Source organism: Nonomuraea wenchangensis, assembly GCF_900111685.1.
GTDB lineage: Bacteria > Actinomycetota > Actinomycetes > Streptosporangiales > Streptosporangiaceae > Nonomuraea > Nonomuraea wenchangensis.
The window spans coordinates 1-56166 of record NZ_FOHX01000023.1 but is presented as its reverse complement, the minus strand read 5'-3'; the positions used below and the strand labels follow the sequence as shown (position 1 = coordinate 56166).

54 protein-coding genes (1 of these 54 only partly in view) are annotated in these 56166 nt (G+C 74.0%); 28 read left to right on the top strand and 26 right to left on the bottom strand.

Going from position 1 to position 56166, the window contains the following annotated elements:
- The 5 genes in view from BMW85_RS43080 to BMW85_RS43060 are tightly spaced (each overlapping or abutting the next) and all read left to right on the top strand, a layout consistent with a single transcriptional unit that may run on beyond the window.
- Nucleotides 1-620, top strand: the end of a protein-coding gene (locus tag BMW85_RS43080) for a sugar ABC transporter ATP-binding protein (RefSeq protein ID WP_091093218.1). It extends 895 nt beyond the left edge of the window; 620 of the gene's 1515 nt are visible here — the last part of the coding sequence; its start codon lies off the left edge, out of view; its stop codon occupies nucleotides 618-620.
- Nucleotides 617-1606 carry an ABC transporter permease gene (locus BMW85_RS43075; protein WP_091093217.1) on the top strand — a complete coding sequence of 330 codons (990 nt, stop codon included), beginning with the start codon at nucleotides 617-619 and terminating at the stop codon, nucleotides 1604-1606. Before BMW85_RS43080 ends, BMW85_RS43075 begins: the two co-directional genes overlap by 4 nt.
- The gene (locus BMW85_RS43070; protein WP_091093215.1) at nucleotides 1607-2929 is read left to right on the top strand and encodes a hypothetical protein; all 1323 of its coding nucleotides are present in this window, start codon (nucleotides 1607-1609) and stop codon (nucleotides 2927-2929) included.
- A complete protein-coding gene (locus BMW85_RS43065; protein WP_091093213.1) occupies nucleotides 2926-4140 on the top strand; it encodes a DUF917 domain-containing protein in 1215 nt (404 codons plus the stop codon). Before BMW85_RS43070 ends, BMW85_RS43065 begins: the two co-directional genes overlap by 4 nt.
- A complete protein-coding gene (locus BMW85_RS43060) occupies nucleotides 4137-5657 on the top strand; it encodes a PucR family transcriptional regulator (RefSeq protein WP_218156191.1) in 1521 nt (506 codons plus the stop codon). The genes BMW85_RS43065 and BMW85_RS43060 overlap by 4 nt, the downstream gene beginning before the upstream one ends.
- Before the next feature lie 91 nt (nucleotides 5658-5748).
- Here BMW85_RS43060 and BMW85_RS43055 read toward each other — a convergent pair whose 3' ends face one another.
- A complete protein-coding gene (locus BMW85_RS43055; RefSeq protein ID WP_091093212.1) occupies nucleotides 5749-7458 on the bottom strand; it encodes a hydantoinase B/oxoprolinase family protein in 1710 nt (569 codons plus the stop codon).
- The gene (locus BMW85_RS43050; RefSeq protein ID WP_091093210.1) at nucleotides 7455-9503 is read right to left on the bottom strand and encodes a hydantoinase/oxoprolinase family protein; all 2049 of its coding nucleotides are present in this window, start codon (nucleotides 9501-9503) and stop codon (nucleotides 7455-7457) included. The genes BMW85_RS43055 and BMW85_RS43050 overlap by 4 nt, the downstream gene beginning before the upstream one ends.
- Before the next feature lie 172 nt (nucleotides 9504-9675).
- Here BMW85_RS43050 and BMW85_RS43045 point away from each other — a divergent pair, with 172 nt between their 5' ends.
- From BMW85_RS43045 to BMW85_RS43035, 3 genes are all read left to right on the top strand, one after another.
- On the top strand, nucleotides 9676-10527 hold the full coding sequence (locus tag BMW85_RS43045; RefSeq protein ID WP_091093209.1) for an NAD(P)-binding domain-containing protein: 852 nt from the start codon (nucleotides 9676-9678) through the stop codon (nucleotides 10525-10527).
- A gap of 32 nt (nucleotides 10528-10559) precedes the next feature.
- Nucleotides 10560-11063 carry a DUF305 domain-containing protein gene (locus BMW85_RS43040; protein ID WP_091093207.1) on the top strand — a complete coding sequence of 168 codons (504 nt, stop codon included), beginning with the start codon at nucleotides 10560-10562 and terminating at the stop codon, nucleotides 11061-11063.
- Between the two features lie 99 nt (nucleotides 11064-11162).
- Nucleotides 11163-13001, top strand: coding sequence for a serine hydrolase domain-containing protein (locus tag BMW85_RS43035; protein WP_091093205.1), 1839 nt, complete (start codon nucleotides 11163-11165; stop codon nucleotides 12999-13001).
- A 28-nt stretch (nucleotides 13002-13029) separates the two neighbouring features.
- Here BMW85_RS43035 and BMW85_RS43030 read toward each other — a convergent pair whose 3' ends face one another.
- Together BMW85_RS43030 and BMW85_RS50070 are read right to left on the bottom strand one after the other, a co-directional pair.
- A complete protein-coding gene (locus tag BMW85_RS43030) occupies nucleotides 13030-14280 on the bottom strand; it encodes a cytochrome P450 (protein WP_091093204.1) in 1251 nt (416 codons plus the stop codon).
- A gap of 69 nt (nucleotides 14281-14349) precedes the next feature.
- Nucleotides 14350-14757 (bottom strand): ATP-binding protein, encoded by a 408-nt coding sequence (locus BMW85_RS50070; RefSeq protein WP_177241173.1) that lies wholly within the window; start codon nucleotides 14755-14757, stop codon nucleotides 14350-14352.
- A 299-nt stretch (nucleotides 14758-15056) separates the two neighbouring features.
- Here BMW85_RS50070 and BMW85_RS43020 point away from each other — a divergent pair, with 299 nt between their 5' ends.
- Nucleotides 15057-15929, top strand: a complete 873-nt coding sequence (locus BMW85_RS43020; RefSeq protein ID WP_245775411.1) for an SGNH/GDSL hydrolase family protein — start codon at nucleotides 15057-15059, stop codon at nucleotides 15927-15929.
- A gap of 26 nt (nucleotides 15930-15955) precedes the next feature.
- On the opposite strand, the gene BMW85_RS43015 is transcribed toward BMW85_RS43020, so the two are convergent.
- From BMW85_RS43015 to BMW85_RS42995, 5 genes are all read right to left on the bottom strand, one after another.
- Complete coding sequence (locus BMW85_RS43015) at nucleotides 15956-17107, bottom strand: esterase-like activity of phytase family protein (protein ID WP_245775410.1); 1152 nt, start codon at nucleotides 17105-17107, stop codon at nucleotides 15956-15958.
- A 195-nt stretch (nucleotides 17108-17302) separates the two neighbouring features.
- Entirely contained in the window at nucleotides 17303-17824 is a 522-nt protein-coding gene (locus tag BMW85_RS43010; protein WP_091093198.1) for a flavodoxin family protein, read from the bottom strand.
- Between the two features lie 15 nt (nucleotides 17825-17839).
- On the bottom strand, nucleotides 17840-18310 hold the full coding sequence (locus BMW85_RS43005) for a CBS domain-containing protein (protein WP_091093196.1): 471 nt from the start codon (nucleotides 18308-18310) through the stop codon (nucleotides 17840-17842).
- 139 nt (nucleotides 18311-18449) lie between these two features.
- On the bottom strand, nucleotides 18450-19259 hold the full coding sequence (locus BMW85_RS43000; RefSeq protein WP_091093194.1) for a putative protein N(5)-glutamine methyltransferase: 810 nt from the start codon (nucleotides 19257-19259) through the stop codon (nucleotides 18450-18452).
- A gap of 203 nt (nucleotides 19260-19462) precedes the next feature.
- The gene (locus tag BMW85_RS42995) at nucleotides 19463-20539 is read right to left on the bottom strand and encodes a TetR/AcrR family transcriptional regulator (RefSeq protein WP_091093193.1); all 1077 of its coding nucleotides are present in this window, start codon (nucleotides 20537-20539) and stop codon (nucleotides 19463-19465) included.
- An 85-nt stretch (nucleotides 20540-20624) separates the two neighbouring features.
- On the opposite strand from BMW85_RS42995, the gene BMW85_RS42990 reads away from it, so the two are divergent.
- Both BMW85_RS42990 and clpX read left to right on the top strand, forming a co-directional pair.
- Nucleotides 20625-21827, top strand: a complete 1203-nt coding sequence (locus BMW85_RS42990; RefSeq protein WP_091093191.1) for a cytochrome P450 family protein — start codon at nucleotides 20625-20627, stop codon at nucleotides 21825-21827.
- Between the two features lie 5 nt (nucleotides 21828-21832).
- Complete coding sequence (gene clpX / locus BMW85_RS42985; RefSeq protein ID WP_245775409.1) at nucleotides 21833-23068, top strand: ATP-dependent Clp protease ATP-binding subunit ClpX; 1236 nt, start codon at nucleotides 21833-21835, stop codon at nucleotides 23066-23068.
- 25 nt (nucleotides 23069-23093) lie between these two features.
- Here clpX and BMW85_RS42980 read toward each other — a convergent pair whose 3' ends face one another.
- The 9 genes from BMW85_RS42980 to BMW85_RS42940 form a co-directional block, all read right to left on the bottom strand.
- Nucleotides 23094-23606: an FBP domain-containing protein gene (locus BMW85_RS42980; protein WP_091093190.1), complete on the bottom strand. Its 513-nt coding sequence runs from the start codon at nucleotides 23604-23606 to the stop codon at nucleotides 23094-23096.
- Nucleotides 23607-23681: 75 nt separating this feature from the next.
- Nucleotides 23682-24575, bottom strand: a complete 894-nt coding sequence (locus tag BMW85_RS42975; protein WP_218156190.1) for an SMP-30/gluconolactonase/LRE family protein — start codon at nucleotides 24573-24575, stop codon at nucleotides 23682-23684.
- Nucleotides 24576-24618: 43 nt separating this feature from the next.
- A complete protein-coding gene (locus BMW85_RS42970; protein WP_091093188.1) occupies nucleotides 24619-25494 on the bottom strand; it encodes a pentapeptide repeat-containing protein in 876 nt (291 codons plus the stop codon).
- A gap of 41 nt (nucleotides 25495-25535) precedes the next feature.
- Nucleotides 25536-26321: a GNAT family N-acetyltransferase gene (locus BMW85_RS42965; RefSeq protein WP_091093186.1), complete on the bottom strand. Its 786-nt coding sequence runs from the start codon at nucleotides 26319-26321 to the stop codon at nucleotides 25536-25538.
- A gap of 3 nt (nucleotides 26322-26324) precedes the next feature.
- The gene (gene uppS / locus BMW85_RS42960) at nucleotides 26325-27101 is read right to left on the bottom strand and encodes a polyprenyl diphosphate synthase (RefSeq protein ID WP_091093185.1); all 777 of its coding nucleotides are present in this window, start codon (nucleotides 27099-27101) and stop codon (nucleotides 26325-26327) included.
- A 62-nt stretch (nucleotides 27102-27163) separates the two neighbouring features.
- The gene (locus BMW85_RS42955; protein WP_091093183.1) at nucleotides 27164-28204 is read right to left on the bottom strand and encodes a small ribosomal subunit Rsm22 family protein; all 1041 of its coding nucleotides are present in this window, start codon (nucleotides 28202-28204) and stop codon (nucleotides 27164-27166) included.
- A 140-nt stretch (nucleotides 28205-28344) separates the two neighbouring features.
- The gene (locus BMW85_RS42950) at nucleotides 28345-28698 is read right to left on the bottom strand and encodes an MmcQ/YjbR family DNA-binding protein (RefSeq protein ID WP_091093182.1); all 354 of its coding nucleotides are present in this window, start codon (nucleotides 28696-28698) and stop codon (nucleotides 28345-28347) included.
- Nucleotides 28699-28766: 68 nt separating this feature from the next.
- Nucleotides 28767-29369 (bottom strand): Dps family protein, encoded by a 603-nt coding sequence (locus BMW85_RS42945; protein WP_091093180.1) that lies wholly within the window; start codon nucleotides 29367-29369, stop codon nucleotides 28767-28769.
- Between the two features lie 91 nt (nucleotides 29370-29460).
- Nucleotides 29461-30654: an MFS transporter gene (locus tag BMW85_RS42940; protein ID WP_091093179.1), complete on the bottom strand. Its 1194-nt coding sequence runs from the start codon at nucleotides 30652-30654 to the stop codon at nucleotides 29461-29463.
- Between the two features lie 51 nt (nucleotides 30655-30705).
- Here BMW85_RS42940 and BMW85_RS42935 point away from each other — a divergent pair, with 51 nt between their 5' ends.
- From BMW85_RS42935 to BMW85_RS42925, 3 genes are all read left to right on the top strand, one after another.
- Nucleotides 30706-31089 carry a MerR family transcriptional regulator gene (locus BMW85_RS42935; RefSeq protein ID WP_091093177.1) on the top strand — a complete coding sequence of 128 codons (384 nt, stop codon included), beginning with the start codon at nucleotides 30706-30708 and terminating at the stop codon, nucleotides 31087-31089.
- Complete coding sequence (locus tag BMW85_RS42930) at nucleotides 31083-31709, top strand: GNAT family N-acetyltransferase (RefSeq protein WP_245775408.1); 627 nt, start codon at nucleotides 31083-31085, stop codon at nucleotides 31707-31709. The genes BMW85_RS42935 and BMW85_RS42930 overlap by 7 nt, the downstream gene beginning before the upstream one ends.
- Before the next feature lie 74 nt (nucleotides 31710-31783).
- Nucleotides 31784-32581: a TetR/AcrR family transcriptional regulator gene (locus BMW85_RS42925; RefSeq protein WP_091093174.1), complete on the top strand. Its 798-nt coding sequence runs from the start codon at nucleotides 31784-31786 to the stop codon at nucleotides 32579-32581.
- A gap of 26 nt (nucleotides 32582-32607) precedes the next feature.
- Here BMW85_RS42925 and BMW85_RS42920 read toward each other — a convergent pair whose 3' ends face one another.
- Genes BMW85_RS42920 through BMW85_RS42910 form a run of 3 tightly spaced genes read right to left on the bottom strand, consistent with a single transcriptional unit; the run spans nucleotide 32608 to nucleotide 34540 of the window.
- Nucleotides 32608-32946 (bottom strand): DUF4180 domain-containing protein, encoded by a 339-nt coding sequence (locus tag BMW85_RS42920; protein WP_091093173.1) that lies wholly within the window; start codon nucleotides 32944-32946, stop codon nucleotides 32608-32610.
- A gap of 29 nt (nucleotides 32947-32975) precedes the next feature.
- Nucleotides 32976-33377 (bottom strand): helix-turn-helix domain-containing protein, encoded by a 402-nt coding sequence (locus tag BMW85_RS42915; protein WP_091093171.1) that lies wholly within the window; start codon nucleotides 33375-33377, stop codon nucleotides 32976-32978.
- Nucleotides 33378-33412: 35 nt separating this feature from the next.
- Complete coding sequence (locus tag BMW85_RS42910; protein ID WP_091093169.1) at nucleotides 33413-34540, bottom strand: winged helix DNA-binding domain-containing protein; 1128 nt, start codon at nucleotides 34538-34540, stop codon at nucleotides 33413-33415.
- 133 nt (nucleotides 34541-34673) lie between these two features.
- On the opposite strand from BMW85_RS42910, the gene BMW85_RS42905 reads away from it, so the two are divergent.
- The 11 genes from BMW85_RS42905 to fusA all read left to right on the top strand — a co-directional run bounded on the left by BMW85_RS42905 (nucleotide 34674) and on the right by fusA (nucleotide 46587).
- On the top strand, nucleotides 34674-36209 hold the full coding sequence (locus BMW85_RS42905) for a phenylacetate--CoA ligase family protein (RefSeq protein WP_091093168.1): 1536 nt from the start codon (nucleotides 34674-34676) through the stop codon (nucleotides 36207-36209).
- Complete coding sequence (locus tag BMW85_RS42900) at nucleotides 36209-36652, top strand: DUF4188 domain-containing protein (RefSeq protein WP_091093166.1); 444 nt, start codon at nucleotides 36209-36211, stop codon at nucleotides 36650-36652. Before BMW85_RS42905 ends, BMW85_RS42900 begins: the two co-directional genes overlap by 1 nt.
- The gene (locus BMW85_RS42895) at nucleotides 36649-37734 is read left to right on the top strand and encodes a hypothetical protein (protein ID WP_091093165.1); all 1086 of its coding nucleotides are present in this window, start codon (nucleotides 36649-36651) and stop codon (nucleotides 37732-37734) included. Before BMW85_RS42900 ends, BMW85_RS42895 begins: the two co-directional genes overlap by 4 nt.
- Entirely contained in the window at nucleotides 37731-38648 is a 918-nt protein-coding gene (locus BMW85_RS42890) for a nitroreductase family protein (protein ID WP_091093163.1), read from the top strand. Before BMW85_RS42895 ends, BMW85_RS42890 begins: the two co-directional genes overlap by 4 nt.
- Before the next feature lie 74 nt (nucleotides 38649-38722).
- Entirely contained in the window at nucleotides 38723-40141 is a 1419-nt protein-coding gene (locus BMW85_RS42885) for a carboxylesterase/lipase family protein (protein WP_091093162.1), read from the top strand.
- Nucleotides 40142-40162: 21 nt separating this feature from the next.
- A complete protein-coding gene (locus BMW85_RS42880) occupies nucleotides 40163-40588 on the top strand; it encodes a hypothetical protein (RefSeq protein WP_245775407.1) in 426 nt (141 codons plus the stop codon).
- 26 nt (nucleotides 40589-40614) lie between these two features.
- Entirely contained in the window at nucleotides 40615-40989 is a 375-nt protein-coding gene (locus BMW85_RS42875) for a YciI family protein (RefSeq protein WP_245775425.1), read from the top strand.
- Nucleotides 40986-42218, top strand: a complete 1233-nt coding sequence (locus BMW85_RS42870; RefSeq protein WP_091093158.1) for an RNA polymerase sigma factor — start codon at nucleotides 40986-40988, stop codon at nucleotides 42216-42218. Before BMW85_RS42875 ends, BMW85_RS42870 begins: the two co-directional genes overlap by 4 nt.
- 54 nt (nucleotides 42219-42272) lie before the next feature.
- A complete protein-coding gene (locus BMW85_RS42865; RefSeq protein ID WP_091093155.1) occupies nucleotides 42273-42755 on the top strand; it encodes a metallophosphoesterase family protein in 483 nt (160 codons plus the stop codon).
- A gap of 237 nt (nucleotides 42756-42992) precedes the next feature.
- Nucleotides 42993-44279: an FAD-binding oxidoreductase gene (locus BMW85_RS42860; protein WP_091093153.1), complete on the top strand. Its 1287-nt coding sequence runs from the start codon at nucleotides 42993-42995 to the stop codon at nucleotides 44277-44279.
- 286 nt (nucleotides 44280-44565) lie between these two features.
- Nucleotides 44566-46587: an elongation factor G gene (fusA, locus tag BMW85_RS42855; RefSeq protein WP_091093151.1), complete on the top strand. Its 2022-nt coding sequence runs from the start codon at nucleotides 44566-44568 to the stop codon at nucleotides 46585-46587.
- A 69-nt stretch (nucleotides 46588-46656) separates the two neighbouring features.
- Here the strand turns inward: fusA and BMW85_RS42850 are convergent, their stop codons facing one another.
- The gene (locus tag BMW85_RS42850) at nucleotides 46657-49251 is read right to left on the bottom strand and encodes a M14 family zinc carboxypeptidase (protein WP_245775406.1); all 2595 of its coding nucleotides are present in this window, start codon (nucleotides 49249-49251) and stop codon (nucleotides 46657-46659) included.
- An 88-nt stretch (nucleotides 49252-49339) separates the two neighbouring features.
- On the opposite strand from BMW85_RS42850, the gene BMW85_RS49010 reads away from it, so the two are divergent.
- Nucleotides 49340-49519, top strand: a complete 180-nt coding sequence (locus BMW85_RS49010) for a BBE domain-containing protein (protein WP_143082603.1) — start codon at nucleotides 49340-49342, stop codon at nucleotides 49517-49519.
- Here the strand turns inward: BMW85_RS49010 and BMW85_RS42845 are convergent, their stop codons facing one another.
- Nucleotides 49520-50356, bottom strand: coding sequence for an alpha/beta fold hydrolase (locus tag BMW85_RS42845; protein WP_091093150.1), 837 nt, complete (start codon nucleotides 50354-50356; stop codon nucleotides 49520-49522).
- Entirely contained in the window at nucleotides 50353-50790 is a 438-nt protein-coding gene (locus BMW85_RS42840; RefSeq protein ID WP_091093148.1) for a MarR family winged helix-turn-helix transcriptional regulator, read from the bottom strand. Before BMW85_RS42840 ends, BMW85_RS42845 begins: the two co-directional genes overlap by 4 nt.
- Before the next feature lie 451 nt (nucleotides 50791-51241).
- On the opposite strand from BMW85_RS42840, the gene BMW85_RS42835 reads away from it, so the two are divergent.
- The gene (locus BMW85_RS42835) at nucleotides 51242-53635 is read left to right on the top strand and encodes a rhamnogalacturonan lyase (protein ID WP_177241172.1); all 2394 of its coding nucleotides are present in this window, start codon (nucleotides 51242-51244) and stop codon (nucleotides 53633-53635) included.
- 61 nt (nucleotides 53636-53696) lie between these two features.
- Here the strand turns inward: BMW85_RS42835 and BMW85_RS42830 are convergent, their stop codons facing one another.
- Nucleotides 53697-54275, bottom strand: a complete 579-nt coding sequence (locus tag BMW85_RS42830) for a hypothetical protein (RefSeq protein ID WP_091093147.1) — start codon at nucleotides 54273-54275, stop codon at nucleotides 53697-53699.
- Between the two features lie 901 nt (nucleotides 54276-55176).
- Between BMW85_RS42830 and BMW85_RS52720 the strand changes: the two genes are divergently transcribed.
- Nucleotides 55177-55737: an HNH endonuclease gene (locus BMW85_RS52720; protein WP_218156189.1), complete on the top strand. Its 561-nt coding sequence runs from the start codon at nucleotides 55177-55179 to the stop codon at nucleotides 55735-55737.
- 107 nt (nucleotides 55738-55844) lie between these two features.
- Here BMW85_RS52720 and BMW85_RS42820 read toward each other — a convergent pair.
- A partial coding sequence (locus BMW85_RS42820) for a transposase family protein (protein ID WP_143082602.1) occupies nucleotides 55845-56166 on the bottom strand: 322 nt, incomplete at its 5' end.

Below are 56166 nucleotides of genomic sequence, written 5' to 3'. Positions count from 1 at the left end.
TCGGCGCGGACGCGCCCGACGCGGGCGTGGTCGAGGTGGCCGGCCGGCCGGTGCCCGCGGGCTCCCCCGCCCGCGCCATGAAGGCCGGGCTCGCCATGGTGCCGGAGTCCCGCAAGGACCAGGGCCTCGTGCTCGGCCGCTCGGTCCGCGAGAACGTGGCCCTCGCCAGCCTCGGCAGCCGGCAGCGGGCCGGGTTCGTCCGGGGCGGGGCCGAGCGCGAGGCCGCGGGCGCCATGCTCGGCGGGCTCGACGTACGCGGCTCCGACCTCGGCGGCCCGGTGTGGACGCTGTCGGGCGGCAACCAGCAGAAGGTGCTGTTCGGCAAGTGGCTCATGGACCGCCCCAAGGTCCTGATGGTGGACGAGCCCACCCGCGGCGTGGACGTGGGCGCCAAGGGCCAGATCCACCAGCTCCTGGTCGAGCTGGCCGCCGAGGGCATGGCGGTGCTGGTGGTCTCCTCCGAGGTGGAGGAGGTGCTGGGCCTGGCGCACCGGGTGCTGGTCATGCGGCACGGCCGCTTCGTCGGGGAGTTCGAGCGCGGCCGGGCCACCCCCGAGCAGGTCGTCGCGCTGGCCTTCGCCGACACCCCCGACACCGAACTTCCTGAGGAGAACCGATGACCGCCACCACCGCGGACGTCAAGGCGGACGTGAAAGCCGCGCCCGGCCGTTCGGCCCGGCTGCGCGACCTGGGGATCGTGCTCGGCGTGGTCCTCATCATCGTGGTGCTGTCGATCAGCACCTCGACCTTCCTCACCACGGGCAACCTGGTCAACCTGCTCGACCAGGCAGCCGTGGTGGGGCTGCTGGCCACCGCCGCCACCCTGGTGATCATCTCGGGGTCGTTCGACCTGTCGATCACCGCGGTGCTGGCCCTGTCGGCGATCGTCGCCGTCGCGGTCACGAACGTGGCCGGGGTCGGCCCCGGCATGATCGCCGGCGTGCTGGCCGGCGCGGTGCTCGGCACGATCAACGGCATCGTGGTCGTCCGGATCAAGGTGCACTCGTTCATCGCGACGCTGGCGCTCAGCATCATCTACCGGGGCCTGGCGGTGATCCTCACGGCCGGCGCGATCGTCTACCCGGCCGAGGACCGGCTCACCGCCTTCCAGGCGCTGAGCTGGCCCACCGTGCTCGGCGGCGTGACCGCGGCGTCGCTGCTGTTCCTCGCCGTGGTCGCGGTCTGCTGGATCGTGCTGGCCCGCACCACGTTCGGCCGCCGCGTGTACGCGATCGGCGGCAACGAGGAGGCCGCCCGGCTGTCCGGCATCAGGGTCGGGCAGATCAAGGTGGCGGTGTTCGCCATCAGCGGCGTGTGCGCGGCGCTCGGCGGGCTCATCCTGGCCTCCCGCGGCGGGTCCGCGCAGGCGAGCCTCGCCACCGGCATGGAGATGACCGCCATCGCCGCGGCCGTCGTCGGCGGCACCAGCGTCATGGGCGGCGAGGGCGCGATCTGGCGCGGCCTGATCGGCGTCCTGCTCATCACGCTGATCGGCAACGGCTTCAACCTGCTGGGCTGGGATACGATATATCAGCAGGTCGTACAGGGTGCGCTCATCCTCGGCGCGGTGAGCCTCGACCGGCTGCTGCGAGGCCGAAGGAGCTAGGTGGAGGGCGCGCGGATCGGGATCCTGCTGGGTGCGGGGCGCGCGCACGCCGCACTCGTCGGCGACGGCGAGCCCCGCCACGCCACCGGCCCCAACGCGAGCGAGCGGGTCCTCGCCCGGATGCTGCGCGGCCTCGCGGGCGGCACCCGTGTCGGCTCCGTCACCTGGGATGTCTCCGCCGAGCTCGACCCCGCCCTGGCCGGCACGCCGGTCGCGGTCGTGCGCGTCGTGCCCCGGCTGCCCGCGGGCGGGCTCGGCTCCGGCCACCCCTCCCCGCTGCTGCGGTCCCTGCAGGCGCGGCGGGGCGCGGTGATCGGCGGCCACGACCTGTTCGGCGTCGAGCTGGCGCCGCTCGACATCTACGCCGTCCTCGCCGAGGCCGCCGCGGCCCGCGGCATCCCCGCGCTCGCGGTGACCGCGAGCGGTGCGCCCGGCTGCGCCGACCACGAGCTGGCCGCGGCCGAGCTGGTCCACGACACCCGCCCCGAGGCGCGGGTGTCGCTGTCCCACCAGGTGGGCGGGCTGGGGCTGCTCGACAGGGAGGCCGCCACCGTCATCAACGCGGCGCTGCTGGCGCGGGCGGCCGAGCTGGCCGAGCGGTGCGTACGGGTGGGCGAGCTGGTAGGGCCAGGGGTGTCCACCTGGTTCGCGGCCGGCGACGGCGGGCGCATCTCGGCCGAACGGCTACGGCTGCTGCCGGTGCTCGCCCTCGCCGCGTCGGAGGCGGCCGCGCTGACCGGCGCGGCCCGGCTGGCCGGCATCGGGGACGCGCTGGTGGGGCTCGCCCTGCCGGACGCGCTCGCCGTGGGCCACGTCACGGGCGGCCTGCCCGAGGTCACCGTCGACCGGCCGGGGCCCGGCGGGGTGCGCATGGCGGTGCCGACCGCGTCGCTGACCCGCATCCCCGGCTCCCCCTCGGCCTCGGCCGCCGCGTTCGCCCTGCTCGCCGAGCACGAACCCGACCAGGCGGTGGTGGCCGCCGGCTCCGCCGGCGAGGCGGCCGGACGGGCACATGCCGTCGCCGCCCGGCTGCCCGCACCAGGACGGCTGGTGCTGCCCGGCGGCGAGCTCGCGGCCGTCGGCGCGGCCTGCACCGAGCCGACGGCCTGGCTGGACACCGTCGTCTACGCCGAGTCGCGCGAGGAGCTGGACCGCCAGCGCGGCATCGCCGAGCAGCGCGCGCTGACGCTGGTGGCCGAGAGCGGCGCCCGGCTCGGCAGCGAGCGCGTGGTCAGCTCGCGGGCGGTGTCGATGTCGTTCCTGCGCAGCGGCTCCTACCGGCTGATGGTCCGCGCGGGCGGCGAGGCGGGCGAAGACACGTGAGCGAGCGGCTGATCACCGCCGCCGACGTGCCCGCGCTGCTGGCCGGGGCGGAGTTCTTCTCCACCAGCGCGGCGGGCGAGGGCATCGACTTCGCCGGCGTCTGGCTCGGCGACATCCTGGACCACACCGGCCCCGTACGCCTGGTCGCGGCCGGCGACCTCGACCCCGGCACCGCCTGCGCCGCCATCGGCGCCATGGGCTCCACCACCGCCATGGCCGAGCTGCCGCCCTCCGGCGACGAGCCGGCCGTGCTGGCGCGCAGCCTGGAGGGCCGGTGCGGGCCGCTCGGCGCGGTGCTGCCGCTCAACGCCGCCAGCGTCAACGCGCTGTTCCCGGTGGCGGCGGCGGCGCTGCTCGGGCTGCCGCTCATCGACTGCGACGGCATGGGGCGGGTGTTCCCGCTCATCCACCAGACGACGTTCGAGCTGGCCGGGCTGTCGCTGGCGCCCATGGCGGCGGTCAGCGCCGGCTACGACTCGCTGCTGCTGGAGACCGGGTCGGCGCGGGCCGAGCGGCTGGCGCGGGTCGTGGCGCAGAGCGCCGGCGGGTGGCTGCTGTGCGCGCTCTACCCGACGCGGGTGGGCGAGCTGGCGGGGGCGGCGATCCCGGGCTCGATGAGCCGGGTGCTGGAGGTCGGCCGCGTCCTGCTCGCCCACGCGCCCGGCCGCCCCGCCTGGACCGGCGGCCCGGCCCACCCACCCTGGGAGAGCGGCCCCGCGCCGGACGGCGGCCCCTCCTGGGAGGGCGGGCCTTATCGGGAGGGCGGGCCGGGGGCGCGGCGGGTTGTGGCGCCTCATGAGCGGCTGCTGGCCGAGCTGACCGCCGTCACGGGCGCAAGCGTGCTCGGCGGCGGGCGGCTGGTCGAGATCGGGCCCTCGGTACGCCAGGCCGCCGCCCTCTTCCCCGGCAACCCGGTGGGCCTGGCCGTGCACGACCACGACAGCGGCCGGCTGATCCGCATCGAGGCGCACAACGAGCTGATCCTCGCGCTGTCCGACGGCTCGCTGGCGGCGGCCGTACCCGACCTGCTGTGCCTGCTGGACCGGGGCACGCTGCGCATGACCGGCCCCGGCAGGCTGACCGCGGGCGACCTGGTGGACGTGCTGGTCGTGCCCGCCGCGCCGCTCTGGCACACGATCCCCGGCCTGGCGCTCGGCGGCCCCGGCGCGTTCGGCTTCCCGCTACGGCACCCGAAGGAGGCGAGCCGTTGAGCAGCGTACGCGCCCCGCGCGTCGCCGAGCAGCTCACCGTGGACGAGCTGGTCAGGTACGGCCCGCTGGGCCGCGCCCAGATGCTGGTCGGCGAGGACCTCGGCCGGCGGGTGTCCCGTGTGGCGCTGGTGTCGGAGCTGGACCAGATCCGCTCGCACGGCCCCGGCACGGTCGTCGTGCTGTCGGCCACGCTCGGCCACGGCGCGTGGATGGTGGAGTCGGCGCTCCGCCTGGCGTGGGAGCGCAGCGCGTCCTGCCTGGTCAGCCCGGCCGAGGCGGGCCCGACCTCGGCGACGGCGCAGCTCGCCACGCGGATGCGGCTGCCGGTGTTCGCGGTGGGCGAGGACCCGGCCGCGTACGCGCTGGAGCTGGCCGCCGTGGTCGCCAGCCCCGAGGCGGCGCGGGCCCGGCTGGCGGCCCGCTGCGCGGAGCTGTTCACCGAGCGCAGCAGTCCGCGCGGCATCCTCGGCGTGATCAACGCGGAGGTGCCCGGCGTGACGGCGGCGCTGCTGCTGCCGGACGGGCACCTGCTGGCCGGGCAGTCGGCGGCGGCGCGGGCCGAGCACCAGGTACGGGTGGAGGTCCCCGGCCCGGACGGCCGCCGCTGGGCCGACCTCGTCGCCGGCCTGGCCGCTCCCCCGGCCCCGACGTGGGCGGAGAGCGTACGGCTGATCCTGCGCCTGGCGCGCGCCCCGCTGACGACGTCGGTGGCGCGGGAGCGGGTGAGCGCCGTCTACGGCGCCGAGCAGGCGAGGGCCGCGCTGGCGGCGCTGTTCGCCCGGCCCGGTGGCGCCGTGGAGGCCGAGCCGGGCGTGGACCTGCCGGGCTGGCGGCTGGAGGGGCGGCACGTGGCGGTGTTCCTGCGCACCGATCCCGCGCTGGAGGGCGCCGGCCTGTCGCCGGGCGTGGTGTCGGCCTGGCAGGAGGTGCTGCCCGAGCTGCCGCTCGCCCCGTGGCAGGACGGCTGGGCGAGCTGGTGGACCGAGCCGGAGATCGAGTCCGGCCAGGTCGCGGCGGCGCTGCGCAGGCACCTGGCCAGGATGCGCGTCCCGGTGCCGCTCAGCGCCGGCGTGGGCCGGGCCGCGGAGGGCGGCGAGGGGCTGCGCGCCTCGCTGGAGCAGGCGGTGCTGGCCGCGGGCGCGACCGTCCGGCTCGGGCACGGCGAGGTGCGCACGTTCGACGAGCTCGGCTACCGGGCGCTGCTCGGCACGCTCGGCCAGGCGGAGCTGGCCGCCGCCGCGCGGCTGGTGCTGGCCGACCTGCTTGCCGCGCCCGACGGGCCGGTGCTGGTGGTGACCCTGGCCGCGGTGCTCGACTGCGGCGGCTCGACCGGGCGCGCGGCGGCGCGGCTCGGCCTGCACCGCAACACGGTGCTCGGCCGGGTGGAGCGCATCCGCGCCCGGGGCGTCGACTTCGACCACCCCGACCAGCGGCTCGCGCTCCACCTGGCCTGCTACGCGCTGCTGCCCGAGCTCCAGAACGGCCGGCAGGCGGCGACCCAGCAGCCGAGCCAGTAGACCGGCCGGCAGCCAGGCAGGTCGGCCGACCGGCGCGCAGAACGGCCGGCCCCGGAGCGAGATGCTCCGGGGCCGGCCGCCGCCCCGCTGGTCAGGCGGAGAAGGAGTAGACCTCCCCGGCCCGCGAGGCCGAGACCTGGCCGTCGAGCACGTCGGCCCGTACCGCCTCGGCGTCACGCTCGGCCGGGTCGCCGAAGCCGCCGCCACCACCGGTCTTGCAGAGGATGACGTCGCCCTTCTTCAGCTTCATGCCGTTGCACTTCAGCAGGCGGCGCTCGTCCTCCCTGCCCGGGTTGACGATGATCTCCGGCGGGGTGGCGTCGTGGCCGCCGAACAGGCCCCAGGCGGGCGTCAGCGAACGCTCGAACCACAGCGACACCGTGCAGTCGTGCAGCGCGGTGTACTCACGGACGACGCCGTTGCCGCCGCGGAAGCGGCCGGCGCCGCCGGAGTCGGGGCGGATGGCGTACTCGCTGATCCGGAACGGGTAGCGGGTCTCGAACACCTCGACCGGGATGTCCTTGAGCGAGCCGTTCACGTTGTTGATCAGCGCGGTCTCGCCGTCGGAGCCGTCCCAGGCGCCCCAGCCGCCGAGCGTGGCCTCCAGGCTGACGTAGTCGCGCTTGGTGCGCGGGTCGGTGCCGGCCAGCAGGACGATCATCGAGTCACCGTGGCTGGCCCCGGCGACCTTGTCCGGCATGGCGGGGGCGAGCGCCTTGGCCACCATGTCGATGAGCAGGCCGAGGTGCGAGAAGTACCACTGGCAGGCGGCCGGCGCCACCGCGCCGAACACCGATCCCTCCCTGACCTGGACGGTCATCGGGCGGAACGAGCCGCCGTTGCCGGGCACGTCCGGGCTGACCAGCAGCTTGTAGCCGACCCGGCAGGCCGAGACGGTCTGCGAGACGCCGCAGTTGACCGGGCCGACGGTCTGGTCGGCGGAGTCGCGGACGTCGAAGTCGATCTCCGAGCCGGACACCGTGATCTTCAACCTGATCGGGACCGTCGTGTCCAGGTCGATGCCGTCGTTGTCGAGGCAGCCCTCGGCCTCGTACACGCCGTCGGGGATGGCCGCGATGACCTCGCGCTCCAGGCGCTCGGTCTGGGCGAAGATCTCGTCGCGGGCGGCGCGGAGGGTGTCCAGGCCCCACCGGCGCACGATCTCCTCCAGGCGGGCCTGGCCCATCTTGATCGTGGCGATCATGGCGTGCATGTCACCGCTGGTCTGGTACGGGAAGCGCACGTTCGTGGCGATCGTGCTCATCGCGCCGTGGACGTCCACGCCGCCCTCGACCAGCTTCTGCGGCGCGAGCCGCAGGCCCTCCTGGAAGATGTTGACCGAGTCCATGGAGCCGCCGGGGTCCTTGGAGCCGACGTCGATCCAGTGGGCGCGGGTGGCGGTGAAGCCGACCAGCTCCTCGTCCACGAAGACGGGGCCGAAGATGGTCACGTCGTTGAGGTGGGTGCCGCCGAGGTAGCTGTCGTTGAGGATCCACACGTCGCCCGGCTGCCACACCTCCCGTCCGAACTGCTCCTCGGTGGCCTTGGTGCAGGTCTCCAGGTTGCCCAGGAAGATCGGCAGGCCGGCGGACTGGCCGAGGACCTGGTGCTGGTCGTCCAGCAGGGCCACGACGCAGTCGCCGCACTCGTAGATGATGGGGGTGTACGCCGAGCGGATGAGCGTGGCGTTCATGTCGTCGGCCGCGGCGGACAGCGCGTTGCGGATGATCTCGACGACGACCGGGTCGACGGTCTTGGCGTCGGCGGTCTGGACGTCGGCGGTCTGGGCGGGGGTGGTCACTGCTCCTCCTCGGTGTTGCGAACGACCAGCGAGCCGATGGGGTCGACCGACACGGAGAAGCCGGGCGGGACGACCGTGGTGGCGGTGCTCTCCACGATGATCGCCGGGCCCTCGAACGCGTGTCCGGCGGACAGCGCCTCGCGGCGCACCAGGATGGTCGGGCGGGCCTGCCCGTCGAAGACGACCTCGCGCGTCTCGTGCGCGAAGTCCGGCCCCTGCGCCTGCCCGACCTGCTCGGCGGCGCCGCGGCCGAGGTCGCCGAAGGCGGTGGTGCGCAGCGTCACGAACTCGATGGGCGCGCCCAGGTTGGCGTGGCCGTAGCGGGTCTCGTGCTGCTGGGCGAAGCGCTTGGCGATGACCTCGACGAAGCCCTCGGCGGCCGGCTCGTCGGCGTCGGACAGCGGCACGGTGAGCGTGTACTCCTGGGCCGCGTACCGGATGTCCACGGCGTGCTCGACGCGGCGGTTCTCCTCCGGGACGCCCTCGCCGGCCAGCGAGGCGAGGCCCTCCTCTGCCATGCCGCGCAGCTTGGCCGCCATGTCGGCGCCGTCGAGGTCGGCGTCGAGGTGGAAGTAGGTGTCGGAGAAGTCCTTGCGGATGTCGGTCTGCAGCATGCCCCAGGCGGAGAACGCGCCGGGGAAGCGCGGCACGACGACCTCCTTGATGCCCAGCTCGCGGGCGAGGAAGACGGCGTGCATGGGCCCGGCGCCGCCGAAGGCGACGAGCGTGAACTCGCGCGGCTCGATGCCCCGCGAGACGGTGATCGTCCTGATGGCCTGGGCCATCTTGGCGTTGGCGACGTCGCAGACGCCCTCGGCGATGGCGAGGGTGTCCAGGCCGAGTCCCTGGCCGACGGTGTCGAGCGCGCGGCGGGCCGCCTCGGTGTCGAGGTCCAGCGTGCCGCCCGCGAACCAGTCGGGGTCGATGCGGCCGAGCACGAGGTTGGCGTCGGTCACGGTCGGCTCGGTGCCGCCGCGGCCGTAACAGGCCGGGCCGGGGGTCGCGCCGGCCGAGCGCGGGCCGACGCGCAGGCCGCCCGCCTCCAGCCAGGCCACCGAGCCGCCGCCGGCGCCGATGGTGTGGATGTTGACGACGCTCATGAGCATCGGCAGGCCCTCGATGTTGGCCTCGGGCGAGATGTCCGGCTGGCCGTCGATGACCAGCGAGACGTCGAACGAGGTGCCGCCCATGTCCACGCCGATGAGGTTGGGCCGGTCGATGGCGCGGGCCAGCTCGACGCCGCCCATGGCGCCGCCGACGGGGCCGGACAGCAGCGTCTGCAGCGGGCGGCGGCGGGCCGACTCCGCGGTCAGGATGCCGCCGGAGGACTGCATGACGTGCATCGGCACGGTGAGCCCGCGCTCCTTGAGGTTGGTCTCAAGACGCTCCAGGTAGCGGCGCACGACCGGGCCGGTGTACGCCTCGACCACGGCGGAGGAGGTGCGCTCGTACTCGCGCCACTCCTTGGCGGCCTCGTGCGACAGCGACACCGTCACCTCGCCGCCCAGCTCCTCCAGCAGGATCTCCCTCGTACGCAGCTCGTGCGCCGGGTCCAGGTAGCTGAAAAGGTAGGCCACCGCGATCGCGCCGAACCCGCCCTCACGGTAGCGGCGGGCGGCCTCGCGCACGGCCTGCTCGTCCAGCGGCTCCAGCTCCTCGCCCGCGGCGTCGAAACGTCCGCCGACCTCCACGATGTCGCGCTTCGGCACCAGCGGCTCGGGCTTGCGGAAGTGCAGGTCGTACAGGCGGGTACGGGGGCCACGGGCGATGTGGTACGTGTCGCCCGCTCCCTTGGAGGCCAGCAGCAGCACCTTGACCCCGCGCCGTTCGAGGAAGGCGTTGAGTCCCTGGGTGGTGCCGTGCACGGTGAACGAGATGTCACGGGGGGAGTCCACCAAGGACTCCAGCGCGGTCAGCACACCCCTCGTCAGATCGTCGGGCGTGGTGGACGACTTGCCGACATGGTAGCGGCCGGTCGTCTCGTCGTACCCGATGACGTCGGTGAACGTGCCGCCGATATCCATGGAGACCCGGTATCGGCTCATGGGCGAGCTCCTCTCTAGCAAGGCGGTGACGCGACGGTAGTCCTGTCACGATCGTCGTGGGTGTGCGCGGCGACCACTCCCCCGGCGGTTCACCGTGCCCGGGGCCCTGTCGGGGGGTGCGGGGCTGCGGCAGACTGGCGCGGCAGCCGAGCCGAGACGGGGGGAGACGCGCGTGGCCGGGCCGCCGTACCTGGGAGACGAGCAGATCCGGCGCATGTTGCCGATGGAACACGCGGTGATGGCGCTGGAGGCGGCCTTCCGCGCGGGCCCGCCCGGGCCCGACGCGCCCGCCGCCCGCGCCGGGCTGGGGGGCGGTGAGCTGGTGCTGTCGGCGGGCGAACGCGGCCGATGGGCCGCCGCCCGCCTCGCCACCACCCCCGCACCCCGCGTCCCTGTCCCTGAGCCCGGCCTCGGGGAGGATGCGGTGCTCGTCGTGTTCGACGCGGCCGAGCTGCGTCCGCGGCTGCTGCTCGACGCGCGGGCGCTCGCCGTGCTGCGGGCGGCGGCGGCGAGCGCGCTCGCGACCCGGCACCTGGCCAAGGCCGACGCCCGGCGGCTGGTGGTGCTCGGGACCGGCGACGACGCCCGCGCGCACGTACGGGCCATGCTCGCGGTACGCCAGCCCGACGAGGTGCGCGTCGTCGGCCCGGACCCCCGCCGGGCCCGCCGCCTGGCCGGGGAGCTGGACGCCGAGCACGGCGCGAAGGTCGTCCCCGGCGACCCGGACGACGTGGCGGAGGCGGACATCGTGTGCGTCTGCCTGCCCGGCCCGCTGTTCCCCGGCCCGATCCCGGGGCCAGGGTCGCACGTCAACGTGGTCGGCGGCCGGACGCCGGAGGCCGGGAGCTGGCGGCCTTACGTGGTGGGCGAGCACGCGGGGGTGCCCGGCTGCGACACCGACCTGCACCACGTGCTCACCGGCGAGGGCGCCCCGCCGCCCGGCGCGCCGACGTTGTTCACCTCCTCGGGGCTGATCGCCGAGGATCTGGTCCTGGCCGCGGAGCTGGCCGCCAAACTCGGCTGAACCCGGGCGTCGCCGCCCGCGTACCCTCCTACATGCGCTTCAGGATGACCACGGCCGCCCTGCTGACGACCCTGCTGACGACCCCGCTGGCCGCCGGGTGCGCCGCGGCCGGCGCCGATCCGGGCTACTCGCAGGCCGACGTGCGGTTCAACCAGCAGATGATCACCCATCACCGCGAGACGATCCACCTCGCCGGGCTGGCCGTCGAGCGCGGCTCCGGCGCGTACGTACGCGACCTCGGCACCAAGCTCATCCCCAAGGAGCAGGCCGACATCAAGGCGATGTCGGACTGGCTCACGTCCTGGGACCAGCCGGTGCCGAAGGAGGAGACCTCGGCGGCGGGCGCCGAGCTGAAGGCCGGGCCGGGCTTCGACCGGGGCTGGCTGACGCTGGTGTCCAAGCATCTCGAACACGGCATCCACATGGCCGAGGAGGTCCGGACGGGCGGCGTGCACGGGCCGACGCGCGAGCTGGCCGACCGCATCGTCAAGGCGCAGACCGAGGAGATCGCGGAGATCGCCGGACACCTGGACTGAGCGGCGCCCCTTCTGACAACGATTCCCTCGTCTGTGCCGCGCGGTCGTAAGATCGTCCGCGCGCCTCGCCCCGGGGGCTCGACGTGAGGAGTGAACCGCATGGAACGCAGACGTTTTCTCGCCCTGGCCGGCGCCGCGGGCCTGGCCGCCGCCGGGTCCGCCGCGCCGGCGCTGGCGGCGACCTACCCCTTCCACGACGCGGGCGTCACCGCCGAGGCGCACGCGAAGCTGGGCGAGCTGGCGCCGTACGGGGTGACGGCGTTCGCGTTCACGCCGTCCGGCGGCTGGGTGGTCGTCACCCAGGACGGCCGCTACTTCGCCCGCGGCATCCCCGACGCCTGCTTCACCGAGCTGGGGGCGCTGTCCAAGGCGGGCCGGCGGATCCACTGCCTGGCCTTCCCGCCTGAGGGCGGCGACCGCTGGGTGATCACCACGGACAAGGGCGTGTCGGCGCGCGGCCTGCCGGCGGCCTGCCTGGACCGGATCAAGTCCTATTACGCCGCCGGGCAGCAGGTCGTGGACGTGGCGTTCCCGCCGGCGGGCGGCGACCGGTGGGTGGTGACCGCCGCGAACGCCTTCTACGCCAAGGGCGTGGACGACGAGTGCTACCAGATGATGCGCAACCTCACCCAGGGCGGCCGCAAGCTGACCCGGGTGGCCTTCCCCAAGGCGGGCGGCTGGGTGGTGGTGGCGCAGGACGAGTACTTCGCGCGCAACATCCCCGACGCCTGCTTCACGAAGATGGGAACGCTGGCGGGCGGCGGCTGGCAGGTGCACACCGTGGCGTTCGCGCCGGGCGGCGGCTGGGTGTTGAGCACCCGCGGCAAGGTGCCCGCGCTGCCCGCCGACAAGGTGCGCAAGGTCGAGAACGCGGTCGGCGGCGCGACGCTCTGGCAGCGCATGAACGCCTACCACACGCCGGGCGTCACGGTCGCCGTGGTCGTCGGCAACAAGATCGCCTGGTCCACCGGCTACGGTCGGCTGGAGGCGGGCGGCGCGGCGGCGGCCCATCCGGAGAGCGCGTTCCAGGCCGCCTCGATCAGCAAGGCGGTGACGGCGCTCGGCGTGCTGCGCCTGGCGCAGACCGGCGGCCCGGCCCTGAGCGCCGACGTCCGGCCGCACCTCGGCTGGACGCTGCCGCAGCGCGACTGCGTGACCTCCACCGCGGCCCCGACCATCGACCGGCTGCTCGCCCACCGGGCCGGCGTCGTCGGCCGCGGCTCGACCTCGCCGGCCGGCGCCTGCTCCGGGTTCGCCTCAGGCGGCGGCGGCTTCGCCGGCTACGGGCCCGACGCCGCCGTGCCGACGCTGCTGCAGGTCATGAACGGCGAGGGCAACTCGCCGAAGATCGAGCTGACGACCGCGCCCGGCGCCGAGTACCACTACTCCGGCGCGGGCTTCGTGCTGCTGCAGCGCATGCTGGAGCAGCGGACCGGCGGGACGCTGGCGGACTACATGCGGACGGAGGTGTTCGCGCCGCTCGGCATGACGACCAGCTCGTACGCGCTCGCGCCCGCCTTCGAGCTGGCCGCCGGCCACACCGCGACCGGCGCCGTGATCCCCGGCAAGCGCAACCGCTACCCGGAGTCGGCCGCCGCCGGCCTCTACACGAACGTGCTCGACCTGTGCCGGCTGGTGTCCTGGCTCAACCGGGCGTACACCGCCTCCGCCGACATCGCCGGCCCGCTCAGCAGGGCGTCGGTGCGTACGCTGCTGTCGGAGGGCCCGCAGCCGGGCATGGGACGCGGGCTGTTCCTCGCCGGCGCGGGGACCGACGGCTTCTCCTACAGCCACGACGGCTCCAACTACGGCTTCCGCTCGCTGTTCCAGGGCTACCCGAAGCTCGGCGCCGGGTTCGCCGTGCTCGCCAACGGCAGCGACGCCGGCCTGGTGACCGAGATCGCCGCCGCGATCAAGAAGGTCTACGGCTGGCCGTAGGAGGCCCGGCGGGCGCCGAGGGCGGCGGCTATTCGCCGGGGACGGGAGCCGTCACGGGCGCGCGGACGCCGGTGATCACGACGCCGCTCGCCGGGCGGGCGGGGACCCGGCGCAGCGAGATGCCGAGGTCCTGCGGCGGGACGTCGTAATCGAGCCGCGCCAGCCGGACCACCAGCTCCCGCAGCAGCGTGACGGTGATGTCCTCGCCGGGGCAGCGGTGGCCGGTGCGCGGGTCGCCGCCGCCCTGCGGGATCAGCTCGAAGGGGTCGATCGGGCGGCCGAGGAAACGTTCGGGGCGGAAGGAGTAGGGCTCGGGCCACAGGTCCGGGTCGTGGTTCTGGCCGTACACGTCGAGCAGCACGAGCGTGCCTTCGGGGATCGCGTGGCCGCGCCAGGTCAGGTCGCGCGCCGCGCGCCCGCCGACGAACGGCGCGAACGGGTAGAAGCGCCGCACCTCGTGCACGAACGCCTCGGCGAAGTCCTCGTCACCCGTACGCAGCCGCGCCCGGTGCTCGGGCCATCGGTGCAGCGCGTGGGCGGCGTACGCGACGAACCAGCAGACGGCCACCGTGGGCCTGATGACGTTGAGCAGTTCTACCGCGGCCAGGTGGGGGTCGAGGCGCTCGCCGTGGGCGTCCGCGTGCCTGGCGACCGCGGCCAGCGCCGAGCCGGTGGGCGCGTGGATCGCGCCGCGCCGCACGTCCTCCAGCAGGCTCGTCAGCCGGGCCTCCTGCCGGGCGCGGGCCCGGCGGGCGCGCCAGTGGCGCGGCCCGAGCGTGGCGAAGCCGTCCACCATCGCCACGCAGTCGCGGGCCAGCTCGTCGGCCTCGTCCGGGGACATCTGGACACCGGCCCAGGCGGTGACGGCGCGGCCCAGCACGCGGGCGGCCTCGTCGAAGAGCACGACCGGCTCGTCGCCGGCCGCCCAGCCGGCCGCGGCCTCGTCCCAGGCAGCGGCGGTACGCCGGCGGAGGTCGGCGATGCCCGCGGTCGTCATGAGCGACAGGAACATCGCCTTGCGGACCCGGTGGTCGGCGCCGTCCAGGGTGTGGACCGGCCCGTGGCCGAACAGCGTGCTCTGCACGAGGCCGGGGAGGGCGTCGTGGCGGAGCACGTGGTCCTCGTCGTAGAGGAAGCGGGCGGCGTCCGGGCCGCAGAGGCCGGTCGCGCGGCGGCCCAGGACGCGGGTGCGGGCCACGCCGTCCGGGGCCTCGCGGCGGCGCGCGGGGAGCCAGCCGTAACCTTCAAGGAGCATGAGCGGGGTGTTGTCGAGCGGCATCGCCCCCAGGTTCCCTCTCCGGCGGGGCCGAAACGGCCGGCCGCCGCCCGCCCGGGGAGATCCGGCGCGTCAGGCCGCGTTCAGCCGGTGGCCCATGAACAGCTCCAGCCGGGTACGGCCGCCGGGATGGTCGAGCCGCACACGGTCGCACACGCGCTGGATGATGCGCAGCCCGAGGCCGCCGTGGCCGGGCCGGCGCGGGGCGGCGCGCAGGTGGTCGGCGGTGAGGGCGCCGGCCTCGTCGGCGACGTGCACCGTGACGCCGTCGGCGTCGCTGCGCAGGCTCACGGTGCCGGAGGCGCGGGCGTGCTCCAGGACGTTCGCCGCCGCCTCGCTGACCGCGAGCACCAGCAGATCGGCGCGTGAGCGCTCCAGCCCGGCCCGTACGGCGAACGCGCGCACCAGCTCGCGCAGCGGGGCCAGGTCCTCGCCGAGCGGAGTGTGCACGGCCTCGGCGGGGCGGAGCGGTGTGAGCACGGAAGACACGCAGCCCAAGTGCCCACATCGTCGGCCTTCAAGCGGCCTTATCCAAGTTTCTTGGGATTCGGGGTGATTCCTGGCGTGATTCCCCGCGTCGAGCGAGGTGCGGGAGAGGCGCCTCGCACAAGGGCCCATAGGGGGTGGTGAGATGTACCGGATTTGACAGCTTTGTTTTACTATTCCGTCCAATTCACAGAATGACGTTCGGGGATCATCGTTGAGCCGCGGGTCATCATCATCGATCGATCGGAAACTCGGCACCCCCCACTCACCCCCCTCGCCCGAGGAGTTCACCCATGCCCCGACGTGTCCTCGCCATGCTCGCCGCCGTCGCCCTGCTCTTAGCCGTCTCCCCACCCGCCCAAGCCGCCGCGCAGAACGCCGCCGCGCAGAACGACGTGTACGTGGCGCTCGGCGACTCGGCCGCGGCGGGCCCGCTCATCCCCGACCAGGTGCTGCCCGAGCTGGGCTGCTGGCGCTCCACCCGCAACTACGCGCACCTGACCGCCCAGGCCATCGGCGCCCGCACGCTGCGCGACGTCACCTGCTCCGGCGCCAAGACCACGCACATGTACCAGTCGCAGAGCACCGACCTCGGCTCGGTGGCGCCGCAGCTCAACGCCGTCACCGCGGACACCACGCTGGTCACCGTGCAGATCGGCGCCAACGACGTCGGCCTGACCGGCTTCATCGAGGACTGCCTCAACCTGCTGCCGCCGCCCGTCGGGGACGCCTGCAACGACGACTACATCGTGGACGGCCAGGACAGCTGGCGGGTCAAGACCGACGCGCTGCGGCCCCGGCTGACCCAGCTCGCCGGCGACATCCGCGCCCGCGCCCCGCAGGCCCGGATCTTCGTCGTGGGCTACGCGACGTACGCGCCGCCGGGCGGCTGCTACCCGCGTGTCCCGATCATCAAGGCCGACGCCAACTACATCCGCGCCACCTTGCAGTACTTCAACCGCATGCTCGCCGAGCAGGCCGCCGCGGCCGGCGTCGGCTTCATCGACCTGCAGACCCCGAGCGTCGGCCACGACCCGTGCACGCCGCCGGGGACCCGCTGGATCGAGCCGTACGTGCCGGCCTCGGCCGCGACCCCCTTCCACCCGAACGCGCTCGGCATGCGCGGCTTCGCCGCCGTCGTGACCGCCGCCGTCTCGGGCGCCTGAGCGGGTGAGCGCGGGGCCACGGGCGCTCAGCGGCAACCCGTGGCCCCGAACGCCAGGAACCGGGTGACCTCCTCCTGGCTGAAGTTGTCGTCGGAGCCGACGACGAGCGTGCACTCGCCGTTCGCCAGCCGCGGCCCCCAGGCCAGGCTCTCGTAGTTCTGGACCGGGGTCTCCGACTGAGGGACCGCCTCGCTCAGGTCGAGGACGAGCCGCTTGGTCACCGGCCGGTACGGCCGCCCGTCGGTCAGGGAGCGCCGGGCGAGGACGTCGGTGGCGCCGCGCAGGTCGAACTCGTACAGCCGGGCGCGGTAGCCGACGCCCTGGATCCAGGACCGTTCGAGCGCGAGGTAGCGCAGGTCGTCCACGGCCAGGATCTCCGACACGCCGCTGTCGGCGTCGCCGGTCGGCGGGACGGGCGCGGCGGGCAGCGCGTCGACCGGGTATGCGTACTGGCCGCGCAGCCTGCCGTCGCGGCTCCAGACGGTCACCCGGGCGGGCGCGCCGCGCTCGGCGGTGGGCGGCGCGCCGTCCTCGTAGCGGGGGCCCTCGGTGACGGCGGTGACCACGCGCGGCGTGACGGCCAGGCCCTCGAAGCCGAAGTTGCGCCGCGGGCCGCGTTCGCCGCGGGTCAGCCGCAGGGTGCGCGGCAGCGGGAACGCGTCGAGGTGGCGGCCCTGCCGGTCCATGGCGCGGACGGCGGGCTGGGAGAGCGGAATGCCGGGGTTGCGGTCGTCGGGCCGGTCGCCCTCGTCGCCCCACAGCAGCCGGCCGTTCCAGCGGTCGTACCTGATGGACTCGGGGTCGGCGGACTCGGGCTTGCCGTAGCCGGGGTAGGGCGTGCCGTCGGCGCGGGTGAGCGTCGTGACACCGGTCAGCCGCACGCCGCGGAACTCGCCCGTGACGCGGTCGATGTGGAGGCGGCCGGTGTAGAAACGGGCGGGGTTGTAGCGCCAGCGGTCGTCGGAGATGAAATACCAGGTGCCGGTGCGGGGGTCGTGGTCGATGCCGGACAGGCCGCCCACCGTCGTGCCGTCCAGGCGGGTCAGATGCGGCAGGCTCCGCTCGCCGAGGAAGCGGGTGACACGCACCGGCTCGCGCCGTCCGGCCGCCGACGCCGACGGCGCCGCGAACGCCGCCGCGACCACCACAATGACGGCGACCGCCATTGTTCGCCGCATCTGTGCCATTTATTCCCCCCATCATTGGAAAGGCGATGACGGGGAAATGAAATCGCGAATCCGGCGGGAAGTCCATGCAGGTGGAAGCGGCGAACGCCGCTAATTTGCGACATTTCACGAGAAACAAAAAACCGTGCGGCGGCGAATCCTCGCCACCGCACGGAAGCCTCGCGCGAAATCCCGCCGGACGCCGGGCTACGGCACCGGGACGGTGTGGGCGCGGGCCAGGCTCTCACCCCATTCCCTGGCCCGGTCCAGCTCGCCGGGGACGAGCGGGCCCAGGGTGCCCTCGACGTAGAAGCTGCGCGCCGGGCAGGCCAGCCGTACCCCGGCCCGGCGCAGCCGCCGCGCGACGCCTTGCGCCGCCGAGCCCGGCATGCGCGGCTTGGCGACCCGCGTGTCGAAGGCCGCCGCGTCGAGTGCGGCCGACGAGGTGCGCAGCGCCGCCAGCCACTCGCGCACCCCGCGTCCCTTGGAGACCAGCGGGACGCCCTCGGCCTGCTGCGCGGCGGACTGCCGGGTCGAGACCCGGCTCAGCCCGAACGCGTGCGTCGGCCCGCCCACGACCAGCAGGCTCACGTCCGCCCCCACCACGCCGGGCGCGCCGGCGACCTCGGCCACCTCGGCCCGCATGGCGCTCGCCAGCCCTTCGGCGATCGACTCGGCGACCGCCTTCGTGTTGCCGTACATCGACTCGTACACCACCAGCGCGTACATGGCGCTCTTCCCCTCTCAGTTCTCCCGTGGAAGCACCGGTTCGAGGTGGAACATGCCGGTCATCACCTCGCCCGCCGTGTCCTCCGGGCGCGGCCGGCGGCCCGCCACGGCGGCGACCACGTCGGAGGTGGTGATGAGTCCGGCCAGCCCGTACTTGCCGACCACCGGCAGGGCGTCGCAGCCCGAGTCGGCCAGGATGGCCGCCACCCGTGGCAGCGGCGTGTCGAGCAGCACCCGCGGCCGGCGCTCGCCCGTCAGCAGCGCGCCCACCTGGCGTCCCGCCTGCTCCCACGGCCCGCCGGACCAGGAGGCCGCCAGGTCCTCGCGGCTCAGCACCCCGAGCAGGTGCCCGTCGGACACGACGGGGAGATGGTGCACGTTCGCGCGGCGCATCAGCTCCCACGCCATCAACGGCGACTCCTCGGGCTTGACTACGACCAGGATCCGGCTCATGACCTGCTCGGCGATCAGGGTCTCGACGCTCATGGCACTCCTCCGGCGGCTCGACCTTCCCCTTCCATGGTCGCACTACCCGGTGAGCCGCACCTGGGGACGAAGTCCCTGGATCGGGGTGCCGTTGGTCCCTTACCCCCCGCCTCCGAGGACGGACGGGCCGAGGAGGAGCTCAGGAGGACGACGGCGGGGCGGTGGCGATGACGGCGGTGGCGTCCAGCTCGTCGGAGCCGGTGACGCGGACGGTCAGCCCCGCCTCCTCGGCGGCGCGGGCGGTGGCCTCGGCCTGGCGTTCGCTGGTCTCGATCAGCAGGTGGCCGCCGGGGGCCAGCCAGCCGGGCGCGCCGGCAAGCACGCGGCGGACCACGTCGAGGCCGTCGTGTCCGCCGTCGAGCGCGGTCAGCGGCTCGTACAGGCGGGCCTCGGGAGGCAGCAGCCCGACGGAGGCGGACGGCACGTACGGCGGGCTGGCGATCAGCAGGTTCACCCGGCCGCGCAGCGTCGCGGGCAGCGGCTCGTACAGGTCGCCCTGGTGGACGGAGGCACCGGGGAGGTTGCGCCGGGCGCAGCGCACGGCGGCCGGGTCGAGGTCGGCCGCGTGCAGCTCGACCGGCCGGGCCAGTCCTGCGACCAGGGCGGCGCCCATCGCGCCCGTGCCGCAGCACAGGTCGAGGACGACCGGCGTGCCCGGAAGCTCCCCGGCCAGGGCGACGGCCTGCCCGATGAGGAACCCGGTACGGGGCCGAGGCACGAACACCCCCGGCTCGACGGTCAACCGAACCCCGCAGAACTCCGCCCAGCCCAGCACGTGCTCCAGCGGCTGCCCGGAGACGCGGCGCTCGGCCATGGCCTCGACCTCGTCGGGGGTGCGGGCGGTGGCGAGGATGAGCTCCGCCTCGTCCTCGGCGAACACGCACCCGGCCGCCCTGAGCCGTGCGACCAGGGCGGGAGTGGCTTCCTCGGACGACAAAAAGCTCGACATGAGCGACTTTCCTATCAGATGCCCGTCATGTCACCGCGAGCCGCCCCACAGAGCCGGACCCGCCTGCCACCAGCATGACGCCCTTCGCCAGTCCAGGCCCACGACCCCGCGCCACGACACGGCAACTCCAGACACGGCGACGCGGCCCGGCTTGACGCGGCAGGGCGACGCGGCAGGGCGACGCGGCAGCGGACCGCGCCCCATCAGGTGGTGTGCCGGGCGGCGGCGGCGTGGGCGGCGCCGTAGCCTTCGGCGCGCAGCGTGACGCGGCCCGCCTCGACGCGCAGCGCCACCTCCGTGGCGTCGTCCACGCCGGTGATGCCCGCCGCCGCCGCGAGGTCGCCGCTCTCGTCCCACACGACCCGCAGCCGCGGCCAGGCCGATCGCGGGACGGCCGCGCGCAGGCAGCCGCACAGCTCGCCGAGCGTGAGCCTGGCCAGCGGGAACAGCTCCTCTGGCGCGCCGCTCACCACGACGGCGGTGACCTCGGCCCCGGGCGGCGCGGCCCGTACGGCGTCCTCGACGGCCGACAGCCGGTGCATGCCGAGCACCGCCACCACGCCGTCACCGTCCAGCCGTACGGGCTCGCCGCTGACCGCGTCCGGCACCGCCGATGGCGGCGACCACGGCTCGTCGCCGGCCGACAGACGCGGCAGCAGCGGCGCGACGAACCACCGGTCGCCGAGGTCGAGATCGGCCAGCCGCTCGCAGGCGCGCACCACGTTGAACGGCTCCACGAACCCCGGCGCCGCCGCCGCGAGCTGCCCCGCCCCGTGCAGCAGCGTGAGCGCCGCCTCGGCGAGCCGCACCAGCCGCCCGTCGGGGGTGGGCGGCGGACGCAGGCGTTCCAGCGCCAGCCCGAGCAGGATCGCGTCGAGCTTCACGAGCTGCGCGTACGGCACCCGCGTCAGCTCGTCGGCGAGGATCTCCGGCATCAGGTGCATGCCGAGCCGGCTCGGCCCGCGTTCGTCGTCGGTGGCGAGCGGCAGCCGGGCGACCCAGGCGCGGGCCACCTCCCTCAGCGCCTCGCCGACGGTCAGCGCGGGCTCGGCGGGGGCGGGCGGCTCGGCGGACTCGGCCAGCTCGGCCAGCACCGCGAAGTACAGCGCCCGTTTGCCGGGGAAGTTGGAGTAGACCGCTCCGCGCGTGAGCTCCGCGCGGTCGGCGATGCCGTCGATCTTGGCTTCCCGGTATCCACGCTCGGCGAACTCCGCCCGCGCCGCGGCCAGCACTCTCGCCCGGTTGCGCTCCTGTGCCTGCGCTCTGGTCAGCCGGGCCATCGTCCTCCTCGCGTTGCCGGGTCCCGCCAGTCAGGATACCGTGAACATTCAAATGATGGGATCATCTGAAAACGAAGGGTGGGCCATGGCCGACGTGCCCGAGCTCGACATGACCGGCCTCGCGCTGCTGCGCGACCCCTCCGCCGCGTACGTCCGGGCGGCCGGCGACTCCCCCGTGGCGCGGCTCACCGGGCCGGGGTTCGCCTTCTGGGTCGTGCTGCGGCACGCCGAGGGCCGGGCGGTCCTCGCCGACCCCCGGCTGCGTACCGGCGAGGCCAGCTACCAGCGGCCGGACGTCCCCGCCGACTGCCTGCCGTACATGACGACGATGTCCGAGCTGAACGGGGCCGAGCACGCCCGGCTGCGCCGGCTGGTCGCGCCCGCGTTCACGCCGCGGCAGGCGGAGCGGTTCCGGCCGCGCGTCGAGCGCATCGTGGACGCCCTGCTGGACGAGCTGCCAGGCAACCTGTCCGACGACGGCCCGGGAGACGACACGGTGGATCTGCTGGCGCACTTCGCCCGGCCGCTGCCGATGGAGGTGATCTGCGAGCTGACCGGCATCCCGGCCGCCGACCGGCCGCGCTGGCGGGCGTGGGGCGCGGACGTCGCGGCGGGGCACGGGGCCGCGTTCGCCGAGGCGATCCCCGGCATCCTGGAGGGCGCGAAGGCCGCCGTGGCCAGGGCGCGGGCCGAGCCGGGCGACGACCTGATCTCCGAGCTGGCCCGCGTCCAGGAGGAGGACGGCGACCGGCTGTCGGAGACCGAGCTGGTGACGATGGTGTGGCAGCTCGTCCTCGCCGGGCAGACGCCCACGAACCTCATCGCCAACTCCGTGGCCGCCCTGCACGAGCATCCCGATCAGCTCGCCGCGCTGCGCGCCGACCCGGCGCTGATGCCGGGCGCGGTCGAGGAGCTGATGCGCTGGTGCGGTCCGCAGCTGCTGACCATCCCCCGGTTCACGACGGAGGACGTCGAGATCGGCGGCGTGACGGTGCCGAAGGGCGAGCCGGTGACGGTCGCGATCCCGGCCGCCAACCGCGACCCGCGCGTCTTCGCCGACCCCGGCCGGTTCGACGTGCGGCGGGACGCGGCGGGGCAGCTCGGGTTCGCGCACGGGCCGCACTTCTGCGCCGGGGCGTCGCTGGCGCGCGTGCAGACCGCGGTCGCGCTCGGCTCGCTGCTGCGCCGCTTCCCCGGCCTCGCGCTCGCGGGGCCGCCGCAGCGCGTCCCCGACCCGGGCACGGCCCGGCTGCTGTCGCTGCCGGTGACCCTGGGCACGGCGGGCTGAGAGCTGTGATCCGATCGACGGGACCGGCCTGCTCGTTCTGCGGGAAGGGCCAGCACGAGGTCCGGCGGCTGATCGCGGGGCCGCCGTCGGTCCACATCTGCGAGGAGTGCGTCGGGCAGTGCACCGAGCTCATAGCCGAGGAAGAAGCCGCGGCGGCCCCCGCCGGGCCGGCCCGCGACCTGCCCACCCCGCGTGAGATCCACACGTTCCTGGACCAGTACGTCATCGGCCAGGACCAGGCCAAGCGGACGCTGGCCGTGGCCGTCCACAACCACTACAAGCGCCTGCGCGCCCCCGTCTCGAAGGACGACCCGGTCGAACTGGGCAAGTCCAACATCCTGCTGGTCGGCCCCACGGGCAGCGGCAAGACGTACCTCGTGCGGACCCTGGCGCGGATGCTGGACGTGCCGTTCGCCGTCGCCGACGCCACCGCGCTCACCGAGAGCGGCTACGTCGGCGACGACGTCGAGAACGTCCTGCTCAAGCTCATCCAGGCGGCCGGCGACGACGTGCGGCGGGCCGAGACCGGCATCGTCTACATCGACGAGATCGACAAGATCGCCCGCAAGGCGGACAACCCGTCGATCACCCGCGACGTCTCCGGCGAGGGCGTGCAGCAGGCGCTGCTGACCATCCTGGAGGGCACGGTCGCGAACGTGCCGCCGCAGGGCGGGCGCAAACACCCCCACCAGGACCTCATCGCCCTGGACACGACGAACGTGCTGTTCATCGCCGGGGGCGCGTTCGCCGGGCTGGAGCGGGTGATCGAGCGGCGGACGCTGCGGAGGGCGGCCGGGTTCGGCGGCTCACCGCACGATCCGGCCGAGGAGGACGTGTTGGCCCGGGTCATGCCGCGGGATCTGGTGGCGTACGGGCTGATCCCCGAGCTGACCGGCCGGCTGCCGGTGCTGACGACGCTGCGCCCGCTGGACCGGGCCGGGCTGGTCCGGATGCTCACCGAGCCGCGCAACGCGCTGATCAGGCAGTACCAGCGGCTGTTCGAGCTGGACGGCGTCGAGCTCGCGTTCGAGGAGGACGCCGTGGCGGCGGTCGCCGAGCAGGCGCTGCTGCGCCGCACCGGCGCCAGGGCGGCCCGCGCGGTCCTGGAGGAGGTGCTGCTCAACGTGATGTACGAGGTGCCGGGCAGGGACGACGTGGCCCGGGTCGTGATCACCCGCGACACCGTGCTGCACCACGTCAGCCCCGCCCTGGTGCCGCGCGGGCGCCGGCGGCCCGCCTGAGGTCCGTGGGCCGCCGGCGCGGGGCTCAGGCGTTCGCGAGGGTGTCGTCGAGCACCCGGCCGAGGAAGGCGTCCAGGTTGGCCACGGCCCGCGCGACCCGCTCCTCCGCCGTCAGCGACTCGAACCGGGTGCCCGCCTCGGTCTGCTTCCTGCCGCGTGCGTACAGGGAGCAGGCGAGGTCGGCGCACATGTAGACGCCGACCGTGTTGCCCTGGCGGCCGGCGGCCCCGACGCGGGGCGCGGTGAACAGCGCGACTCCGGTGCCCGCGTGCGGGGTGACGCACACCGAGCACAGGGTGCTCTTGGCGGGGCTCCTCCGTACGTCCTGGGCCAGGCGGAGCGCCACGCCGGTGAGCCCGCCGCCGCGCTCGGCCACCAGGTAGGCCCGCTCGGGCGCCCCCGGGTCGCGCCAGCCCAGGAAGTCGAGGTCGGCCCAGGGGGTGGCGGCCAGGTCGCGGGGCAGCCCGAGCCTGCGGGCCTCCCCTTTGGAGCAGTTGACGAAGGACGCGCGCAGGTCGCGCTCGGTGACGGGGTTCATGACTCTTCCCTCGAAACTAGGAACTCTAGGATGAAACCTAGGGCATCTAGTTTTACGGGGGCAAAGGATTTTCCTTCATAGGGCGGCGGGCAGCACCGGGCGGCCCCGGACGCCGGGGTCGGCCGCGAACAGCGCCCCCGCCTCCGGCTGCTCGGCCCGGTCCACGTCCAGCGCCGAAGTGGTGACGAACAGCCGGTCGAGGTCGTCGCCGCCGAAGGCCACCGCCGTGACCTTGCGCGCCGGCAGCGCGACGACGGCGTCGAGCCGGCCGGCGGGGTCGTAGCGGTGCACGGCCCCGCCCTGCCAGAGCGCCACCCAGACGCCGCCCTCGGCGTCGACCGTCAGCCCGTCGGGCTGTCCCCGCTCCGGGCCGACGTACACGAACGGCCGCCGCCCGCCGAGCCCCTCGTCCGGGTCGTAGTCGAACACGTCCACCCGGCCGGTGGCGGTGTCGGCGTAGTAGGCGAGCGAGCCGTCGGGGCTGAAGTCGAACCCGTTGGAGATCGTCACCTCCGGCAGCACCACGCGCAGCGCGCCGCCGGGCTCGGCCACGTAGAACGCGCCGCGCCCCGGGGCTGCGTCGTAGGCCATGCTGCCGATGTAGAAGCGGCCGTCGGGGTCGCAGCCGCCGTCGTTCATCCGTACGGACGGGTCGCTCCACGCTTCGCCGCCCAGCGGGCGCAGCGGGGCGTCGAGGTCGTCGGAGTCGGCCAGCAGCAGCTCGCGCTCGGCGGCGACCACGTAGCCGCCGGCCGCGCGGGGCCGCAGCGTGGCGGCGACCTTGCCCACGTGCCGCCGCCGCACCGTCGCGCCGTCGAGCGCCAGCACGTCGCCGGCCAGCATGTCCACCCAGCGCAGCCCGCCCCAGCGCGCGGACCACACCGGCCCTTCTCCGTGCTCGGACACCGGGTCGGTCACGGGGTACGCGGTGATGCTCATGCCGATCTCCTCCAGAGTGCTGGACGTCACATCGGCACGATGCTCCCACGCGCCCCCTCCCGGGCGCCCGGGCTCAGCGGCGGCGCGGGCGGCGGGCGTTCCTGACGGGCGCCGGCCGGGCGGCCGTCTCAGACCAGTGGGCGGGGCGGGTCAGGGCGGGCGGGATGCGGGTGGCGGCGTCGCCGGCGGCGGCGTTGAGCTGGGCCTGGGTGAGGAAGATCGCGCCGGTCAGGTCGGCGCCCGCCAGGTTCGCCCCGCGCAGGTCGGCGCCGATGAGGTCGGCCTCCCGCAGGTCCGCGCCGCGCAGGTCCGCCCCGATCAGGTAAGCGCCCCGTAGGTTCGCCCGCCGCAGGTCGGCGCCCCTGAGCCGGGCCCCGATGAGATCGGCCCCACGCCGGTCCTTGCCCCGGCCTTTCTCCTGGGATCTGACCAGTTCGCTGACCCGCAGCAGCAGCTCGTTGACCGCGGCCCGGTGCGGCGCCACGTCGTACTTCTCCAGGGTGCCGGCGTCCTGCCGGGTGAGCCGGTCGGTCTCGTCGAGCGCGCGGCGCAGCTCGGCGTGGACCGGCCGGGCGGGCTCCAGGGACAGCGCCTCCGCGAGGTACCACAGCAGCTCGTGGAGCTGCCGCATGACCGGGAAGACGGCGTACATCTGCCCGGCCGTCTCCGGCGCGGCCCGCCAGCTCCGCCCCTCGAACGTGACCTGCGAGACCTTCTGTCCCGCCCCGAAGCAGTCGAAGACCGTGCAGCCGGGATAGCCGCTCGGACGCAGCCGCTCGTGGATCGAGCAGCGGAAGTCCTCGCGCAGGTTGCGGCAGGGATCCCCCGCCGCCTTGTCCGCGGCGAAGTCGGCCGAGGCCGCGAACGGCAGCGCGACGCAGCACAGGCCGAAGCAGCTGCCGCAGTCGGACAGCAGCTCCAGCTCACGGAAGTGGTCGGCAGGGGGCAACGTGCGAATCTCCTCGGGCGCGGGCGGACGCTCAAGGATAGTCACCCGTACGTGTACGGCGTGGTGGTGGCCAGGGCGGCGAAGCCGAGCCGGGTCAGGATCGGCCGGCTGTCGGCGGAGGCGTCCACCTGCAGATAGCGGTATCCGCGGGCGAGCGCCTCGCGGGCCCGGTAGGCGACCAGGGCCCGGTAGACGCCGCGTCCCCGCCACTCCGGCGCGGTGCCGCCGCCCCACAGGCTCGCGAACTCGGTGCCGGGGTGCAGATCCATCCGGGCGGCGCTGACCGGCACGCCGTCCGCCAGGGCGAGGACGGCCACGACGCTGCCCTCGGCGAGCTGCACGGCCAGCCGTTCCCTGATCCGTACGCGGCTGGCCCCGAACACCCGCTCGTGCACGTCGGCCATCAGCTCGACGCCGTCCATGCCGGTCACCGGCACCAGCCGGACGCCCTCCGGCTCGGCGACGGGAGCGGCGGAGGCGGCGGGGGCGGCGATCCTGGCGGTCTCGGCGACCATGAGAGTCTCCGGCGGCTCGGCCGTGAAGCCGGCCGCGAGCAGCCGCCGGTCGAGGTCGGCCGGGCGGTCGTGGCCGTAGAGCTTCCACTCGAACTCGGTGCCCAGCTCCGCGTAGTGGCGTACCTGCTCGGCGATGGCGGCGTCCGCCGTACGCTCGTCCAGGTCGGACCACAGGACGCCGTTCCAGCAGGGCGCGGGGCCGGACTGCCGCACCACCGCGCCCGCCCGTTCCACCACGGCCCCGGGCATCTCGGGCGCCGGCTCGTGGCGGAAGCGCCGCTCGTAGAGGCTCAGCACCTCGTCGTGGTTCAAGCTTCAGCCCCCGAAGCGCCGCTGGCGGGCGGCGAAGCTGCGCAGCGCGCGCAGGAAGTCGATCTCGCGGAAGGCCGGCCAGTACGCCTCGCAGAAGTACAGCTCGGAGTAGGCCGACTGCCACAGCAGGAAGTTCGACATGCGCTGCTCGCCGCTGGTGCGGATGACCAGGTCGGGGTCCGGCTGCCCGGCGGTGTAGAGGTGGCCGGCGAGGTCGTCGGCGGTCAGCGTCTCGGCCAGCTCGTGCATGCTCTGCCCGGCCTCGGCCCGCTCGTACAGCAGCTCGCGCAGGGCGTCGATGACCTCCTGGCGGCCGCCGTAGCCGATGGCCAGCGTCAGGTGGAAGCCGGTCTCGCACTCGCGGGTCGCCTCGACGGCGTTCTTCAGCGCGCGGGCGGTGGTGTCGGGGAGCATGTCGAGCAGCCCGGCGACGTGCACCCGCCAGCGGGCGCCCGGGCGGGCCAGCCGGTCGGCGACCATCTCCTCGATGACCCGCAGCAGGAAGGCGACCTCCTTGTCGCCGCGCCGCTGGAGGTTCTCCGTCGAGCACAGGAACACCGTCAGGTGCCTGATGCCGAGGCTCTCGCACCACACCTGCACGTCCTGGATGTGGTCGGCGCCGTACTGGTGGCCGATGCTCGGGTTGGGCAGTCCTTTCTGTCTGGCCCAGCGGCGGTTGCCGTCGATGATGAGACCGACGTGCCGGGGCAGCGGGCCGGTCGAGACCTGGCGGCGGAGGCGCCGGGCGTACAGGGGATGAAGAAGATCGCTTACGTGCACCCCCTAAGAATGGCGTGCGGCGTCGGCCGGTTCGGGAGGATTCGAGAAAGTCGGCGCAGCGGTCACCGCTGTCCGGCGTCGTCCGCGGGCCGGTCGGCATCCCCGGCGTCTTCCCGGGTGTCCCCCAACATGTCTCCCCACGCGTCTCCCCAGCCGACGTCCCTGGCCCGGCGGTAGAGCTCGCCCTGCCGCTTGGAGACGAGCACGTCGTGGATGTCGCCCGCGTCGCTGCACAGGCGTAGCGACACCACGCCCTTGCGCTTCTGCGGGTGGCGCAGCACCCGGTCGGCGGCGGGGCCCGGCGCGGGGCGGACGGTGGCGGCGACGTAGGCGAACTTCTCGTCCTCGAAGCTGAGGGTGCCCGACTTGACCTGGCGGTGCAGGGACGTACGCGGCAGGCGCACCGAGAAGTGGCACCAGTCGCGGCCGGGCTCGATCGGGCAGGCGCCGCCGTGAGGGCAGGGGGCGACCACGCTCAGCCCCTCGGCCAGCAGCGTTTCGCGGGCCGCGGCGATCGTGGCGTAGCCGGCGGGCGTGCCAGGCTCGACGACCAGCACCATGGCGGCGTCGCGGGCGAGCCAGCGCACGACCTCGGGACGGTCCCGCTCGGGGAACTCGCCCAGCGCGTACGACATGGTCGCGAGGTCGGCGCGCGGGCGGTCGAGGCCGGCCGCGACGGCGGCCTGCCGCCAGGCGGTGCCGCGCACCCCGGCGGCCTGCGCCGTACGCGCGAGGCGCCTGCCGAGGTCGATGATCTGCGGGTCGCGTTCGATGACCGTGACCTGGCGCAGGGACGGCCACGTGGCCCCGGCCGCCCAGATCGCCGCCCCGGTGCCGCCGCCGGCGTCGAGCTGGCTGACCGGCGCGAACCCCGGGACCCGGGCCGCCGCGTGCCGCATCGCCAGCGCGGCGGCCTCGTAGGTGGCCGGCATGCGGTAGGCGGCGTAGGCGGCCACGTCGGCCTGGCCGCGGATGTGCGCGGTCTCGCCGGCCGCGCCGCCTCGGTAACGCTCGGTGAGCCGCGCGACCGAGCGGGCCAGCTCCTGGGGTGAGTGCCGGGCCAGGGCCTGGTCCAGGGCGGCGCGGAGGTCGTCGGGCAGCATGGGCGAAGTCGCTTTCGGAACGGGCGGGACGGTGCGGGGGCGCCCGCAAGCCGGGGCTCGGCCATTATCGGCCATCCGCGTAACCACGGCATCCCGCTGCGAAAGCGCCCTCGCGTGAAGCGCGTGCCCCGGCCCGGTGCTCAGCCGTCGAGGAGTGCGGCCAGGCGTCTGGGCGCGACCAGGCGGTAGCTGTCCCTGATCAGCTCGTCGAGCTCGTCCCAGTCATGCACGGCCGTCAGCCACGCGCCCACCCAGCCCTTGGCGCCGACGTAGGGCGGTACGAAGAAGCGCTCCGGCTGGGAGCCGACCAGCGCCTCCTGCACGCCGGGCCCGGCCTTGAACGTCATCGACCGCCCGTCCTCGCTGGTCATGACGAACAGCTTGCCCCGCACCCGGAAGCTGGGCGCGGTGTGCCCGCCGAACGGCTGCTCCTCCGTCTCGGGCAGGCCCAGGCAGATGTCCCGCAGCCGCGCCGCCACCTCGTCGTCGATCATGTGCGCCTCCCGCTCGCCGAGACGCCGACCGTACCGCGCGGCTCCGACATTTTCCGGCGGGGCCTCGCTCAGCTCCCGGGCGTCTCGACGAGCGGCGTGTCCACCAGGTGCTCGATGAGGAACCACGTCTGCAGCTCGTTCGTCCGGATCACCTCGGAGACGAGCAGGTCGTTGGTGCCGTCGTCGCCCATCTCCTGCGCCCGGCTGGCCGCGTCGTGGCAGGCGACCAGGATGGTCTCGTGGGCCTCGATCAGGCGGGAGAGCATGGCGGGCACCTCCTCGCAGCCGTTCGGCGGGCGCGGGATCACGGTGATCTCGGCGACGTGGCGCGGGTCGCCGACGGCGACGCCGCCGAGGGTCTGCACCCGCTCGGCGATCTGGTCCACGAGTTCGAGCTGCTCGCCGGCGTGCTTGTCCAGCAGCAGGTGGAGCTGGTAGAAGGTCGGGCCGCGCATGAGCCAGTGGTGCTTCTTGTAGAGGGCGTGGAGGATCTGGGTGTCGGCCAGGATCTGGTTGAGCCGCTCGCACGAGTACATCCGGGCGTCCCGGGACAGCCCGAGCGGGAACATCCGTACGGTGCCGAACTCCTGGATCTGCGCGCCGTTCATGTGCAGCCACGGCTGGCTGTCGGTCTTGGACCGCGTCGCCTTGGCAGGGCGTCTGGTCGTCATGCGCGTCTCCTCACGACGGCGGATGGCAACGATCCCCATCAACCTCCCCGTTGCCGGGCCAAGCGCCGCCGCGAGCCGGCACAAGAGACGGTCAACCCCGCTCCGGGGCGACCCGCCGGGGGAACGCGTGCCGCCGGGCCACCAGGGCCGCCACCAGGGCGCAGGCCAGCAGCGGGAGCGCGGTCCACGGCAGCGCCGCCGCGCCGGCGGACTCCAGCACGAGGCCGCCGGTGAGCGAGCCGGCGGCGATGCCGGCGTTGTAGACGGTGGTCTGCATGGAGGTGGCGACGTCGGCGTGGCCCGGCCCGGCGGCGTGCACCAGCGCCGTCTGCAGCAGCGTCGGCACCCCGCCGAACGCGGCCCCCCACAAGGCCACCGCCGCCACCGGCGTCCAGCCGGGCCCGCCCAGCAGGGGCATGACGGCGACCATCACGGCCAGCACCACGAGCAGCGCCCCACGGGGCCGCCGGTCGATCACGGCGCCGGTGGCCCAGATCCCGGCGACGGTCCCGGCCCCGAACACCAGCAGCACGACGCTCGTCGCCGCCGTTCCCGACAGCTCGGCCAGCGGCGCCAGGTACGTGTAGACGGCCTGGTGCCCGACCAGGACGAGCGCGGTCGTCCCGAGGACGACGCGCACGCCGGGGGCCGCCGCCACCCGCCGCAGCGGCGTACGCTCCCCGGCCGGCTCGCCGGGGAAGTCGGGCACCTTCCACAGCACCCACGCGACCAGCCCGGCCGCGACGCAGGCCAGCCCGCCGAAGGCGGGCCGCCAGCCGAGGGCGGCGGCGAGCGCCGCGCCCGCGGGCAGGCCCGCGCACAGGGCGACGGTGATGCCGGCCGAGACGATGGCGATGGCCCGCCCGCGCCGCTCCGCGGGGACCATGCGGGCGGCGTACCCGACGAGCATGGCCCACAGCAGCCCGCCCATCACCCCGGCGAGCAGCCGCGCGGCGAAGGTGAGCGGATACCAGGAGGAGACCGCGGTCACGGCGTTGAGCAGCGCGAACCCGCTCAGCGCCGTGACCAGCACGGGCCGCCGGCGCAGCCCGCGCACCAGGGCGGTGAGCGGGATCGCGGCGAGCGTGGCGGCCACGGCGTACCCGGTGACCAGGAAGCCGACCCGGGCCTCGGGCACGTCCAGGGCCTCGGCCATGCGCGGCAGCAGCCCGGCGGGCAGCAGCTCGGTCATGACGGCGGTGAACGCCGCGGTGAACAGGGCCAGCAGGCCCGCCCAGGGCAGGCGGGAGTCCCGCCCCGGAGGAGCGGTCATCGTGTCGGTCATGCGACCATGCTGAAACCTTCTCATCAATGAGAAGGCAAGCGAGGAGGTCGCATGAGGATCGGGGAGCTGTCGCGCCGCACGGGCGTACCGGCTCGGATGCTGCGCTACTACGAGGAGCAGGACCTGCTGCGCCCGGACCGGGCGGTCAACGGCTACCGCGTCTATCCGGAGGCGGCGGTTTACCGGGTCCAGCAGATCCGGGGGCTGCTCGACTCGGGGCTGACCACGGACATCATCCGCCGCATCATCCCGTTCCTCGACCGGCCCGACGACATCCATCTGCATCCCGACTGCCTCACGCCCGAGCTGGCCGACCTGCTGAGGTCCGAGGCGGCCCGCATCCAGCAGCGGGTGGAGTGCCTGTCCCGCAACCGGGACCGCATCCTCGCCTACCTGGCGGCGGTCGAGGCGGCGAAGCAGGGGGCCGGGTGTTGAACACGCTGGAGGCCGTGCTCGCCGCCGCCGAGCGCGGCGCGCCGCCCGCCCCGGACGGCGGGCTGACGGTGGTGGCCCAGCCGTCCCCGCGCGACCTGGGCGTGATCGCGTTCACGGGGCACACGGTCGTCTTCGCCGACCTGCCGCCCGCCTGGGTACGCGAGCGGCTGCCCGCCGGCGACCTCTCGGCCCCGGTGAACCCGCCGTTCCTGCTGGAGCTGGGCCTGCGGACCGGGCGGAGCGCAGGGAACCTCGACCTGCTCGCCGTGGCGGGCCCGCTTCCCGGGCCGCCGCCGCTCGCGCTGCGCGAGGCGACCGCGTCCGGGCATCCGCGGGTCGAGCGGGCCCTGGCCTACCGTGCCGAGGTACGCGTCTGGACGTGCGAGGGCGGCCTGCTGACCGTGGGGCGGGGCGTGGCCGGCCGCTGGGAGGCCGCCGTCGAGGTGGAGCCGGGGCACCGGGGCCGCGGCCTCGGAAGGCTCCTCGCCACGGCCGCCCGCCACCTGGCGGCCCGGCCGCTGTGGGCGCAGATCGCGCCGGGCAACGCGGCGAGCGTGCGGGCCTTCCTCGCGGCCGGGTACGTCCCGATCGGCTCGGAGGTCCTGCTGATCCCTCGCTGAGCCCGCCCATGGGCCCGGGACGGCGCTGCTACGCTTCACGGCGTAGCAGTCGAGTCCGTACGGGGAGTCGCGCGTTGGTCGTCTACGCCGGTCAGGGCGACGCCCGCCGTTCGATGGCGCTGTTGTGGCGCGACGGGCAGGAGCGGCGCGAGACCCGGCCGGGGCCGAAGCCGGGGCTGAGCGTGGACGTGATCGTCGATGCCGCCATCGAGGTGGCCGACGCCGAGGGCATGGCGGCCCTGTCGATGCGCAAGGTCGGCGAGCGGCTGGGCCGCAGCGGGATGGCGCTCTACACGTACGTGCCGAGCAAGGGCGAGCTCGTCGATCTCATGTACGACCGGGCGATGGCCGAGCTGCCCGCCGAGTACGACCTGAGCGGCGGCTGGCGCCCGGCCGTCGCGGCGTGGGCCGAGCAGACCCGCGCCTTCTACCTGCGTCACCCGTGGATCCTCCAGGTGTCGCAGGCCCGGCCGGTGCTGGGGCCCAACGAGTTCGCGGCGCTGGAGACCCTGGTCGGGATCCTGCGGGCGACCGGGCTGCGGCCGGCCCGGGTGCGGGGCGTGGTGGCGCTGCTGTACGACTTCGTGCGCGGCGCGGCCCGCACGGTGGCCGAGTCGCGCGAGGCCCCGTCGGAGACCGGCGTGTCGGACGAGGAGTGGTGGCGGGCCCGCGCGTCGCTGCTGGAGGATGTGGCTCCCGGGTTCGCCGGGCGCTACCCGATGGCGCGGTGGGTGGAGTCGGAGGACGACTGGCCGGGCGGCGACGGCGGCGACGGCGGCGAGCCTTTCCTGGAGCACCGGACCCGCCAGGCGTTCCTGGCGGGCCTGGACGTGGTGCTCGACGGCATCGAGGCCGCCGCCCGCGGGACATGACCGAAGCGGAGCCTGGCCCGGGCGGGTCAGGCGCGGCGGGCGGCCAGCTCGTCGAGGTCGCGGACGAACCACAGCTCCCGCCCCCGGTTCGCCTCCGTCACCCAGGCGCGCACCGCGGCGCTCCCGGCCGTGAAGCGCGAGATGTCGCCGACGACCGCCAGCCCGAGCCGGTAGTTCGCGAACTTCTGCGTGATCTGCCCCGCCACGCCGGTGGCGAGGGCGAAGAAGTCGTCGTGCAGCCGCTCCACGGGCACCGCCACCCAGGCGGCATCGCGCCCCCAGGTCTCGGCGATGAGGTCGAGCGCGTCGCGCTCCTCCCGCAGGGGCGGGCCGTCGGGCGGGCAGACGTGGACGTCGTCGAGCATGGTGCCTCTCAGAAGGGGATCGGGGAGCGTCACGCGCGGACCAGCGCGTCGACGATGCGCAGGACCTGCGCGGCGGGCTCCAGCTCGCCGAGCACGATCACCTTGAGGTGGGCGCGCTCCTCGTCGTAGGCGAACTGGACCCGTACGCCGTTGGGCCGCCCGGCGAGGGCGCCGGTGACCATGGTGGTGACGCGGTCCATCTCGGCGCGGCCGATCCCGTCGAGCTGGACGATGGCCGACACCTCGGCGGCGCGCCGCGGCGCGGGCTCGTCCGGCGGCAGCCCGCCGAACGCGGCCAGGTCGTCCTTGGCGATCCGGTAGCGCTTGCCCACCCGCACGGCGGGCAGCCGCCCGTCGCGTACGTAGTTGCGCACGGTCTTGACGTGCAGCCCGAGCAGCGCGGCCGCCTGCTCTACGGTGTATTGCTCCATATCGCTCCCTATCCTAGGCCACGACAGGGAGTGTTTCAGGCATGTGCACCCACGGTGACCATGCCGATGGTCAGGCGGGGCCGGGCCTCCAGCACCTCGCCCAGCCGCTCGACCTGCTCCTCCAGCTCCCGTTCCCGCTCCGGGCCGAGCTCGTGGAGCGGCTCCACGGTCACGTCGAGGCGGTCGCCGGAGCGGCGCTGGTGCCAGACGCCGGCCACGACGCCGTCCACGAGCAGCACCGGGAAGTTGCCCGCCTGCCCCCGGTTGAGCGCCCGCGCCGCCGCCGCACCGGGGTACAGCAGCTCGCGGGGCCGCCCCGCCACCACGTACGCGTCGAAGTACGGCAGCAGCCGCACCCCGCGCGGCGGCTCCTCCGGCACCGCCGTGTCCCCGGCGACCACCCAGGCCGGCCGCCCCTCGAACAGCACCTCCTCCACCCCCGCCCTCTCGAAGGCGCCCGCCGCCCACCGCACCGGCCCGCCCGCCCACTGGGCGAACTGCTCCGGCGTGGCCGGCCCGTACGCCGTGAGGTAGCCGCGCACCAGCTCGCCGAGCCCGTCCTCGGCCGGGGCGGCGGCAGGCGGAGCGGTGTAGGTGACCTTGCGCCCCCGTCCGGCCCCGAACACGAACGCGCCCCGGTGCGCGGCCAGGTGCATCGCCTGCCGCCAGCGCGGCCAGTTCCCGCCGAACGCGGGCATGACGAGGTCCCCCGCCCAGGGCCCGGCGAGGTCCACGACCCGGTCGCTCAGCTCGTCGATGGTCAGCTCGTCGGCGGCGACCGCCTCGGTGATCGCCGCCACCACCCGTTCGGTCTGCTCGGGGGTGAGCCGTACGGACGGCGCGTGCGGGTTCCTGCCCGCCGGCAGCGACGACAGCGCGCTCACCCACGCCCCCAGGTCGCGGGCGGGCAGCACGTGGACGGTGCCGCGCGGCCCGTACGTCTTGACCAGCTCGCCCCCGGGCCGCAGCGCGGCGCGCACGTGCGCGCGGGTGGCCCCGGCGAGGCGCAGGCCGACGGAGACCTCCGCCGCCGACATCACCTGGGCGTGCGCGCCGCACATGGCGGCCACGACCTCGGCCGGGCCGGTCCTGGCCGGCTCCGCGCCCAGGCCGGCCCGCTCCAGCCGGCGTGCGCTCACCTGCGGCCACGACAGTGCGATCATCAACGTACTCCTCGGTCGGCCCGTCCGCTTTCACCGGCCACCGTAGGGGCGAACGCGGAAAGGGTGGTTCCGCGTCAGCGGTTCAAGTACGACGCAAGTGATCGGCAATTCGTGATCATTAGGGTCACCGCTCATGAACCGGCTCAGTCCCCGTCTCGGCCCCCTCACCGCGCGCCAGCGCTGGCGCCGCCTGCGGCTCCAGTCCTACTCCTGGTGCCTGACCGGCGCCTACCGGCTCGGCGCGCTGCATCCCGCGATCTGGCGGCTGGTCGCCCGCAACTACCGTCCGGCGCTGGACCGCCTGGCCGCCAGGCACGCCCGCGTGGCCTGCCAGTTCGCGGCCGTGGACGTGCCCGCCTACCGGCACTTCCTGCGGGAGAACGGCGCCGAGCACGCCCGCAGGCTCGCGGACTTCCCCGAGACCACCAAGCAGAACTACGCCGCCGCCTACGACGAGGAGAGCCGCTGCCAGGAGGGCAGGCTGCACCGGGCGGGCGTGATCGTGGACGAGTCGTCCGGGTCGAGCGGCAAGCCGTACAACTGGGTGCGCGGGCCGCGCGAGCTCAAGGGCGTGTACCGCAACGCGGCCGGCTACATCGAGCTGGTCTTCCCCGGCAGGCGGCTGTTCGTGGTCAACGCGTACTCGATGGGCGCCTGGGCCACCGGCACCACCACCGGCGCGGCCATGGCGCGCATCGCGATGGTCAAGAACACCGGCCCCGACCTGGAGAAGATCGCCGACACGCTGGAGCACTTCGGGCCCGGCTACGACTACGTGGTGTCCGCCTACCCGCCGTTCCTCAAGCACCTGCGCGACCATCTCGACGAGCGCGGCTTCCCGTGGCGGGAGTACCGGATCCGGGGCATGGTCGGCGGCGAGGGCATGACCGAGGCGCTGCGCGACTACCTGGAGGAGCGTTTCGAGGAGGTCCGCTCCGGCTACGGCGCGAGTGACCTGACGATCGGGATGGGCGCCGAGAGCGGGTTCAGCGTGTGGCTGCGCAAGCGCCTGGCCGTCGACCGGGAGCTGCGCGAGCGGCTGCTGGGGCCGGGCGAGCAGCGGCTGCCGATGATCTTCCACTACAACCCGCTGGAGACGTTCCTGGAGGTCAACGCCGCCGGCGAGCTGCTGTGCACGATCAACACCAAGACGTGCCTGCAGCCCAAGCTGCGCTACAACGTGGGCGACGAGGCCGCGCTGCGCACGCTCGCCGAGGTGCGCGCCGCGCTCGGGGACGAGGCGTACGAGCGCGCCTGGACCGACGAGCGGCTGAACCTGCCGCTGCTGTTCCTGTTCGGCCGCAAGGACTCGACGATCTCCTACATGGGGGCGAACCTGTATCCGCAGGACGTCGAGTACGGCCTCTACCAGGGCAACCCGTACGCCGCCGCGATCAACCGCTTCTGCCTGTCGCTGGAGGAGCTGCCCGGCCTGGAGTACCGCCCGGTCGTGAACCTGGAGGTACGCGGCGAGGTCGATGGGGAGGAGCTGGCCGCGCTGTGCCGCAAGGGCGTGCTGGCCCACCTGAGCGCCGTCTCGCGCGACTTCGCCGAGTCGCTGCGCGAGGACCCGACGGCCGCCGACCTGCGGGTACGGGTGTTCGGGCCGGGCGAGGGCCCGTTCGCCGGGCTCACCAAGATGAAGAACGTCTACCTGGTGAAGGACTGATGAGGACCACCGATTTCAGCAAGGCGCCGCCGCAGGGGCAGGCGACGGCGATGTTCGTCGGGGCGACCCGCTACCGGGGGCCGCTGTCGATCGTCGTCCTCTCCTTCACCTGGTGGCGCATGGTGCGCGACATGAAGCGGATGCGCGGCTACCGGTGGCACAAGGTCTACTGGGAGTTCCCTTTCACGCTGGGCACGCTGGCGTTCTTCGAGGACCGCGACGCCCTGATGCGCTTCGCCCGCACCCGCCACCACCGCAGGCTCATGCAATGGGTCACCGACGGCACGAGGAACGCCACCGGCGGCTACATCAGGGTCTACAACGCCGAGCCCGAGGGCTACAGCAACGGGGTGTGGCGGGCCGAGGGCGACGGGATGGCGCACATCGAGACGTTCACGCCGCTGTCGACGGAGAGCGCGGGCCCGCCGGTGAAGCGCTCGTGAGCGGGCTGGAACGCGTCGAGAGCCGGGCCGGCCTGCGCGACTTCCTGTCGCTCACCGACCGGCTGCACGCCTCCGGCGACGAGCCGCCGCGCTTCGTCCCGCCGCTGCACGCCCAGGTCCGCACGTGGCTGCGCCAGGGCGTCGCCCTGTACGTGCTGCGCCGCGCCGGCCGGGTCGTCGCCCGCACGACCCTGCACACCGACGCCGCGTTCGACGCCAAGCTGGGCGGGCGGCTGCAGCTCTTCGGCCTCACCGAGTTCGCGGAGGACGCCGCCGAGGAGCTGTTCGACGCCGTGTGCGCGGCGGGCCGCGCGAACGGGCGGCGGACGGCGTTCGGCCCGGTCTCGCTGCTGCCGAACCAGGCGGGCGGCGTCATCACCTCGGGCTTCGCCGAGCGCGGCTTCATCGACAGCGCCTGGAACCCGCCCTACTACCCGGCCGCGTACGAGGCGTACGGCTTCGCCCGCCGTTTCGAGTCCGACACCTGGATCTGCCCGGTGCCGCCGGAGCCGGTGTTCGCCTTCGACGACGCCCGCGTCGTGGCCGAAGAGCTGCGGGTGCACCGCGGCGACCGCCGCCGGGTGGCCGAGCAGCTGCCGATCCTGCGCGGCATGCTCAACGCCGCCTTCGCCGGGCTCGGCTACTACACCGAGATCTCCGCCGCCCAGCTCGCGGCGCAGACCGACGGGCTGGCGCACCTGCTGGACGAGGACCTGCTGCTGTACCTCACCAAGGCGGGGCGGCCGATCGCGTTCGTGCTGTGCCTGCCCGACATCTCCGAGTTCGTCATGCGCGTACGTGGCGACCTGCACCTGCTCAACCAGCTCCGGCTGCTCGCCACCCGCTCCCGCTACCGGCGCGAGGCGGTGCTCGTGATCAAGGGCACGGTGCCGGACGAGCAGGGCCGCGGCTACATGCGCCTGCTCTCGCGCGAGCTGCACGCGGGCCTGCGCCGCGGCGGCTACCACACGCTGCGCAGCACGTACGTCGAGCGCACCAACCCCGGCTCCGCCGCCCAGTACACCGCCATGGGAGGCCGCCCCCTCCACGGCTACGCCTTCTACGCCAAGGACCTCACGTGAACGAGCTGCGGGCGCTGGAGCCCGACTTCTGGCGTGCGCCGAGCGCGCACAACACGCAGCCCTGGACGCTGACGTACGAGGACGACCGGGTGACCGTCGGCTGGGACCCGGACCGGGCGCTGCCGGTCAGCGATCCCACGGGCCGCGACCTGCGGCTCGGCCTGGGGGCGTTCGTGGAGTGCTGCCTGATCGTGTGCGCGTCGGCGGGCCTGCCCGTGGCGTTCGACGCCGACCCCGGCCCGCTGCGCGTCGGCCATCTGCGGCGGGCCGCGCAGACGTACGCGACGCCCTTCGCCACGGCCGACGTACGCGCCCGCGGCGCCAACCGGGGCGACTACCATCCCGGGCGGCTGCCGGACGAGCTGGTGGCCGGGCTGACCGGGATGCGCCGCGTCCCGTGCCGCGACCTCGCCGACCTGCTGCACGCGGCCGACCTGCACCAGTACGGCTCGCCGGAGGTGACCCGCGAGCTGCGCCAGTGGCTGCGGCTGACCCGGCGGCACCGCCGCTACCTGCTCGACGGCCTGAGCGACCGGGCGCTGCGCCTGACCCGGCTGGAGGCGGTGGCGCTGCGCGCGTCGCTGGCGCTGTACCCTGCGCTCCGGCCGCTCGGCCTGCCCCGCGTCCTGGCCGGCGCCTCGCGCGGGCTGCTCGACCACGACGGCGACGTGCTGGTGCTGACCGGCCCGGCGGGCGACGAGGTGGAGCAGGGGCGGCTCCTCCTCCGCCACTGGCTCACCCTCTCCGCCGCCGGCTACACCACGCATCCGCTGAGCCAGATCATCGACAGCCCCGGCACGCGGCGCGAGCTCGCCGCCCGCCTGGGCGTCGCCGATCCCTCCTCGCTGCTGCACATCGCCCGCGTCGGCCGCCCCCGGTCCCCCGCCCCGCCCTCGGCCCGGCTCCGCGGCTGACCTCGGCCGCGCCGGGGCGCCGGCGTGCAGCCGCGTCCAAGTGATCTCCAAGCATCCCCGGCCACACTGGAGACATGCAGGTCATCGCGAAGACCGCCCAAGGCCCCGTACGGGGCGCCGTGCGGGAGGGTGTCGCCTCCTTCCTGGGCGTGCCGTACGCGGCCGCGCCGGAAGGGCCGCTGCGCTTCCGGCCGCCCGCCCCGCCGCCCGCGTGGGACGGGGTGCGGGACGCCGTCGCGTACGGCGCCGCGCCGCCCCAGCTCCCACCTGCGCCGGGGGTGCCGCCGATCTGGCGGCCCGGGGACGGGCTGGCCTGCCTGAACCTCAACGTGTGGAGCCCCGACCCCGGCGGGGCGGGGCTGCCGGTCATGGTGTGGCTCTACGGCGGCGCGTGGCAGATCGGCGCGACGGCCATGCCGCAGTACGACGGCACCGTGCTGGCCCGTTCCGGCGTCGTGGTGGTGACCGTGGACTACCGGGTGGGCTTCGAGGGCTTCGGCCACCTGCCCGGCGTCCCGGACAACCGCGGGCTGCGCGACCAGCTCGCCGCGCTGGAGTGGGTGCGAGGGAACATCGCCGCGTTCGGCGGCGACCCCGGCAACGTGACGGTGTTCGGCCAGTCGGCGGGCGCGGCCTCGGTCGCGCTGCTGACGGCGGCGCCGGCCGGGGCGGGGCTGTTCCGCCGGGCGATCGCGCAGAGCATCCCGGCCGGTCTCCGCACCAGGGACGAGGCCGGGCGCGTCACCGAGGCGCTGGCCGCGGCGGCCGGGGTCACGGCGACGTACGAAGGTCTCGCCGGGCTGCCGCCCGAGGCCGTCCTCGCGGCGCGGGACGTCACGGGGGCCGGCGGGAGCCCGTTCGGGCCGGTCGTGGACGGCGAGCTGGTCACCGGGCCGCCGTGGGCGGGCATGGCCGGTCCGGCCGCCCGCGGCGTCGAGCTGATCTGCGGCTTCACCCACGAGGAGTATCGCGGGCTAGCCCCCGGCGGACCGCCCGCCGGCGCCGATCCGGCCGCGGCGGCGGCCTCGTTCGGGCTGGACGCCGACGCCGTGCCCACGTACGGCCTGGCGCACCCCGGGGCCGGCGACGCCGAGCTGTTCACCGTGCTGATGTCGGACGCGCTGGTCCGCATGCCGACCACGTGGACCGCCGAGGCCCACGCGCGGGCCGGCGGCCGCACCTGGCTGTACGACTTCACCTGGAAGGGCCCGGCGCTGGGCGCGGCGCACGGCGTGGACGTGCCGTTCACCTTCGGCGACGGCCACAGCCGCTTCGCCGCCCGCCTCCTGGGCTCCCCGCCGCCCGCCGGTTTCGCCGAGCTGTCGGAGCGCGTCCGCCGCGCCTGGACGTCGTTCGCCGCCACCGGCGACCCCGGCTGGCCCCGCTTCGACCTCGACCAGCGGCGCACCCGCCTCTGGGACCTCCCGCCCGCCGACGTCGCGTACCCGCTCGCCGACTTCCGCCGCATCTGGGGCCGCCCACCACAGCGCTGATCCGGCGTAGAGTTCGCCGTCGTGAGATCCGGATGCCTCATCACCGTCGCGTGCGCGGTCCTGGTGCCCTTCGCCGGGCTGTATCTGCTGTTCGCCGTCCCCTCCTGGGCGAACGACAGGAAGCTCGCGGACCTGGAGGACCGCCTCCTCGCCTATCCCCCGCCGCCCGAGACCTCGCACACCGATTACGGCGCCGAGGGTTCCATCACCCTGCTGGGGAACGGCAACCACTGCGACTACCGGGCCCGCATCTCGCTGTACACGAGCCTCTCCGAGGAGGCTGTGCTCCGCTACTACGCCGCCGCCCGCATCCCCGGGGTCGAGGCCGAGCGGGTTCCCTTGCGGGTCTACTTCGAGAGGCATCAGGGCGACGACGGCTTCTCCGGGTCCTTCATCGTGGAGGCGTTCGACAGCACCGACCCCGGTCTGGACCTCCGCTGCCACTGAGCCCATAGCATGAGCGCGTGAAGTACATGCTGATGATCTACGCCAACGCCGAGTCGCAGCAGCACGTGGCCGACCACGAGTCCGACGTGATGGCCGAGGTGGACGCCCTGATGAAGGAGCTCGCCGACAGCGGCGAGCTGGTGGGCGGGCAGGCGCTCGACGAGCCCGGCACCTCCCGCGTCGTCAGGGTGCGCGGCGGCGTGCCGGCCATCACCGACGGGCCGTTCCTGGAGGCCAAGGAGTTCCTGGCGGGCTACCTCGTGGTGGAGTGCGCGAGCGTCGAGCGGGCCACGGAGATCGCGGCCCGGTGGCCGGACGCGCGGCTGTGCGCGATGGAGGTGCGGCCGATCATCGACGAGGTCGACCCGCCCGCGGGCGAGGGCGGCCCGGCCCTGGGATGACCGAGGTCGAGGCGCTGCTGCGGGAGCTCGCGCCGCAGGTGCTGGGCATCCTCGTACGGCGCCACGAGCAGTTCGCCGCCTGCGAGGACGCCGTCCAGGAGGCGCTGCTCGACGCCGCAGTCCAGTGGCCGCGCGAGGGCGTGCCGGACAACCCGCGGGCCTGGCTGGTGACGGTGGCCTCGCGGCGGCTCATCGACCTCGTACGCAGCGAGCACGCCCGGCGGCGGCGCGAGGAGAGCGCCGGCGTGGGCGAGCCGGCGGACGCGCACACGGTGGCCGGGCCGGGCGAGGAGCCGGCCGGAGACCGGGACGACACGCTCACGCTGCTGTTCCTGTGCTGCCATCCGGCGTTGTCGCCGCCCTCGCAGCTCGCCCTCACGCTGCGGGCCGTCGGCGGGCTGACCACGGCGCAGGTGGCGGGCGCGTTCCTGGTGCCCGAGGCGACGATGGCGCAGCGCATCAGCCGGGCCAAACAGCGGATCAAGGCCGCCGGGGCGCGGTTCGAGCCGCCGCCCGAGGGCGAGCGGGCCGAACGGCTGCGGGTCGTCCTGCACGTGCTCTACCTGATCTTCAACGAGGGCTACACCGCGACGGCCGGGCCGGAGCTGCACCGCGACGAGCTGACCGGCGAGGCGATCAGGCTGGCGAGGGCCGTGCACCGGCTGCTGCCCGACGACGGCGAGGTGGCCGGGCTGCTGGCGCTCATGCTGCTCACCGAGGCGCGCCGGCCCGCCCGCACCGGGCCGGACGGGCGGCTGGTCCCGCTCGCCGAGCAGGACCGCGGCCTGTGGGACCGGCGGCTCGTCGCCGAAGGCGTGGAGCTGGTGAGCAAGGCGCTGTCCACGGCCCCGCTCGGGCCCTACCAGGTGCAGGCGGCCATCGCGGCCGTGCACGACGAGGCCCCGTCGGCCGCGGAGACCGACTGGCCGCAGATCCTCGCCCTGTACCGGGTGCTGTCAGGACTGGACGACAACCCGGTGGTCGAGCTCAACCACGCGGTCGCCGAGGCCATGGTCCACGGCCCGAAAGCCGGGCTCGACCGGCTCGACCGGCTCGCGGCCGGCGGCCGGCTCAAGGGCCACCACCGGCCGGCCGCGGTCCGGGCGCACCTGCTGGAGCTGGCGGGCGACCCCGCCGGGGCGGCCGGCGCCTACCGCGAGGCGGCCCGGCTGACGGCCAGCGCCCCGGAGCGGGACTACCTCGAGGAACGGGCGGCCCGCCTGCGCTGACTGCTCTCTCCCGGCGGGGGTGACGGGCCCGGGCGCGGCGGGCAGGGGCAGGGCATGAACGTCGTCGCGCTGTCCGACACCCACGCGCCCCGGCGCTGGCGCTCCTGCCCGCCCCGGGTCGCCGAGCACCTGCGGGACGCGGACGTCATCCTGCACGCCGGGGACGTCTGCGTCGCCTCGGTGCTGGCCGAGCTGGCCGCGTACGCGCCCGTGCACGCGGTCAAGGGCAACAACGACGGCCCGGACGTGACGGCGCCGGAGACCCTGGAGCTCACGCTGGACGGCCTGCGGATCGGGATGATCCACGACAGCGGCCCGGCCAAGGGCCGCCTGGCCCGCCTGCGGCGCCGCTTCCCCGAGGCGGACCTGGTGGTGTTCGGCCACTCCCACATCCCGCTGGACGAGTCCGGCGACGGCCTGCGCATCTTCAACCCGGGCTCCCCCACCGACCGCCGCCGCCAGCCGCACGGCACGGTGGGCCTGCTCACCATCGAGGACGGCGTCCTGACCAGGGCCGAGATCGTGCCCGTCACCTGACCACCGGGCGCGAACCATCCAGGTCATCCGCCGGTACCACTCCCGCGGTGGCAGCCCGGCCCCCGCCTACCGCCCGCGGCGTAGCCGCGAGAGCGACGACTGCTGGATTCGCCGGCCGCGCAGCGACGAGATTCTGGCTCTCGACCGGTCTTAAGAGGTGCGGTAAGGCGACGGGAACGAGACCGTAAGCGCCCTCCCGCACGCTGTTCACAGGACATGACGAGAAGGGCGATCGAGATGAGCAACCCGTACAGGATCGACGACGACATCACGCTCTCCGGCTTCACCGGACGGGCGCACCGGCCCGGCGACGGCAGCTACGACGAGCTGCGCCGCTCGCTCAACCCCGCCGTGGACGCCCGGCCGGCGCTGGTCGCCGAGGCGTACGGCATGGCGGACGTGCGGTCGGCGTTACTGGCGGCGCGGGCGCACGGGGTGCCGTTCGCGGTGCAGGCGACCGGGCACGGCACGCACGCCGGGGCCGAAGGCGGCGTGCTGGTGCGGACGACGCCGATGGCGTCGGTGCTGGTGGACCCCGTCCGCTGGATCGCGCGGGTCGGGCCGGGCGCCCGCTGGGGCCACGTCCTCGCCGCCGCCGCGCCGTTCGGGCTCGCGCCGCTGTCCGGCTCCGCGCCCGACGTCGGCGTCACCGGCTACACGCTCGGCGGCGGCCTCGGCTGGCTGGCGCGCAGGCACGGCTTCGCCGCCGACAGCGTGCTGCGGGCCGAGGTGCTGCTCGCCGACGGGCGGCACGTCACGGCGAGCGCGGACAGCCACCCCGAGCTGTTCTGGGCGCTGCGCGGGGGCGGCGGCGGGTTCGGCGTGGTCACCTCGCTGGAGTTCCGGCTGCACCCGGTGTCGCAGGTGTACAGCGGGTTCGCGTACTTCCCGATCGAGGTGGCGGGCGAGCTGCTGGAGACGTACCGGACGTGGATCGACACCGCCCCCGACGACCTCAGCACCGCCGTCGTGCTGCGGCGGATGCCCGGCGAAGGGCCGCTCGCCGGGCGGCACGTGGCGCAGCTCAAGGTCGTGCACGCCGGCGACGAGGCGGAGGGCCGGCGGCTGCTGGCGCCGCTCCTGCGGGCGGCCGGCCCTGCGCTGCTGGACGAGACCCGTACGACGACGTACGCGGACACGGCCATGGGCGGCACCCCGAACCGCCACATGTCCATGCTGGAGGAGGTCCCCGCCGAGGTCGTGGACGTGCTGGTCGCCGCGGCCGGGCAGGCGCAGACCGTGGAGGTGCGGCACTGGGGCGGCGCGATGAGCCGTCCGGGGCCGGACGCCGGGCCGGTCAGCCACCGCCGCACCCGGCTGTCGGTGATCGTGGACACTCCGGTGCCGGGGCTCGCCGAGGCGCTGCGGCCGTACGACAACGGGGGCACGTTCCTCAATTTCCTCGCCGACACCGGGCGCACGGCCGCGGCCTGGTCAGGGGCGGACCACGCGCGGCTGCGGGAGGTCAAGCGGGCCTACGACCCGGACGGCTTCTTCCGCGTCGGCCACGTCGTCGAGCGGTGACGCGCGGAAAAACCCGTCGCCCCGCCGGAAACCGCTTCACTACACTCGCCTCGAACCCGCCGCGATCGAGAAGGGAAGGACCCCGCCATGCGCCCTGTCAGCGCCGCCGTCGTCCTCCCGTCCTCGCGGTACGAGGTGATCCTGGTGTCCTCGTCGCCCCGGCGCCGGCTGCGCGGCCGTCGCCGGACGTCCTGACGAACGCCTCCTCTTTCTGAGCCTGCCGGGTTGTTCGCCGGGCGAATCGCGCTGTCCTCGTTTCCCGACCTTTCATGAAAGGCCGCAGGCCATGCGCACCCGTGTCGTAGCCGACCCCCTCGCCACCGTACGCAACCTCGGCGTCCTCGCCCACGTGGACGCCGGCAAGACCACCGTCACCGAGCGGATCCTGTACCTGACCGGCGCCACGTACAAGCGCGGCGAGGTGCACGACGGCACCACCGTCACCGACTTCGACCCCCAGGAACGCGACCGCGGCATCACGATCTTCGCCGCCGCGGTGAGCTGCGACTGGGACGGCCACCGGATCAACCTCATCGACACGCCCGGCCACGTCGACTTCTCCGACGAGGTCGAGCGGTCGCTGCGGGTGCTCGACGGCGCGGTGGCCGTCTTCGACGGCGTGGCCGGGGTCGAGCCGCAGAGCGAGTCCGTGTGGCGGCGGGCCGACCGGCACGGGGTCCCGCGGGTGGCCTTCGTCAACAAGATGGACCGGGCGGGCGCGGACCTCGACGCCGTGGTCGCCTCGATCCGGGCGCGGCTGCACCCCGCGCCGCTGCCCGTCCAGCTCCCGATCGGTGCGGAGGACGGCTTCCGCGGCGTGGTGGACCTGGTCCGGATGCGTGCGCTGGTATGGGACGGCGGCGGCGCGCCGATGCGGGAAGAGCCCGTGCCCGAGGAGCTGCTGCCGGAGGCGCGGCGGCGACGCGGGCTCCTGGAGGAGACCGTGGCCGGGCTGCACCCGGGCGCCCTGGAGGAGTTCTGCGTCACCCCCGCGAGCGCGGGAGCAGCGCTCTCCGACGAGACGCTGGCGCTCGCGCTGCGGGAGCTGACGCTGTCCGGGGCGGGCGTGGTCGTGCTGTGCGGGGCCGCCTACCGCGACCGCGGGGTGGAGCCGCTGCTCGACGCAGTCGTGGCGTACCTGCCGTCGCCGCTCGACGTGCCCGCCGCCGCGCGGGCCGCCGATCCCGCGGCGCCGCTGGTGGCGCTGGCGTTCAAGGTGAGCGCGACGGCGACGGGACGGCTCACGTACGTGCGGCTCTACGCGGGGACCCTCAGGAAGGGGGACGCGGTGCTGGACGCCGGCGTGGGACGCGTCGAGCGGGCCGGGCGGATCCTGCGGGTGCAGGCCGACCGGCACGCCGAGGTGGACCGGGCGGTGGCGGGCGACATCGTGGCGCTGGTCGGGCTCAAGGCGGCCCGCGCGGGCGCGACCCTGTGCGCACCGGGCTCCCCGGTCGTGCTGGAGCCGCCGAGCCCCGCCGAGCCCGTCGTGTCCGTGGCCGTCGAGGCGCGGAGGAGCGCCGACGCCGGTCGGCTGGCCGCGGCGCTGGCCCGCCTCACGGAGGAGGACCCGTCGCTGTCGGTACGGGCCGACGCCGAGACCGGGCAGACCCTGCTGTCCGGGATGGGCGAGTTGCACCTGGAGGTGGCAGCGGAGAAGCTGCGCCGCGACCACGGCCTGGCCGTGGCCGTCGGGCGTCCGCAGGTCGCCTACCGGGAGACGGTCGTGCGCGGGGTGCGTGGCGTGCTGTACAGGCACGTCAAGCAGGACGGCGGCGCCGGGCAGTTCGCGCACGTCGTGCTGGACGTCGAGCCGCTGGACGGCGACGGGTTCGCGTTCGGCTCCTCGGTGACCGGCGGGCGGGTGCCGCGCGAGTACGTCCGCGCGGTCGAGGCCGGCTGCCGCGACGCGCTCGCGGCGGGGCCGCTCGGCGGCCATCCGGTGACCGGGCTGCGGGTGACGCTGACCGACGGGGCCACGCATCCGAAGGACTCGTCGGAGCTCGCGTTCCGCGCCGCCGGGCGACTGGGGCTGCGCGCGGCGCTGGCGGCGTGCGCGATGGCGCTGCTGGAGCCGGTGGCCGAGGTCACGGTGACCGCGCCGGACGAGACCGCGGGCGCGGTGCTCGGCGACCTCGCGGCGCGGCGCGGGCGGGTGACCGGCTCCGTGGCGCGGGCGGGCACGGTCGTCGTCACGGCGACGGTGCCGCTGGCCGAGGTGTTCGGGTACGCGACGCGCCTGCGCGGCAGGACGCACGGCCACGGCACGTTCACCGCCCGGCCCGCCGGCTACGCCCCGGCGCCGTGACCGGCACGGGCCGGGCGGATCGCTCCGCCCGGCCCGTCCGGCTCATGGGGCCGCCGGCCGTCGGCTTGTTCAGGGAGCGGCGGCCGTCGCGGCCGTCGCCGTCGCCGTCCAGTAGGCGGCCCTGGCGACCTGCGGGAACAGGCCCTTCGGATGGTTGCGGAACATGGGCTCGGTGCCGAACATGACGACGGCCGCGCCGCGCTCGTCCCGGCCGCTCACCACCGCCGCCTGCCCCCTGGCCTGCTCGGGCCCGCCCGCGCCGGTCCGGGGGTCGGCCCGCCAGTGACCGGCGACGAGGGGTCCGTCCGCCGCGTACGACTGCTCCACCCTGACCTCCGGCCCCAGGCCGGTGAACCAGCGCGGCGAGTACACGAACGAGTGTTCCGGCGACCCGGCGCCGACCGGCCCGGCGGAGGACGCCACGCGCACGACGCCGTTGGCGTCGGAACGGCCCGCGACCGCCGTCACGGTGAGCAGCCCGGCCGCCGCGTTGAACGCCGCGCCCGTGCCGCCCCTGGTGATGACGCCGCCGGTGGTGAGGAAGGCGTCGAGCGCCGCGCGGGCGTCCGGGTTGAGCGCGGTGTAGCTGAGCCCGCTGGAGACGACCAGCACGTCCGTGGCGCTCCAGTCGAAGCCGGCGTTGAGCACGGCGGTCGACACCGGGGTGACCGGGAAACCCAGCTCGCGCAGCGTGAACAGCTCGTCCGCCGCGACGGCGGCGGCCAGCCGGACCGGCGCCAGCGGCCTGCCGGTCGCGCCGCCGGCCGGGGTGAAGGCGACGCCGTACCGGTCGGAGACGGTCCCGGCCGCGCGGCGGGCGCTCGCCGGGACGATCGCCCGGCCGTCGTCGGTCCAGGTCAGGGCGACGCCCTGGGCGAGCAGGTCGTTGACCGCCCGGACCTCCTTGGCGTCCCCGACCTTGAGCGCGAGCGGCCCTGTGCCGCGCGGCACCGAGCCGGTCGGGACGGCGGCCTTGACCGGCTCGGCCGCCACGCGCGGCGCCGAGCCGGTCACGGGCTCGACGCTGGCGCCCCACAGCAGAGCGTGGCTCCAGCCGGAGATGTCGTACATCGCATCCACCCGTGGTGAGATGTCCGCGCCGGGCTCCAGCATCACGTTGGCCAGGCCGCGCTTGGGCTGGCGCATGTCCACGACGTACGACCCGGCCGGGTAGGTCCGGCCGTCCGCGCGGAAGGCGTGCCTGGCGCGCCCGACCCGGACGTCGTTGGCCACGAGGTGGTCGACCAGGCGGGCGGCGGCGGTGGCCGAGCGCTCGCCGGTGATGACGTACGCGTGGGGGAAGGTCGTGGTGTAGACGTCCTCGGGGCCGAAGCCGGGCACGATGCCGAGCGGCACGGACCTGGACGGCTCCCCCGCCGCGCCGCGCCGGAACACCTCGATCTGGTCGGCGATCAGCGCGTCGTGCCGGGCCTCGACGAAGGCGTAGGAGGCGCGGATGGCGGCGGCGGCCACGTCGGTGTTGATCGCCGAGCGACGGCGCAGCTCCTCGACCGGCAGGTTGGCGTAGTCGGCGTTGTTGACCCGCAGCGGGATCTCGACGGTGTGCGAGGCGACGGCCCCGTGGAAGGGCGCGTACTGCGGGGTGAAGATCGGCGGCCAGTCGTCCCAGCCCTCGGCGCTGTCGCGGAACGGGATCTGCGCCGGATGCACGCCGTCCTTCTCGGCTGTGTAGCCGAGGCCGTTGACGGCGGCCTCCATGCCGAGGCCGTTGGCGTAGGCGTTCCTGATGAACAGGTCGTATTCGTAGTTCGCGCCGTGCGGCGGGGTGGTGGGCTCGATGAGGGTGCCGTTCACGTACCCGTGCAGGTCGATCATGGTGACCGGCTGGGCGTCGATCATGAGCCGGCGCATCGCCCTGACCTCCGGCTGGGAGGCGGTGACGAAGTCGCGGTTGAGGTCGAAGCCGTCGCCGTTGGGGCGCACGCCGTTGACCCGGCCGTCGGGGTTGGCGGTGACGTTGAAATAGACGCGGGTGCGCGCGAGCAGCGCGGCGACCTTCGGATCGGCGCTGGTGGCCAGCTCCTCGATGGTACGCAGTGCGGCGTCGGTGCCCTCCCACTCGTTGCCGTGGATGTTGGCGTTGACGTAGAGCGGGGCCTTGTAGCGGGCGGCGAGCTTGCGGTCGCGGGCGGCGGCGGCCGGGTCGTTCGCGATGCGCTCGCGCAGGCGGGCCTGCTCGCGCGCCTCGGCGCGGCTCTCGGGGGCGGTGACGGTGACGAGGTAGAGGTCGCGGCCCTGGGCGCTGCGCCCGATGATCTCGGCGCTCACCCGGTCGCTGCGCCGCTGCAGCTCGTTGAGCTTGGGGGCGATGCCGTGGTACGGCACCAGGCCGAGCTTGATGGAGGCGTCGGCAGGGTTCTCGGGCGGTTCGGGAAGCCTGGTGCGGCGGGGGTAGCCGAGGTCGCGGGACGGGCCGCCGGACGGGTCGCCGGTCGTGGGAGGGGCGGTGCGGAGGGCCTGGGCCTGCTCACCGCCGCCTGCCGCCTCCTCGTGGCGTTCGGGGCCGTTGCCGAAGTCGCGTACGGCGGGCTGGGGCGGCGCGGGCGGTTCCGCGGCCGCCGTCCCTGCCGGGGCGAGGAGCACGGCCGAGACGGCGATGCTCGCCAACGGGATGGATAAGCGCACGGCGGCCTCCATGTGCATGAATGAGAGGGTGCGTTCCGTTCGTACGATTTGTGGAGGAACGCGACAAGGCACCGTGATCAGAGCGACGCTCAATCCATGTCAATCCGTGGTCATTCCGGCAGCCGGGCCGTTCACCACGCCCTGCCCGCTCGACGACCGCCGTACGACAACGGGGGCACGTTCCTCAACTTCCTCGCCGACACCAGGCGTACGGCGGCTGCTGGAGGTCAAGCGGGCCTACGACCCGGACGGCTTCTTCCGCGTCGGCCACGTCGTCAAGCCGTGATCACTGGAGGAACCGCAGGGCACGCTCGGCCACGAGCCCGGCCTTCTTCCCTTCGGGCCCGAAATGGCCGAGGCCGGGCACACTTTCGAGCGTGGCGTGCGGAAGGGTGTCGCGTACGACGTCGAACTCCGCTCTGCTCGCGGGCGGCGTACGACCCCCGACCAGCAGCAGCACCGGAGCGGTGACGGCCGTGAACGCGCCGAGGCGGCCGTGCTGGGCCGCCAGCTGCCCGTGCTCGGCCAGGTTGGCCTCCAGCAGCGGCCGCATCCGCTGCCAGCTCGGCCCGCGGAACCCGACCCGCATCGCGGCGCGCAGATACCAGTGCGGCATCTTGGCCACGAAGGCGGGCGCGCCGCCCGAGCCCCGGATGAAATGGACGAACGCGCCGTAGGGGTCGCCCGCGGCCAGCCGTTCCCGGTAGGGGCCCATCCAGTGCGTGGGGAGGGGAGCGACAGGGATTCCGGGCTCGTAGACCGCGATGCGCTCGAACACCGGGGACGACCGCGCGGTCTCGAGGATGACGAGGCCGCCGTAGCTGTGGCCGAACGCCAGCCGCGCGCCGGTCTCCTCCTGGACGGCCAGCAGGTCTTCCACCTCCTTGCCCAGGTCGTACTCGGGACCCTGGGGGCCGCTGGCGCCGCGTCCCCGCCGGTCGACGACGTGCACGGTGAAGGAGCGGGCCAGAACGGAGGCCAGCGGCAGGTAGTCCTGCGAGGTGCGCAGGCTGCCGCCGAGCACGATGAGGTCCGGCCCGGCGCCTAACGTCTGATAGCTGATGGGCGTGCCGTCGGCCGAGGTGACGGTGCGCGTCCGCGTGATCTGGGTGGTGTGGTTCATCGGGTGGGCTCCTGTTCCGTACGGTCCAACGTCGCGAGCAGTCGCGCGGTGTGCTCGGCGAACTCGTCGTAGGGCACGCCGCTGTGCGCGACCAGGGCGGCCAGCTTCTCCTCGAACTCCTGCCGGAGCGAGGTCACGATCTGCTTTCCCTTGTCGGTGAGGCTGAGCTGCCGGCGGTTCCCGCCCGCCGGGTCGGGCTGGACGTCGACAAGCCCCTCGGCGGCGAGGACGGCGGTCATGCGGCTCACGGACGGCTCGGTCACACCCAGGCCGTCGGCGAGGGCGCGCTGCGTCGTGAAGCCCAGCTCGCCCACCAGGGTCAGCGCGAGGAAACGGCTGTAGGAGATGTTGTGCTCGGCCCGCAGGATCCGGTCGGCGATCCGGTCGAGGCGGGCGACGAGCACGTGCAGGTCGAGGCTTAGGTTGCGTTCCACACCTCATAACTTAGCATGCTAACTTAGCAATGCAAGTCCCAATTTCAGCCGCCGATCCAGCCCGCCAGAAGGAGACGTGAGAGCTCGCCGCGGCGCCGCCGAAGACCGTCTCGGCCGGGCGAGCGGAGAAAGCCGTCCGGCATCAGCCAGTCGAGGGAGAAGTTCAGAAGAGAGCCACCAGGCGATGGAAGCCGCGTCCCCGACCTCGACGCGCCACCTGCCCAGCCGGTGCCAATTTCAGCTCCTCCGGCAGGTCAGGCCGGTAGCCGTGCCCCTTGCCGCGGGCCCTGACTAAACACTCGCGTGAGGCCACAAACAGGTGCAGTAATTTCGCGAAAATACTGCGCGCAATAAGCAGGAAATGAATCCTTGACAAATATCCCGGGCGCATTAATTATATCGATTTAATCCCGCGTCCCCGCGCGGGCCTCACCCCGAGGAGCCCGTCACGATGAGACTCCCCACCGGCCCGCGCGAGCGCCGCCGCGCCGCGACCCTCGCGCTGGCCGCCCTCCTCACCACCCTGGCGACCACGCCACCGCCCGCCGCAGCCACCCCGGCAGCAACCCTGGCCGCGAGCCCGTACGCCGTCCCGTCCGGATCCGGCCCGGCCGCCGCGGCCGGCACGACCGGCGGCGCGGGCGCGGGGCCGCGCCTCGAACGCCTGGACCGCGGCCTGGTCGCCGCCCCCACCCCCGCCGGCGTGTTCCTGAGCTGGCGGCTGCTCGGCGACGAGGTCACCGGCCACGGCGCCACGGGCATGACCGGCGCCGACTTCCGCGTCTACCGCGACGGCCGCCCGATCGCGACGGTGACCGACAGCACCAACTACCTCGACCCGGCCGGCACGCCCGCCTCCCGCTACCAGGTGGCCCCGGTCACGAGGGGCCGCGAGGGCGGTCGCGGGCCCGTCGTCACGCCCTGGCTTAAATCGTTTTATGATCTCAAGCTCACCAAACCGGCCGACGGCGTCACTCCGGCCGGCGAGGCGTACACCTATTCAGCCAACGACGTGAGCGTCGGCGACGTGGACGGCGACGGCCAGTACGAGTACGTCGTCAAGTGGGACCCGTCCAACTCCAAGGACGTCTCCCAGCGCGGCTACACCGGCAACACCTACCTCGACACCTACGAGCTCGACGGCACCCTGCGCTGGCGGCTCGACCTCGGCGTCAACATCCGCTCCGGAGCCCACTACACGCAGTTCCTCGTCTACGACTTCGACGGCGACGGCCGCTCGGAGCTGATGCTCAAGACCGCCCCCGGCACGAAGATCATCCGGTACGGCGCCCGCGGCCAGGTCGTCTCCGAGCGCCACGTCACCATGCCAAAGGCCGACGTCAGGGCCGGTCGCTCCCACTCCGACGACTACCGGCTGAGCGCCGACGGCTACTTCGACCACCTCGTGGCCATGTTCGAGAAGTGGCACGAGCACCCCGAGGTGGTCGCCGGACGCTGGCCGCGGACGCTGGAGGAGGCGTTCGGGATCGCACCCGCGCACACGTACCCGCTCTCCCACGAGGCCGCCGTCGAGCTGGCGAACCACTTCGTGGACGTGTACGCGCCGGGCCGCAGCGCCAACAACCGGCTGCGGGAGTTCGCCGGGTTCGTCGTCAGCGGGCCCGAGTACCTGTCGGTGCTCGACGGCGCGTCCGGCAAGGAGCTGCAGACGGTCCCGTACAAGCCGGGCCGCGGCGACGACGGCCTGATGTGGGGCGACTACGCGATGGCCCGCGTGGAGCCGGCCAACCGGGTGGACCGGTTCCTGTCCGCCGTCGCCTACCTCGACGGCCGGCGCCCGTCGGCGGTCTTCGCGCGCGGCTACTACACGCGCACCACGCTCGTCGCCTACGACTGGGACGGCCGGCGGCTCAAGGAGGTCTGGTACGCCGACAGCGGCCACGTGCCGATGGCGAACCCGTTCAACGCCTCCCCGCACGGCCAGCCCGGCACCAACCCGAAATATGCCGACATCACCACGCAGGGCTTCCACTCGATGAGCGCGGCCGACGTGGACGGCGACGGCCGGCAGGAGATCGTGTACGGCGCCGCCACCATCGACGACGACGGCGACGTGCTGTACTCGTCCTTCGCCGAGGCCCCGCCACAGAGCGGCGTGCCCGGCCAGACCGTACGGCTCGGCCACGGCGACGCGATGCACGTCGGCGACCTCGACCCCGACCGTCCCGGCCTGGAGATCTGGACCGTGCACGAGGGCGGGAGGAGCGCACCGTACGGATGGGCGATGCGCGACGCGGCCACCGGACGGGTGCTGTTCGGCGGCTACAGCGGCGTGGACACGGGCCGCGGCATGGTCGGCGACGTCGATCCGGAGCTGCGCGGCCTTGAGGCGTGGTCGTCGATGCCGCCCGACCAGGCCGTCCAGGCGGGCCTGTGGTCGGCCCGCGGCGACTACCTGGGCCGCGACGCGCCCGGAACGAACATGAGCATCCGGTGGGCGGCCGACATGACGACGCAGCTCGTCAACGGCACCGCCACGACCGTGCTGCAGACGCCGACGATCGACGACCGGCGGCGCGGCACGCTGCTCACCGCCGAGGGCACGCTGACGAACAACTGGACGAAGGGCAACCCGGGCCTGGTGGCCGACGTGTTCGGCGACTGGCGGGAGGAGCTGCTGGTGCGTACGGCCGACAGCTCGGCCCTGCGCGTCTACCTCAGCACCGAGGTCACCGACCGGAAGCTTTACACGCTGATGCACGACCCGCAGTACCGGGTGGAGGTGGCACGGCAGCAGACGGCCTACAACCAGCCCGCCTACCCGAGCTTCTACCTCGCCTCCGACCTCGACTGGTCGAAGGTGCCGGTGCCGCGCATGCGCTGAACGCGAAGACGAGGAGGGCGCCCCCTCGCGGGGACGCCCTCCTCGTGGCCCGGCCGGCAGGTCACTTGTTCTTGACGGAGACCGGGTGGACGCTGGTGTCCTTCTCGGCCCAGGCGCGGGTGGAGAAGGCCACCGGATGGCTCTTGCGGCCGACGCCGTCACCCCACTTGGTGATGACGTAGTCGATCTTGATGTGGCCCTCGCCGCCGACACCGTCCACGCCCAGGGTGTCGGGGTTGAACGTGCCGCCGGTGAGCTCGGCGAAGGTCTTGGCGTCGAGGTCCAGCATGACACCACGGTTGGAGGGCTCGCCGGGACCACGGTCACCGACGAAGAAGGGCAGCTTCTTGCCCTTGTACGTCACGTAGCCCTCGGTCATGAGCGGCCAGCTCGGGCTGGCGGCCAGACCCTTCTGCATGGGCTTCCCGGCGGCCGGCAGTCCGGTGTCGCCGGCCCGACCGGAGGAGTCGTCCCAGAAGTAGGACGCCTTGGTCGAGCCCGTGAGCAGGGTCGCCTGAGGCTGGGCGGCGCTCACCGGGGCAGCGGTCTGCTCGTCGGCGTGCGCGGTGGCCGCGCCGATGGTCAGGCCGCCGAGGGTGGCGGCGGTCAGCAGGCTGAGAGCTCGCGTGCGAACGGACATGGTCAAGGAAAGTCCTTCGTTAGGGAACACGGAGGTTGCGCTCGCTTGACTGATGTAGCCGGGCCTGAGCCAATGCGGTCGCTACGTGGAGCGCTGTGGGGATCCGGAGAGTCCGATGATCCGATGCCGCCGGAAACTGGGCTACCGTCCGGCAACGCTCACCAAGCTACCGGCCAAACCTGGACACATGCAAACAAATCACCATATATCCGGCAAAGATCTACCTCGCCGGGTAAAGCGTCGGATACGTAACGCCACCCAGGCAGGCAGGATTCCCATCAGCTCACCAACCCAGATCTCGCGGGCCTCTGGTGCAGTTGATCGAGGACGTGCACACTTGCGCCCGTGAAGGCGTACGCCGGGGTCACTGACGGAAGTCGGCACCGCTCCCTGTCCGCGCGGCCGAGGCTGACCGAGGTCAACTTCCGCTTGACCATGGTGATGGGTTCTTCTTCAAAACCCACCACCCTCACAACCGCGTGGTCGGCGGCGGCTTCTTCAGCGGCTTCGCACCCCTTCGCGTCTCGGAGACCTGGGAGTTCTTCGGGGAGGGCAACGACTCACCAAGCCCGGAGGAATTACGCCACCAGGTAGGGCGATACCGCAGCCGGCCGATGGTCCCTGGAGAGGATCCAGTCATCGGCTGCGTCATCATCCGCGAGGTCTTCTTCTTCTCTGACGATCGAATCGCCGGGCCACCCCCGGACTTCGCGTCCAACATCGTGCAGGGCAAAAGCTACGACCTCGCACATCACCCGGCAGCCGACTACTTCCATGACCTGTTGCACAGAATCGGCATCGGCGTCACCGTCGATCTTTCGGAGCCGTGGCACCGTGACGGACCGGTCTACGAAGATCCTCGGCTGGCCCCCGCAGGCTCGGCCAACAGGCATTCCAGGCCGTGGTGCTGCACGCGTACGAACGCCGGTGCGCGATCAGTGGTGACAGGATCCGTCCGGTCCTGCAGGCCGCCCACATTCGGCCGGTCGCGGCGGGCGGCGAACATCGCCTGGACAACGGCCTGCTTCTCCGTTCGGACCTGCACACGTTGTTCGACCGCGGCTACCTGGCGATCGACCCCAAGCACCGACTGCTGGTCAGCCCCAGACTGCGCGAGGAGTTCGGCAACGGCGAGGAGTTCTACCGCCGAGCCGGCCAGGAGATCAACGTCCCGACCCGACCTCGCGACCGGCCCCACCCCGAGCTTCTCGAGTGGCACCTCGACGAGGTCTTCTTACGTACCTACCCGAAAGGAACACCGGGCCGGAGCGTGCGGCCACTGAAGGACACCGGCCCGTCCCGCCCCCGACCGCCCCCTGGCGACGAGCACGCCCCTACCTGTGCCGAGATCTTCGCACGCCGATCACCCGTGCTGACGCACTGCGCGCCCCCCCTGAGGGCGGCGGCACATCAGAAAGGGGCTACATCTCCGAGGCGCCCCCTACTGTTACGGGTTTTTTAGATCGAATTTATAGTGATCTTTATCACATTGATCTTGAAGCATGCCGCTAGTAAAGCTTGTTTGCTATCTCATACTCACTCCGATTCAGAGGTGTTAGTGACGTGATCTCAGCCAATTGCCGGTAGGTAGTCGTGCTCAAAATGAGTGAGGACAAGCGCCGCGCGGGCGATGTCGCCGATGGCGCTGGGACTGAGCGTGATGTGCTGGAGGATCCGCCAGCGGCCTTTGAGCAGGGCGAACCCGCGTTCGCCGAGACAACGCAGGGCGCGTAGCAGCCGATTGTAGGTGCGGTTGTCCGGGCTGAGAATTTGGTTGCCGTCGGGCTGCTTGATCGGCTTGTGAATACCGATCCCGGCGCCGTCGTAGCCGCTGTCGGCGAGGGTCGGCAGGCCCGCGGCGGCTGCGGCGTACAACGCGCCCAGCACGTGC

Bases quoted from the DNA above. Each gene is read 5' to 3' on its own strand.
- BMW85_RS42830 (WP_091093147.1), bottom strand. From the start codon at position 54,275: ATGTCCGTTCGCACGCGAGCTCTCAGCCTGCTGACCGCCGCCACCCTC.
- BMW85_RS43030 (WP_091093204.1), bottom strand. From the start codon at position 14,280: ATGCCGCTCGACAACACCCCGCTCATGCTCCTTGAAGGTTACGGCTGG.
- BMW85_RS42980 (WP_091093190.1), bottom strand. From the start codon at position 23,606: ATGAACCCCGTCACCGAGCGCGACCTGCGCGCGTCCTTCGTCAACTGC.
- BMW85_RS42945 (WP_091093180.1), bottom strand. From the start codon at position 29,369: ATGACGACCAGACGCCCTGCCAAGGCGACGCGGTCCAAGACCGACAGC.
- BMW85_RS42845 (WP_091093150.1), bottom strand. From the start codon at position 50,356: ATGAACCACACCACCCAGATCACGCGGACGCGCACCGTCACCTCGGCC.
- BMW85_RS43020 (WP_245775411.1), top strand. From the start codon at position 15,057: ATGCCCCGACGTGTCCTCGCCATGCTCGCCGCCGTCGCCCTGCTCTTA.
- BMW85_RS42920 (WP_091093173.1), bottom strand. From the start codon at position 32,946: ATGCTCGACGACGTCCACGTCTGCCCGCCCGACGGCCCGCCCCTGCGG.
- BMW85_RS42860 (WP_091093153.1), top strand. From the start codon at position 42,993: ATGAGCAACCCGTACAGGATCGACGACGACATCACGCTCTCCGGCTTC.
- BMW85_RS43075 (WP_091093217.1), top strand. From the start codon at position 617: ATGACCGCCACCACCGCGGACGTCAAGGCGGACGTGAAAGCCGCGCCC.
- BMW85_RS43040 (WP_091093207.1), top strand. From the start codon at position 10,560: ATGCGCTTCAGGATGACCACGGCCGCCCTGCTGACGACCCTGCTGACG.
- BMW85_RS42870 (WP_091093158.1), top strand. From the start codon at position 40,986: ATGACCGAGGTCGAGGCGCTGCTGCGGGAGCTCGCGCCGCAGGTGCTG.
- BMW85_RS42835 (WP_177241172.1), top strand. From the start codon at position 51,242: ATGAGACTCCCCACCGGCCCGCGCGAGCGCCGCCGCGCCGCGACCCTC.
- BMW85_RS43000 (WP_091093194.1), bottom strand. From the start codon at position 19,259: ATGTCGAGCTTTTTGTCGTCCGAGGAAGCCACTCCCGCCCTGGTCGCA.
- BMW85_RS42875 (WP_245775425.1), top strand. From the start codon at position 40,615: ATGCTGATGATCTACGCCAACGCCGAGTCGCAGCAGCACGTGGCCGAC.
- BMW85_RS42950 (WP_091093182.1), bottom strand. From the start codon at position 28,698: ATGATCGACGACGAGGTGGCGGCGCGGCTGCGGGACATCTGCCTGGGC.
- BMW85_RS42910 (WP_091093169.1), bottom strand. From the start codon at position 34,540: ATGATCGCACTGTCGTGGCCGCAGGTGAGCGCACGCCGGCTGGAGCGG.
- BMW85_RS43005 (WP_091093196.1), bottom strand. From the start codon at position 18,310: ATGAGCGTCGAGACCCTGATCGCCGAGCAGGTCATGAGCCGGATCCTG.
- BMW85_RS43015 (WP_245775410.1), bottom strand. From the start codon at position 17,107: ATGCGGCGAACAATGGCGGTCGCCGTCATTGTGGTGGTCGCGGCGGCG.
- BMW85_RS42955 (WP_091093183.1), bottom strand. From the start codon at position 28,204: ATGCTGCCCGACGACCTCCGCGCCGCCCTGGACCAGGCCCTGGCCCGG.
- BMW85_RS42935 (WP_091093177.1), top strand. From the start codon at position 30,706: ATGAGGATCGGGGAGCTGTCGCGCCGCACGGGCGTACCGGCTCGGATG.
- BMW85_RS42940 (WP_091093179.1), bottom strand. From the start codon at position 30,654: ATGACCGACACGATGACCGCTCCTCCGGGGCGGGACTCCCGCCTGCCC.
- BMW85_RS42995 (WP_091093193.1), bottom strand. From the start codon at position 20,539: ATGGCCCGGCTGACCAGAGCGCAGGCACAGGAGCGCAACCGGGCGAGA.
- BMW85_RS43035 (WP_091093205.1), top strand. From the start codon at position 11,163: ATGGAACGCAGACGTTTTCTCGCCCTGGCCGGCGCCGCGGGCCTGGCC.
- BMW85_RS43010 (WP_091093198.1), bottom strand. From the start codon at position 17,824: ATGTACGCGCTGGTGGTGTACGAGTCGATGTACGGCAACACGAAGGCG.
- BMW85_RS42905 (WP_091093168.1), top strand. From the start codon at position 34,674: ATGAACCGGCTCAGTCCCCGTCTCGGCCCCCTCACCGCGCGCCAGCGC.
- BMW85_RS42885 (WP_091093162.1), top strand. From the start codon at position 38,723: ATGCAGGTCATCGCGAAGACCGCCCAAGGCCCCGTACGGGGCGCCGTG.
- BMW85_RS42850 (WP_245775406.1), bottom strand. From the start codon at position 49,251: ATGCACATGGAGGCCGCCGTGCGCTTATCCATCCCGTTGGCGAGCATC.
- BMW85_RS42900 (WP_091093166.1), top strand. From the start codon at position 36,209: ATGAGGACCACCGATTTCAGCAAGGCGCCGCCGCAGGGGCAGGCGACG.
- BMW85_RS42990 (WP_091093191.1), top strand. From the start codon at position 20,625: ATGGCCGACGTGCCCGAGCTCGACATGACCGGCCTCGCGCTGCTGCGC.
- fusA (WP_091093151.1), top strand. From the start codon at position 44,566: ATGCGCACCCGTGTCGTAGCCGACCCCCTCGCCACCGTACGCAACCTC.
- BMW85_RS42865 (WP_091093155.1), top strand. From the start codon at position 42,273: ATGAACGTCGTCGCGCTGTCCGACACCCACGCGCCCCGGCGCTGGCGC.
- BMW85_RS43050 (WP_091093210.1), bottom strand. From the start codon at position 9,503: ATGAGCCGATACCGGGTCTCCATGGATATCGGCGGCACGTTCACCGAC.
- BMW85_RS42915 (WP_091093171.1), bottom strand. From the start codon at position 33,377: ATGGAGCAATACACCGTAGAGCAGGCGGCCGCGCTGCTCGGGCTGCAC.